The organism is Nocardiopsis sp. RV163, from assembly GCF_001029525.1.
Lineage (GTDB): Bacteria > Actinomycetota > Actinomycetes > Streptosporangiales > Streptosporangiaceae > Nocardiopsis > Nocardiopsis dassonvillei.
Map to the genome: position 1 here is coordinate 1 of NZ_LEKI01000033.1, position 40634 is coordinate 40634.

Sequence of the window (40634 nt, forward strand, 5' to 3'; positions counted from 1 at the left end):
GCCCTTGCCCCCGCGAAGCGCGGAGCGCGAGACGGTGTTGCGCTGTCCGCCCTCGGTCGATCAGGCTCCCCGCCCCGTCCCGCCGCGGCCCGAGACCGCGGCGCCTCCCGCCGGAGCCGCCTCCGCGGGCGCCGTCGGCGGCCCGGAGTCCCCCGGCGGCGCGAGGGCCTCCGGGCCCTCCAGCGCCCCGGGTACGCCGGGTGCCGGGCTGATCGAGTCCGAGCTCGGCGGCCGGGTCATCGACGAAATCGAGCACGAGGCCCCGGGCCCGTCCCTCTGAGCCGTGTTTCTCCGATCCTCCGCTCCGATTCGGTCCGTGCCCGGCGCCCCTGAGGGCGGGAACCTTCGGCCCTGAGTCGGCACCCTCGTTCCTCGGACGTCTCCTCCGGGTCTTCGGAACCCCGCCGTGCGCCTCGCCAAACCCCCTGCGGCACAGGAGAACGTGCAGAGAACGGGGCCCTAGCAGATGGGCCCCCGGACCTCCGCGTTCGCCGCCGAAGGGCGCCCTCGCGGCTATTCGCGGGGGCGCAGCGCGCGCAGCACCACGTCGACTAGCTCGTCCACGTACTCGTGCGTGAGCGGCCCGGTGCGCAGCAGCCAGCGTTGGTGGAACGGCCCGAGGAACAGCTCCGTGGCCAGCCGCAGGTCGATCTCCGGGTCCACCTCGCCCGCCGCCACGGCGGAGCGCAGCCGGTCCTCGAAAACCCGCGCGTTCGGGTCCATCAGGCGTTCCTGGACGATCTCGGCGAAGACCGGGTCGTGCTGGAGTTCGGCGGTGAACGCGCGCGTGGTCCGGTCCATCTCCGGGACGCGGAACTCGTCCGCCGTGGCGCGGAGCACCGTCCGCATGTCCTCGGCCAGGTCGCCGGTGTCGGGCAGGGGCCGGCCGGCGACCCCGCCGGTCAGCGCGGTGAACACGTCCAGGACGACGGCCGCCTTGGACGGCCACCAGCGGTAGATGGTCTGCTTGCCGACCCTGGCTCTGGCGGCGATCGCCTCCATCGTGAGCCTGGCGTAGCCGACCTCGCCCATCAGTTCGGCGGCGGCGTCGACGATGGCGCGCCGCGCGCGTTCGCTGCGGCGGCGGGGATCGGGACCGCGGCGGACCCTGGTCTCTTCCCGTGCGGTGTTCTCTGCCATACCTGCCACGTTAACCGCTGAAAAATGACGAGACGTATCGTCTTGGTGCCGATATCCTGCGGAGGTCGGATCGGCTTGCCGAGGCGTCTCGCCTCGTCTGGAGGGAAAGGAGGTCCGCGTGGGCAGGAACAGCGACAACCTTCTGGGCATGGGCGGACAGCGCAACACCGTCTCGCGCTCCGCGCTTCGCGGGGGCAAGGGCGGCGGCCGGGGCGGCCCCAGCGACGACGCCGTGGAGCGCAAGCAGGAGCTGCTGCGCAAGCTCCGCGAGAAGCAGGGCAAGGACGCGAACGCGGAGCCCGAGAAGACCGAAGGCGTCCAGGGGCAGGCGTGAGCGCGCGGCGACGGCCCCCTCCGAGGGGGCCGTCGGCGTCCGCGAACCCCGCGCGGTCACACCGTCCAGCCCCGTCCGTCCGGTGAGTCCAGCCACACCCGGTGCGTGCCGTCGGCGCCCACCGAGAGCCCGAACCGGTCCGGGTCGGGCGCGCCCAGCCGGGTCCACAGCTCCAAGGCCTCCTCGAACTCGTCCCAGATGCTCCTCGGGCCGCCCTGCTCGATCATCCACGAGGTGCCGTAGGGGTACACGCGCACCCACGAGGAGCCGCTCCGGTCGAACACCCACACGCCCGAACCGGTGCCGATCCACCGCCGCCGCACCCGCCAGCCCGGCACCATCACCGACAGCGCGAACGCCGACGGGAAGGTCATCAGCGGCGCCACGGGGTCGGTCTGCGTGAGCCGGTACTCGTCGGGCTGCTGACCCGAGTCCCGTACCGGGCGGGGCTGGGCGTCGGGGGTCCTCAGCGGTACGAACCCCACACCGCCGTGGAAGCTCGCCCGGGCCGAACCGTCCCCGGGGCACTCCACGCGCGCGATCACCCCGGCCCCCTCCAGCAGCCCCCACGGGCACACCACCAGGCCGCCGGGGCGTAGCTGCTCCACCCACGCGGGCGGCACGCGGCGCACGCCGCAGGTGGAGATGATCCGGTCGTAGGGCGCGCCGGGCGGGTACCCCCCGTAGCCGTCGGCCAGGTGAACGGCGGGGGAGTAGCCCTCCGCGCGCAGGGCCTCGCGTGCCATCCCGGCCAGGCGCGGGTCGGTCTCCACGGACGTGACGGCGCTGTCGCCGAGCCGGTGCGCCAGCAGGGCGGTGTTCCAGCCGGTCCCGGTGCCCACCTCCAGGACCCTCTGCCCGTTGGCGAGGTCGGACAGCTCCAGCATGCGGGCCAGGACCCGGGGCGCCGAGACCGACGAAGTGGCCGCCTCCGCCCGCTCCCGGGGGCCGGGGCCGCTCGGCCCCCGCCGCCCGGGCCCGGGCCCCCCGGCGTCGTGGGCGCGCTGCTCCCGGGGCTCCGCCTCCCGCTCGCCGGGCGCCCGGAATCCGGGGGCCCGGGGGTCGGGAGCCTCCCGGTACGCGGACGGGTCCGGGCCGTCGACCTGGGTCACGATGGCGTTGTCGGCGTACACGGCCGCGAGCCACCGCTCGGGGTTGCTGTTGGCGTTGAGGGCGGTCCCGTGCGCGGTCAGCGCGCCGGTCTCGGGGACGAACCGGTGTCTGGGCACCGACCGGAACGTGTCGGTGAGGGCGGCGTCGGTCAGCGTGCCGTCCGCGACCATCGCCTCGACCAGCGCCGAGTGGCGCTCTCTGGCGGTCAACACGTCCTCACTCCCCCGTGGCTCTCAGCGCTGCCGGTGGCGCCCGAGGGCACTACCGGGACTCTTGTGCCCCGCAGAACACCTTTTCAACCGAGAGTGATGCTAGCGCCACTCTTGGCTCTCGCTCCTGGTAGGTGCCCTTTCGGGAGAGTCGTCCCACCGGCGGGCCGCGGTGCCCTCCAGGGGGGCGGCCCGGCCGTCTCCTCCCCTTCCCTCCCGAGGCCCACCGGGCCGCCCGCATGTTCGCTGATGACCGGTTACGCTCACAGCAACAGCGACATGACAGCGAGACCCAGCACGAAGAGTGCGGCGAGGAGACGGCCGTGAACCCTGGCGGAATGGACATGCAGGCCCTGCTCCAGCAGGCCCAGCAGATGCAGCAGCAGCTCGTGGAGGCCCAGCAGGCGCTGGAGGACGCCGAGGTCGAGGGCACCTCCGGCGGCGGCCTGGTGAAGGTCAAGCTGAGCGGGCGCGGACAGGTCGAGGACGTGACCGTCGCCCCCGAGGCGATCGACCCGGCCGACCCCGCCGAGAGCGCCCAGACCGTCGCGGACCTGGTCCTGGCGGCCATCCGCGACGCCGAGGCGCAGGTGGAGCGGCTCCAGCAGGAGAAGATGGGCCCGCTCGCCGAGGGCCTGGGCGGCGGCGGCATGCCCGGCGGCATGCCCGGCCTGCCCGGCTTCTAGCCCGGTCCGCGACAGCCGCACGGACTTCCCGGGGCCGGTCCTCGGACCGGCCCCGGTGCCGCTTCGCAGACCGGTCCCCGGGGCCGGTCCCGGAGGTGGGACCGGCCGGACGGCTCCCGGCGTACGCGCGAGTCCTCCGCGCCGGATACGGTGGGGGAACGGGGCCGCGGACCGCCCCGACAGACCCGGTCCGTCACTGATGGGTAGGCGATGTACGAAGGCGCGGTGCAGAATCTGATCGACGAGCTCGGGCGGCTGCCCGGCGTCGGTCCGAAAAGCGCGCAGCGCATCGCCTTCCACCTCCTGTCCGCCGAGCACGCCGACGTCAAACGCCTCGTCAGCGCGCTCGTCGAGGTCAAGGAGAAGGTGCGCTTCTGCTCGGTCTGCGGCAACGTCGCCGAAGAGGACCAGTGCCGCATCTGCCGTGACGTCCGCCGCGACCCCGCCATCATCTGCGTGGTCGAGGAGTCCAAGGACGTCGTCGCCATCGAGCGCACCCGCGAGTTCCGGGGCCGCTACCACGTCCTGGGCGGCGCCATCAGCCCCATCGAGGGTGTGGGCCCCGACGACCTGCGCATCAAGGAACTCATGACCCGCCTGGCCGACGGCCAGGTGACGGAGCTGATCCTGGCCACGGATCCCAACCTGGAAGGGGAGGCCACCGCGACCTATCTGGCGCGGCTGGTCAAACCCATGGGGTTGAAGGTGACCCGTCTGGCCAGCGGCCTGCCCGTGGGCGGCGACCTGGAGTACGCCGACGAGGTCACCCTCGGCCGTGCCTTCGAGGGCCGCCGCAGCCTGGAGTTCTAGCGCGTCGCGCTCCGGAGTTCTAGCTCACATTCGCCGTTCATCCGCGCGAAACACGAGTAACCTCCGCCTGACCGGGTAAGCCCCATCGCCGGTGTGTCAAGACGCCACGCCCTCCTGTCGCAGGTCAGATGGGGTGGACGAGGACGTCTGTGACTACACTCCATTTCATTGTCTTGATCCCAACTCCTCAGGAGCATCGATCGTGGCCCTAATCGTGCAGAAGTACGGTGGGTCTTCCGTGGCAGACGCGGAAGCCATCAAGCGAGTAGCCCAGCGGATCGTCGCTCAGAAAAAGGCGGGATATGACGTCGTCGTCGTGGTCTCGGCCATGGGCGACACCACCGACGAACTCCTGGACCTGGCCGAGCAGGTCAGCCCGATGCCGCCGGCCCGCGAACTGGACATGCTGGTCACCGCGGGCGAGCGCATGTCCATGGCACTCGTGGCGATGGCCATCGAGAACCTGGGGTTCGAAGCCAGGTCCTTCACCGGTTCCCAGGCCGGTGTGATCACCACGTCGCTGCACGGCAACGCCAAGATCATCGACGTGACCCCGGGCCGGATCCAGGAGGCCGTGGGCGAGGGCGCGATCTGCATCGTCGCCGGGTTCCAGGGCGTCTCCCAGGACACCAAGGACATCACGTCCCTGGGCCGGGGCGGCTCCGACACCACCGCCGTCGCGCTGGCCGCCGCCCTGGAGGCCGACGCCTGCGAGATCTACAGCGACGTCGACGGTGTGTTCACCGCCGACCCGCGCATCGTGCCGAGCGCCCAGCGCATCCCCCAGATCTCCTACGAGGAGATGCTGGAGATGGCGGCGTCCGGGACCAAGATCCTGCACCTGCGCTGTGTCGAGTACGCGCGTCAGTACAACATCCCCCTTCACGTCCGTTCATCTTTCAGCCAGAAGCCAGGGACCTGGGTCGTCCCGGAAGTCGAGGAAAGCGAAGGCATGGAACAGCCGATCATCTCCGGTGTCTCTCACGACCGGAGCGAAGCCAAGATCACCGTCGTCGGCGTGCCCGACAAGATCGGTGAGGCCGCGACGATCTTCCGGGCCCTGGCCGAAGCCGAGATCAACATCGACATGATCGTCCAGAACGTGTCGGCGGTCTCCACCTCGCGCACCGACATCTCCTTCACGGTCCCCAAGGACTTCGGCAAGGAGGCCGTCGCCGCGCTCAAGAAGGTGCAGGACAAGGTCGGGTTCGAGTCCCTGCGCTACGACGACAAGATCGGCAAGGTGTCGCTGATCGGCGCGGGCATGCGCTCCTACCCGGGCGTCACCGCCCGCTTCTTCGACGCGATCGCCGGTTCGAGCACCAACGTGGAGATGATCTCCACCTCGGAGATCCGCATCTCGGTGATCGTCGAGGAGGACCAGATCGACGCGGCGGTCCGCGCCGCCCACAGCGAGTTCCAGCTCGACGCCGACCAGGTCGAGGCTGTCGTCTACGGAGGTACCGGCCGATGAGCAACCGTCTTCCCACCCTCGCCGTGGTCGGCGCCACCGGTGCGGTCGGCACCGTGATGCTGGACATCCTCACCCAGCGCGAGAACGTCTGGGGCGAGATCCGCCTCGTCGCCTCCCCGCGCAGCGCGGGCAAGGTCCTGCGCGTGCGCGGCGAGGACGTCGTGGTCCAGGCACTGGCCCCCGAGGTCTTCGACGGCGTCGACGTCGCCATGTTCGACGTTCCCGACGAGGTGTCCAAGGAGTGGGCGCCGGTCGCCGCCGCCCGCGGCGCTGTCGCCGTCGACAACTCCGGCGCGTTCCGCATGGACCCCGACGTCCCGCTCGTGGTGCCCGAGGTCAACGCGGACCAGGTCCGCAACCGTCCGCGCGGCATCATCAGCAACCCCAACTGCACCACCCTGTCGATGATCGTGGCCATCGGTGCCCTGCACCGCGCCTACGGCGTCACCGACCTGGTGGTCTCCTCCTACCAGGCCGCCTCCGGCGCCGGCCAGGAGGGCATCGACACCCTGCGCGACCAGATGGCCAAGGCCGGTGCCGACCGCAGCCTGGGCGACGCCGCGGGCGACGTGCGCGCCGCCGTCGGCGAGCTGGGCCCGTTCCCGGCACCGCTGGCCTACAACGTCGTTCCGTGGGCGGGTTCGCTCAAGGACGGCGGCTGGTCCTCGGAGGAGCTCAAGGTCCGCAACGAGTCCCGCAAGATCCTGGGACTGCCCGACCTGCGCGTCTCGGCCACCTGCGTCCGCGTCCCCGTGATCACCACCCACTCGCTGGTCGTGCACGCGTCCTTCGCCGAGGAGGTGCCCGCCGGCGCCGCCCGCGAGCTGCTCGGCTCCGCGGAGGGCGTGCGGGTCCAGGACGACCCGGCCAACGGAGAGTTCCCGACCCCTGCCGACGTCGTGGGCACCGACCCGACCTGGGTCGGCCGCATCCGCCAGTCGCTGGACGACCCGAAGTCGCTGGACCTGTTCCTGTGCGGCGACAACCTGCGCAAGGGCGCCGCGCTCAACACGGCGCAGATCGCCGAGGTCGTGGCCGGGGAGTTCACCCGGGCCTGACCGCGCACACCGCCGGGCGACTCCAGCCGGTCACTCCGTGTGACGGGGAACGGTTGGGCGGAGCAGACGTCCGGTGGTGTCCGAACCGGAGCGACGACCGGTGAACGGTGAGGGCGGCGGCCCCTCCTCAGGGGAGGGGGCGCCGCCCTCACACGTGTCCGGGACCGGTGCCCGGGTCCCGCCCCGAAACGACGGCCCCCGCCGGCCCGGCTCAGTACCGCCGCGGGTCGCCGACGCGGCGGGGCCGGGCCAGTGTCAGTTTGTAGAGGAGTCGACACTGCTCGGAGGAGCCGATCAGGTCGGAGGTCTCCACCGGTCGGTTGCCGCTGAAGTGGGTGCGCTCCACCACCAGCACGGGTATCCCCGGCGCCGACCCGAGCAGGGAGGCCTCGGAGTCGCGCAGCGCGCGGACGCCCACCTCCTCCACCACGCGGTCGACCGGGTGGCCCGCCGCGCTGAGCCGTTCGAGCAGCCCGCTGCCGGGTGAGCTGTCGAAGGGGGTGCGCAGGGTGCCCGCGGTCAGGGACGCGGGCTCCCAGGACCGGTGCAGCGTGATCGGCAGTTCCGAGGAGAGCCCGCGCGAGGTGGTGCGGTACACCGGCTCCCCCTCGCGCAGCCGCAGCCGCAGGCTCAGCGGCGGCGCGCACTGCTCCTGCTCGGTGCCGATCGACTCGCGGCTGAGCCGCCCCAGACCGGAGCCTGAGGAGGAGTCGGTCCGGCAGATCCGGAAGAGTTCGGGGACGGTGCGCACGTAGTACCCGGAGCCGGGCCTGGACTCGACCAGGCCCTCGGTGACCAGGAGCCGGAGCGCGGTGCGGGAGATCTGCTCGCTGACCCGGTAGGAGCGCGCCAGCCGGGTCCGGGAGGGCAGACGCGTGCCGGGCGGCAGTTCGCCGCTCAGTATCGGCCCGCGCAGCTGTTCCGCCAGCCAGAGGTACCTGGGTTGCCTGCCCACGGTCACCGGGCCTCGGCCGTGCGGCCTCCCGTCGCCCGTTGGTCTCTGCGCTTGGCCAGGGGGACGGGGACGCCGTGGTCGACGGTGCCGGGGCCGCCACCGTCTCCGGTGGGGGACCCGGGGGAGAGAAGGGGAGTGAACCTGCCAGATCGCCGAAGCTCGCCCATGGTTCCCAGTAAAGCAGCGAGAGGGCCTGACAGGTGGACTTACCTGAAAGTAGTGACGTGCGTTCGGAAAGTCACCACGGAAACGGAATCCGGTCCTTGCGTAGTGGAAACGCCCGAAAACCGGAAGCACCACGGAATCCTCCGCCCAAAAGGTTACTCTGCGTAATAATAGGGAGTGCGCCTTGTTGGGGGAGACCATGATCACGAACCTCGCGGACCGCGCGGACACGGCCGTCACCTGGATGAGCGGGATCTTCGGAGTGGTCCTGGCGCTCGTTGGCCTGGCACTGCTGGTCCTGCTCCTCGCCGCGATCATCTCGGCGCTGGTAGACCGCGACACATCCGCTGGCGGCAAGCTGCTGTGGGTCATCTTCATCCTCTGGTTCCCGCTGTTCGGGGCGATCGCCTGGTTCGTGGTGGGCCGCAAGGGCCACCTCAACCGCTTCCTCGGCATCGACAAGGGGAGGGCGCGCCACACGATCCCGGCCAGCGTCGGTCAGCACAGCGACGTGCCGCCCCACCGCAACGGACTGAGCCACGCCTGAGTCCGGCGCCTGGCGCCGAGGCGGGGAGGAGAGCCCCGGAACCGGGACGGGACCCGGATCCGGGGCTCTCCCGCGTCCGGCGAGGGGCGGGAAAGGTTTGTGCACAGACCTGTGGACAACCGCGTCATCGCCCTCCGGCCGGGTATCAGCCCTGTACCAGGACGCATCCGACACCTGGAAGGGGACCGGGAGATGGCCAGGAACGCCGACGTCGCCCGCGCCGTCGTGGACGAGGCGGGGACGACCCTCGCCGCCGAGGCCGGGATCCGGATGGCGGACAGACCCTCAGCGCTGTGGCAGCTTCTGGTGCTGGTGAACCTGCTGTCCGCGCGCATCTCGGCGCGGATCGCGATCGCCGCAGCCCGCGAGCTCAACGAGGCGGGCGGCACGACCCCCGACGGGATGGCCTCCCTCAGTTGGCAGGAACGCGTGGACGCGCTGGGGCGCGGGCACTACGTGCGCTACGACGAGAGCACCGCCACCCGGCTGGGCGAGTGCGTCGACCGCGTGCGCGAGGAGTACCAGGGCGACCTGCGCAGGCTCGGGGAGCGCTCCGAGCACCGGGCGAGCCGGGTGGAGTCGATGGTCGGGGAGTTCTCCGGCATCGGGCCGACGGGCGCCGTGATGTTCTGCCGGGAGGTGCAGGCGGTGTGGCCCTGGCTGCGGCCCTACACCGACAAGTACGTACTGGGCGGGGCCAAGAAGGTCGGTCTGCCGGAGGACGGCGGCAAGCTCGCCAAGCTCGTGGAGGGCGACGAGGTCGCGCGCCTGGCGGCCGGGCTGGCCCGCATCGCGCGGGACGGGGACCTCGCCGACCGCGTCCGCGAGAGGGTCGGGTGAGGTCAGAGCGCCTCGAAGTCGGCGAAGTCGAAACCGGGGGAGACGAAGCAGCTGACCAGCGCCTCCTCATCGCTCAGCGGGCGTGCGGCCTGCCAGGTGCCGGCCGGGACCACCGCCTGGAGCCGTTCTCCCCGCTCGATACCCGAGCCCAGGGTCACCTGCCCGTCGGGCTCGGGTGCTCCTCCCGTGCCCCCGTACTCCAGTACCAGGGGCCCGCCCCTGTTGAACACCCACACCTCGTCGGAGCGCACCCGGTGCCAGCGCGACTCCTCCCCGGGGCCGAGCAGGAAGTGGATGCCGGTGGCGGTGGATCGCGGTCCGGAGTAGCCCTCCGGGCGCACGGTGACGCCGCTGTGCCAGGTCTGCCGGTACCAGCCGCCCTCGGGGTGCGGCAGCAGGTCCAGCGCCTCGGCCGTGGCGGTGCGCTCCTCGGCGCCCGTGTAGCGGCCCGAGGGGTCGCGGCGCAGGTAGCGCACGCCCGCCACGGCCTCGCGGGGGATGGGCCCGTAGACGTGCGGGAAGAGGGTGTCCTCTCCGACGCCCGGCGGCGGGGCGGGTTCGGCGGCCTCCCATCGCACCTCGCAGCCGACCGCTTCGGTGTCCACGACGAGGGCGACCAACTGCACGGCGGCGCTGGTGTAGAAGGCGTTGGCCACCGCCAGCAGCGTGGGCTCGTCCGGCGAGGCGTGCACGAACCCCTGTGCGCGCAGGGAGTCGGCCTCGATGTCGCCGCTGCCGGACGTCCAGCGTGCGAGTTCGGTCATGTGCAGCACGTGGGGCATGCCGCCGACCGTACACCAGCCGGGACGGGGCGTTTTCCACAGGTTGTGGACAACGAGTGCGGGCGGACGCGATCACAAATCCGCCGTCGTCTCCGCCGTCTGGAGTGAGTGCAGTGACGTGTAGCGCTGGTCCCGGGTGGGGACGGCCCCGTCTCCGGCCCGCTCGTCGGGCAGGGCGGCCGAAAGCTCGCGGTGGCGGGAGTCCCCGTCACGGGTGAGGAGGAAGACCTGATAGCGGCCCTCCCGCCAGCCCCGGGCCCGCGAGGCCCGGATGACCTCAGCGATCCTGCGGTCGTCGCGGTCGGGCGAGGCCAGGAGCCGTGCGACGGCTCCGGGGGACCACCCGACCTGGTCGCGCCGGTGGACGATCGCGGGCACAGCGGCCTTCACCTCTCCGTCGGAGTGGAAGGCGATCCTCTCCACGTCCCGGAAGAAGCGGCCCGCCCGGCAGACGTAGGCCCCGCACTCCTGGTAGAGCGGCCAGGCGTCGTCGGCGGCCACGACCACGGTGTCCTCGGTGTCGACGGGGCGCTCGCGGTACACCCGCATCGCCCGGCTGCGCCGCCTGAGCCAGGCGGCCACCCGGGGGTCGATGTACTCCGCCGCCTCGAAGATCCGTCGGATCTCGAAGGGGACGTCCACGTTGAGCATGGAGTCGTGGTGGGCCAGGCGGTTCCTGAACTTGTGCACCCCGTCCAGGGCGACGGAGACCTCCTTGCGCTGTCCCGAGGAGTGCGGAAAGGCCCGGTGCAGGCATTCGCGCCACAGTTGCTCGTACCTGGCGCCCACGAGGCCGGACCAGAACCCGAAGGTCAGGCCCGCCACGATCTGGTCGCGCGTCTCGCGCGGGGCGGGGAAGCGGGTGGTGTTCCCGCGCAGGCGCTGGCGTACGAAGCCCACGGCCTCGCCGACGTACTCGCCGCCGGGTACGGGCATGAGGAACCAGGGGATGCCGCTGGTGTCTTCCCCGTAGTGCTCTCGCAGGCAGCGGTCCAGGGTGTTGCGCAGCAGGACCTCCAGGTGCCCGACGTCCTCGAACGCCGCCGCGGCCATGCGGCCGCTCCACTCGTACACCGCGAGGGCGGCGCGTCTGTCACCCCCGGTCATGTCGAGGTAGGGGGCCATCCGGGGCTCGGAGAGCCGACTCCACACGAGGTCGAGGTCATCATCGACATCAGGCATGCGGAGAGGTTATCTTTGCGGGGAACGCCCCGGTGCCGCCTCTGTCCCATGCGCCCGGGGCTTTGTCGTGGGCCGGGCCGGGCCGGAGAGGGCGGGCCCCTGCGGGCGCGGACGGTCGGAACCGGTCAGGCCGCCCCCATGCCGCCCTGGTGACGTGTTCTGCTGTCGCGTGCCCGCCCGGTTGTCCACAGGCTGTGGACGGCGGGGGCCGCCGTGCCAGGGCCACCGGTGGCGGAGCGGCGCGGCCGCGGCCCTGCCGCTCTGTCACCTTGCCGGTTCGTCGCCGTGTCGACTCGTCGGCATGTCTCCACGTCCACTTGTCCACAGGCTGTGGACGGAGTCCGCCGCGCCCGCCCGGACATGACGCGGTCGGGCGCGAGGGTCCGGGCAACGACGGACGCCCCGGCCGTTCCCGGCCGGGGCGTCGCGTGTACCGAGCGCCGGACGCTACAGGATGATCCGCATCGGCTCCTCGAGGATCTCCGCGAGGTCCTTGAGGAACGCGGCGCCCACGGCGCCGTCCACCGCGCGGTGGTCCACCGACAGCTCCAGGGAGATCCGGTTGCGCACGGCGACCTCGCCGTCCACGACCACCGGCTCCTGGCGCATCGCGCCGACCGCGAGGATGGCCGCCTCGGGCGGGTTGATCACCGCGGAGAAGCTGTCCACGCCGAACATGCCCAGGTTGGACACGCTGAACGTGCCGCCGCTCATCTCCTGCGGCTTGAGCTTGCCGTCACGGGCCTTGCCCGCCAGCTCGCGCGTGCGCGTGGAGATCTCCGACAGCGTCGCCTTGTCCGTGTCGTGCAGCACCGGCACCACGAGCCCGGCGTCCACGGCCACGGCCACACCCACGTTGACCCGGTGGTGCTGGAGCAGCTTGTCGTCCACCCACGAGGTGTTCACCGCCGGGTGCAGCTTCAGCGCCGTCGCGCTGGCCTTGACGATCAGGTCGTTGAAGCTGACCTTCACGCCCGTGCTGGACAGCTGCTCGTTGATCTGCGCGCGGAAGGCCTTGAGCGCCTCGGCGTCGATCGTGCGGCGAAGGTAGAAGTGCGGCACCGTCTGCTTGCTCTCGGTCAGGCGGCGCGCGATCACCTTGCGCACGTTGCTGACCTTGAGCTCCTCGGAGGCGCGGCCGTCGTCGAAGGCCGGGGCGGACGCGGCCCGCTCGGCGGAGGGCTTGGCCTCCTCCTTTGCCTCCACGGCGTGCGGCGTCTCCTCGGCGGCCGAACCCTTCTCCCGGGCGGCCTCGATGTCGGCGCGCACGATCCGGCCCTTGGGGCCCGACCCCTGGATCTTGTTGATGTCCAGGCCGTACTCCTTGGCCAGGCGCCGGGCCAGCGGGGAGGTGCGCGGGCGCGCGGCCCCGTCGTCGGAGGCCGGGGTGGATTCCCCGGACTCCTCCGCCTCCTTCTCCGCGCCCCCGGCGGCCTTCTGGACCTCCTCCGCCTTCTCGCCCTGCTCCTCCGCGGCGGGTTCGGGCTCCGAGCCGCCGTCGCCGGAGTCCTCGGGCACCGCGTCCGGGGAGTCGGCGATCACGCCGATGACCGCGCCGATCGGCACCGTCTCACCCTCGGAGACGGACTGCTTGACCAGGTAGCCGTCCTCGTAGGCCTCGTACTCCATGACGGCCTTGTCGGTCTCGATCTCGACCAGGACGTCACCGGAGGCGACCTTGTCGCCCACGTTCTTGACCCACGTGCTGATGACGCCTTCCTCCATGGTGTCGGAGAGGCGCGGCATCTGGATCTCGCTCATGCTTGAAACTCCCTCTACCCGACCCGTTTGCCGACGGCGCTCAGGGTCTCCTTGATGGCGGTGCTGATCGACTCGACCGACGGCAGGGCCGCCGTCTCCAGCGGCTTGGCGTAGGGCATGGGGACCTCCGCCATCGCCACCCGGCGGACCGGGGCGTCGAGGTAGTCGAAGGCGCCCTCCTGGATCGAGGCGGCGATCTCCGCGCCGATCCCGTAGGTCAGCCAGTCGTCCTCGCAGATCACCGCGGAGCCGGTCTTCTTGACCGAGTCCACGAAGGTCTGGCGGTCCAGCGGCCGCAGGCTGCGCAGGTCGACGACCTCGACGTCGATGTCCTCCTCGGCCAGCTTCTCGGCGACCTGGTTCGCGACCATGGCCATCCGGGAGTAGCCGATGAGGGTGATGTCGCTGCCCTCGCGGGTGACCTTGGCGCGGCCGATCGCGGCGACGTCGTCGTTCTCCGGCTCGGCGTAGTCGTCGGGGACCTCGCCCTTGGAGTTGTACAGGCCCAGGTTCTCCAGGAACAGGACCGGGTCGTCGTCGCGGATCGCCGCGCGCAGCATCTGCGAGGCCTCGGCCGGGGTGCTGGGAGCGAGCACCTTCAGGCCGGGGATGAACGAGTAGAACAGCTCGATGTTCTGCGAGTGCGTGGCGCCGAGCTGCTGGCCGCCGCCGCCGGGCGTGCGGATGACCATGGGCACGCTGGTCTGTCCGCCGAACATGCCGTAGATCTTGGCGGCGTGGTTGATGATCTGGTCGATGGCGATCAGCGAGAAGTTGATCGTCATCAGCTCGACGACCGGGCGCAGGCCCAGCATGGCCGCGCCGACGGCGGCGCCGACGAAGCCCTCCTCGGCGATCGGGGTGTCCTTGACCCTGCGCGGGCCGAACTCCTTGAGCAGGCCCTCGGTGATCTTGTAGGAGCCCTCGAAGACGCCGATCTCCTCGCCCATGACGAGGACGTTCTCGTCGCGGACCATCTCGGCGCGAAGGGTGTCCCGCAGAGCCTGGCGGTAAGTGATCACAGACATGTGGGTTCCTTCCCTACTCCGCGAACACCGGGTCGGCGGGCATGCGGGTGGACTCGTTGGGCACCGGGGTGGCGTAGGTGTAGTCGAAGAGGGTGGAGACCTCCGGGTGCGGGCTGTTCTCGGCGAAGTCCGCGGCCTCGGCGACCTCGGCCTTGACGGAGGCGGCGATCTCCTCGCGCAGCTCGTCGGTGAGGACGCCCTCCTCGGTGAGCCTGGCCTCGAACAGGGCGATCGGGTCGTTCTCCTCCGACCGCGCCTCGTCCTTCTGCTCGTCGGTGCGGTACTTGGCCGGGTCGACCACGGAGTGGCCCTTCATCCGGTAGCTCCACGCCTCCAGCAGGAACGGGGTCTGCTCCTCGCGGGCGCGCTCGATGAGCCTTGACGCGGTGTCGCGGACCGCGAGCACGTCGCGGCCGTCCACGCGCTCGCCCTCGATGCGGAAGGCGGCGCCGCGCTTGTACAGATCGGGCTCGGCGGAGGACATCTCGACCGTGGTGCCCATGCCGGTGAAGTTGTTGATCACCACGAAGACGATCGGCAGGTTCCACAGCTTGGCGATGTTGAGCGTCTCGTGCCAGGCGCCGATGTTGGTGGTGCCGTCGCCCATCTGGCACATGACGACCTCGTCGCCGCCCCGGTAGGAGACGGCCAGCGCGGCGCCGGCGGCCAGCGGCAGCTGTCCGCCGACGATGCCGTAGCCGCCGAGCATGCGGGTCTCGGTGTCGTACATGTGCATCGAGCCGCCCCAGCCCTTGGACACGCCGTCGGCGCGCCCGTAGAGCTCGGCCATGACCCGCTTGGGGTCCATGCCCTTGCCGATCGCGTACCCGTGGTCACGGTAGTTCGTGAACAGGTAGTCGCGCTCCTGGAGGGCGGTCATCAGGCCGACGACCGTGGCCTCCTCGCCGAGGTTGAGGTGGCAGTAGCCGCCGATCCTGGCCTGGGTGTAGGCCTGGGCCGTGCGCTCCTCGAACCGCCGGACGAACACCATCTGGCGGTAGTAGTCCAGGAGGGTGTCGGGCTTCTCGTCGGCGAGACCGGGGGAGGTGTCCTTGCGGGTGGTACGCCGCCGGGTCCCTGAGGACCTGGCGGTGCGGCCCTTCGGCTTGGCCGTGTCAGCCATGGTGTGCCTTTCTACGTACGAGAAGGCCTGGGGCCCCGGGTCTGTGGACCGGGGTGCCAGGCCCGCCGTGGCCGCGCTGTCGGGTGCGACCGTGGCGTGCGCAGCCACCCGGCTCATGCGGTGGCGGCGCTCTGTGGCTGTTGCGGGGCGCGTCCCGGGGGAGGGTGGCTCGTCCTCTCCCGGACACGGAGCGCTGGTGGGGTCTCGTGTGCAGTTGTCCGCAGAACCCCTGCCGCATTGTTTCCCGGTCCGCATCCGCGTATGCGTCCGTGGTCCGGCGTGGCGGTTGCCGGTCGCACGGGTTCGTCCACCGGCCGGATGAACGACTCCGCTTGCCCGGGAGGGGTTCGGTCGTGTGTGATGTGTGTCGCGCACACTCTACGGTCTGATCGATGATCGATCAATACAACTCTATGCCAGAAGGTCCGGTTTCGGTGTGACGGGGCAGGTCACCGCGCTCCGGTGGAACAGCGGTGCCGTGCGGTCCCGGGGCCAGGGATCAGCGGGCGCTCTCGTGGGACTTCAGCGCGGCCTCCACGTAGTTGAGCACGTGGTCGCTGAGCATCTGCCCCACCGCGGGGTCGCCCTCGACGAAGGCGCGCGTGATCTGGGCGTGGTCGGCGGCCTTGGCGTGCAGCTCCATGTTCAGCCAGCGCACCGACAGCGCGGTCCACACCTCCACGCCCAGCGACTCCCAGGTGTGCAGCAGCACGCTGTTGCGGGCGGCCCGCACGACTTCGCGGTGGAACTCCACGCTGTGCCGGATCTGCTCGGTCACGTCGCCCTGGGCGGTCGCCCGCTGGAGCGCCTCCACCTCACGCTCCAGGGAGGAGGGGTCGTCGGCCAGCCGGGGCGCGGCCAACTGCGCCGCGACCAGCTCCAGTCCGGCGCGCACGGGGTAGATCTCCGCCATGTCCTGGACGCCGAAGGCCCGCACCCGGGCGCCCTTGTTGGGCACGGTCTCGATCAGGCGCAGGGTCTCCAGCTCGCGCAGCGCTTCGCGCACCGGGGCTTGGCTCACCCTCAGCTCCGTGGCGACGCGGCGTTCCACGATCCGCTCGCCGGGCTGCCAGCGACCGGACAGCAGGCCCTCGACCAGTACCTGCCGGATCTGCTCCCTGAGCGGCTCACGGGCCAGCTTCGAGGGATCATCCGGTAGCTGGGGCAGGTCGACCATCCAGGGCCCTTCCGTTCCACGTCCAGCACACGGCCCGTGCGCGGACCGGCTCGCTCAGCGTCGTACAAGCTCTCTGAAGAGTGCCACACACCCGCGGGTCAACCGGACAGCAGGCCTCGAACCGCTAACAGAAGGCTCACGAACAGGTCGCATGGCGGTGAACCGCCAGCGTCCGGTGCCGGGGCGTGGGGCAAAGTCCGAGGTGGCGGGAACGCACGTGGGCCACCACACCACCGACGGGGGGAACTGTCCGGGTAGGCTGATCTGTCGGCGATATTCACACGAAGCTGTACGGAGCGTGACGCACGTAACGACGAGGAGTTCGATGAGGCGCCCTGACCTGCGCCGCCTTCATCCGCGCTCAAGCGGTCCGCGCCGACTGGCCCGGGCCGGGCACACGGCGCACCGCAGACGCCACGGTCGACACCCCTTGTTCCTCGGACGCCGATCCTGCCCAGAGGCCGGTCACGACGTAGTGAACCGGCCCGAAGGACCGGCCGTCGAACGGAGTGGGCGGAGAGTAGCGAACTCTCCGTCACGTCCACTCCGAGTCGGCACTGAGGACGTCAGATCAGTTCCAGCAACCACGGCTAGCCCGTCCCCCACGCTTCACAAGTGCCACAGGCAAGCCCACGACGTGTGAGACAGCACTGAGCACATGACGCACTCTTCGAGGACACGACGACATCCACGGGCGAGGCAGTTGACCGAGCCACACGACAGGCAAGAGCGGGCGGCACCGCTCCCGGGGCCCTACAGCGGGCCGATCCCCATGGTGCGTACCACCGTGTACGACCCCGGGCGGCCCGTCGTGCGCCCGGTCCGATGGCCCAGTGTGAGCGAGATCGCGTGGGGAATCGCGTCGGACCGCGTCGCCATCATGCTCGCCGTGGCGCTGCTCGTCATGACGATGCTGGCCGCGGGGCCCCTGCACCCGGTCGACAACTTCCTGAACGAGCTGCCCCGACCCTACTGGGACGCGCTTCGCGAGCCCATGATCCTGTGGCCGGACACCGTCGCCTCCCGTGCGGTCGCGCTGCCGGTCCTGGGCGTCACCGCGCTCCAACTGGCCTACTGGCATCGCAGTTGGCGTCCGATCGTGCTGGGCGCGGTCGGCGTCGTGGGGATGATGTCCCTGGTGTCGGTGATGAAGCTGGCCATCAACCGAGGGCACGCCAAGGAATTCAACCCGGACTTCTTCATGGGGCCGGGCAACGTGGCCTTCCCGTCCGGGCACGGGGCGAACGCGATCCTCATCTACGGCCTGGTGCTCTTCCTGATCATCCGGTTCGCGGCGGCCCGGCCGCACGTCATCCGGCGCCTGGCGTACTGCATCGTCGCCATCGCCCTGCTCCAGTCCATCGTCTCGATCTACCTGCACTTCCACTGGTTCACGGATCTGATGGCGGGGATGGTCGCGGGCGGCTTCGCGCTGAGGGTGACCATCCGGCTGGACCGGATGATCCCGTCCGGGCGCACCACGCAGTGGTGGCCCTGGTACGGCGAGGGGGACGGCGCGCTTCCAGCGAGGGGCTGAGCCGCTCTCCCCTCCGTGGGACCGCGCCCGTCGGACCCGGTCCGGCGGGCGCCGCGCTCGTCCGCGGTCCCTGCCCCGTCCGGGACGGGGCAGGGTGCGCCGACGTGTCGGCGCGCCGCGTACGTGCTGGTGGGTGCGCTGGCGGGTCCGTGGAACCGACGTGGGGGAGCCGTGGCGGCTCCCCGCGGTCAGGTCCCGGCCTCCACCAGTTCCCGCATGCGGGCCAGACGTTGCAGGAACATCCGGTCCATCACAAACCTTAGTACGGTTCTGTCCACAACGGGACCGAAGAGGCTGGCGAATTCCACCCGGTCCGTGTAGGCGGTCCCGGTGCCCTCGGGCGCCGTCGTGTGCGTGTGCCGGAAGTACCGGAACAAGCCGCGTAGTTGGAGGTCGGTGAAGTGGTCGCCCTCCTCGAAGGAGTCGATGACACCGACCCAGCGCACGGGGAGGAGCCCGGCCAGGCGCCAGCGCATCACCATCGTCTCGCCCACGGCGAAGCCCGCCTCGGGCCAGCGCAGGACGCGTACCCCGCCGGGCATGGAGGCCTCCAGGCCCGACCGGCTCGTGCAGAACGCGAACACCCGGTCGGGCGGCGCGTCGAAGCGGGCCGTGTAGACCGCCGTGCTCGTGGCGCGGGGGCGTTCGGTGGTGTTCGGGCCGCTCAGGGGCCCGCGTTCGTCGATCTCGCGTCCGGCCATGGTGTTCCTCCAGGTCAACTCGGCATCGGCCTACCCCGGCGCCCCGGGAGGGAACCCCTGCGGGGACGCCGCTCGGTTTGAGCTGTTCGCTGGGTGGTGCGTCGGGCTGCGCCGTGCGGGGTAGCGCCGTGCGGGACGCCCGGGCCCGGGGTCGGGGTCGGGCGCGGACGGCCCCGTTCCCTCCGGCGAAAGCGGGGCGGGGCCGTGGACGGGAGGCACCGGTTCCGGAACGGGAAATGAACCGTCATCCCTTGTGGGAGTACCCCTTAGGGGTATATTGCTTGTAGTGACGCGCCGCCGGGGTGGACGTCTGTCCCATAAATACCCCTAAGGGGTATGTTGCGAGAGTGAGGGGGAGAACGACATGAGCACAGGTGAACACGGATCGCGCGGCCGCGGAGGCGAACGGGCCCAAGGGCGGGATGAGAGCTCCGAGGGAAGCGCCGGACACACGGGCACCTCGGGTCACGATTCGCACACCGGCCACGGCTACCACACCGCGCACTCGGGTGTCTCCGCGCACGGTGAGCCCACCGCTCACGACGGACACGGTGAGCACACCGGTCACGGCGGTCACGGAGACCACGCCGCGATGTTCCGGACCCGCTTCTGGTGGAGTCTGCTGCTCAGCGTTCCCGTGGTCCTCACCAGTCACATGATCTCCGGCTGGCTCGGCTACCAGGTCCCCTCCGCGCTGGCCTGGGTGCCGCCGGTACTCGGCACCGTCGTCTACCTCTACGGCGGCTGGCCCTTCCTCTCCGGCGTCGTCGGCGAACTCCGCGAGCGCAGGCCCGGCATGATGACCCTGGTCGCCATGGCGATCACCGTCGCCTTCGGCGCCAGCATGCTCGCCACTTTCGGCGTGGTGGGCATGGAACTCGACTTCTGGTGGGAACTGGTCCTGCTGGTCGTGGTCATGCTCCTCGGCCACTGGCTGGAGATGCGCGCACTCGGCCAGGCGTCCGGCGCACTGGAGGCACTGGCCGCGCTCCTGCCCGACCGCGCCGAGAGGGTCGGCGCCGACGGGGGGACCGAGGAGGTGGGCCTCGCCGACCTGCGCACCGGCGACACCGTCCTGGTCCGCTCCGGCGGGCGCGTTCCCGCCGACGGCACCGTGGTCGGGGGCGGCGCCGCCGTGGACGAGTCGATGATCACCGGCGAGTCCCGCACGGTCACCCGTTCCGAGGGCGACCGCGTCGTCGCCGGGACCGTCGCCACCGACTCCTCGGTCCGGGTCCGCGTCGACGCCGTCGGCGAGGACACCGCCCTGGCCGGTATCCAGCGGCTCGTCAGCGAGGCGCAGGAGTCCCGTTCGCGCTCGCAGGCGCTCGCCGACCGGGCCGCCGCCCTCCTGTTCTGGTTCGCCCTGGTCGCCGCCGTGCTCACGGCCGCCGTGTGGACCCTGCTGGGCGAGGCCACCGAGGCCGTCGAACGCACCGTGACCGTCCTGGTCATCGCCTGCCCGCACGCCCTGGGGCTGGCGATCCCGCTGGTCATCGCGATCTCCACGGCCGTCTCCGCCCGCAACGGCATCCTGGTCAAGGACCGCATGGCCCTGGAGCGGACCCGCCTCGTGGACACCGTGCTCTTCGACAAGACCGGCACCCTGACCAGGGGCGCCCCCGCCGTCGCCGACACCGCCGCCGCCTCCGGGCACACCTCCGAGCGGGTGGTGGCCCTGGCCGGTGCGGTCGAGGCCGACTCCGAGCACCCGCTCGCCAGGGCGATCGTCCGGGCGGCGAGGGAGGCGGGCACGGTACCCGCCGCCACCGGCTTCCGGTCGCTGACCGGACGCGGTGTCCGCGCCTCGGTCGAGGGCTCCGACGTGCACGTGGGCGGCCCGTCCCTGCTGGAGTCGCTCGGTCTCACCGAGCCGGACGACCTGGCCGGACGCACCGGGCCCTGGCGTGAGCGCGGAGCGACGGTGCTGCACGTGGTCGTGGACGGCGAGGTGGCCGGTGCCCTGGCGCTGGCCGACGAGGTCCGCCCCGAGTCGGCCGCGGCCGTCCGGCGGCTCCAGGAGCGGGGCGTGCGCGTCGCGATGGTGACCGGCGACGCCCGCAACGTGGCCGACGCCGTGGCCGAGCGGCTCGGCCTCGACGAGGTCTTCGCCCAGGTCCTGCCCGACCAGAAGGACGCCGTGGTCCGCGACCTCCAGTCGAGGGGGAACCGGGTGGCGATGGTCGGCGACGGTGTGAACGACGCGCCCGCCCTGGCCAGGGCGGACGTCGGCATCGCGATCGGCGCGGGCACCGACGTGGCGATCGAGTCCGCCGGGGTCGTGCTGGCCTCGGACGACCCGCGCGGCGTGGTGGCGGTCCGCGAGCTGTCTGCGGCCGGTTACCGCAAGATGGTGCAGAACCTCGTGTGGGCCGCCGGTTACAACGTCGTCGCCGTCCCGCTGGCCGCCGGGGTGCTGGCACCGGTCGGGATCGTGCTCGCCCCGGCCGTGGGAGCGGTGCTGATGAGCCTGTCCACGATCATCGTGGCGCTCAACGCCCAACTCCTGCGCCGGGTGGACCTGAGCGCCTCCTCCTGAGGGCCGAAGGTCCCGTCGACGGCGGGACCGGACCCGGTAATCTCTGGAGATCGCGGAGCCCCTCCGGTAGCGGGAGGGGCATCGCGACAGGCCACCGTCCCGATCGGATACGGGACGGTGGCTACCTCGTTCCCGCAGCTCAGCGAGGTTTCACGTGAAACCTTCGAGCTGGTCGCGGGCGTGTCAGCCGAAGATGTCCTCCGCTTGCTCGACCTCGCCGGCGCGACGGATCCACGTCCGCAGGGTCTCCAGGTCGGTGCAGGATTCGACGCGCTGGCGGACCTCGTCGGAGACGGTCAGACCGCGTGCGTCGAGGAAGAGCAGGACGCTGTTCGCGGCCTCGGCGGTACGGCCTTCCTCCCGGCCCTCTTCCCGGCCCATACGGACGTACTTGCGGGCGAAGTCGCTCTGCCACTTGTAGGTGTCCAAGGCCATCAAGCCCTCCAACTCCTTCCGGGCGGCCTCCTGAAGACCGGCCAGTACGTAGTCATAGTAAAACGTGCGGTTCTTCGGAGCGGTGGAGTCAAGCGCCTCCACCACCGTTTTCAGGGTGCGCGGGTCTGTGTCCCCGTGGGCGTAGGCCGACAACACCGCGAGTTCGGGCATCGCGCGTGCCTGCTCCACATCGGTGACGACGGGAGTGTTGCCCGGACCGATCACCAACGGCCTCAGCACGAAGCCGGGGTGGCCGATGCTGATGGGCTTGGCGCACCAGCGCGCCATCGCGTCGTCAGGGCACAGGACCACGAGCACGGCGGGGCACTCCAGGCGGACGCGCAGGTTGACCAGGTAGGCGGGCCAACTCGCCCGCTTCTCCTTGTCCCGGTCGTGCTGGCGTTCCACGACGATCGCCAGCACGTTGCGGGTCCCGTCGCGGAGCAGTGTGGCTCCGTCGCTGTTGAGTTCCTTCGGGTCGCAGTTGGTGAGAACCGAAGTTGTGGGCAGGGCCTCGGTGTGGTGGGGGACATCGAATCCCAAGGACTCCTTGAGTAGCACTGAGGCCAGGGCCGGTTGGTTCTGGATGATCCGTAGTGGGATCTCATGGGCTCGGCTGGGCATACGTCTCCTTGTCGGTGCTGTCGGTGCTGTCGGTGCTGTCGGTGCTGGCGGGGTTGAAGTAACGCGGGTGCGGGCCCGGCGCTGCCGGTCGAGCCGGGTGTGCGGCATGCCGGAGAGCACGTACCGCTCCCGGGGTCCGGCGGCCCCGACCACCCCGGAACGGGGCGCGGGCTCACCGGGTAGGCCGCCGCCGGGGTCGTCCTTCCACTGCCGGCGCAGGGCGGCGGCGCGTTCCACGGCGAGGGCGAACGCGCGCCGGACCTCCTCCGTCTCGGAGGCGAGTCCGGGGCCCCGGGGCGAACGCGCGCCGAACACAGTTGCGCGTGAGCGCTCGTGGACGGCGAAGCGGGGCCTGACCAGGGTGATGTCCTCGGCCGGAAAAGACGTGCTGGGCGGGGCCAGACGGGGAGGTGGAAGCGCGCCGGGGCAGGGGCGGAGACGTGGCGTCGCACGCGGGTGGAGCGGCGTCCGCAGGGTGCGGAGAGGAAGGCGATCAGCGGGCCGAGGGCACGGCTGGGAACGGCAGCGCTAAACTGGCACATGCTGGCAATCCTTGTGTCTGAAGAGGTGGAAGTTGCCGGCCGCGGCCCCGAACGGCAGTTAACCGTTGCGGGGTCATCGTGTGGGTTCAGTTGTGTGGTCGCAGCCAGATTAGGGCACGCCTGTTCGGGCGGAGAAATTTTTCCGCGAAACGGCCGGGAAAAGTTCCTTTAGCTCCTGTCGTGCCAGTTCAGAGCGCATGAAAAAGGGGCCAGCGCTAACTGCTGGCCCTATCCATAAAATCCCTCATGCCGGAATTGGAAGTATTCGCGCGCGAGGTGTTCGGGCGGCTTCGGCCGAACCGGCCGGGGCCGGGCGCGGCGGGCTCCCGCGCCCGTCGGCGGCCGGTCAGCGAACGGGCGCCGCCCCCACCCGCGCCCGCTCCAGGGTGCACGGCGCCGGGTGGTCCAGGCACGCGCCCATCGCCCGGTGCCACCGGTTGCCCCGTAGCCGGGGCTCCAGCGCGGCCACCGTCGCCCCGTACTTGGTGAACCGCGCCTCCCGGACCCCGTGCTCGTGCAGCCTGCGCTCGGTGGCGGTGAGCCCGCCGCGCGTCTTGATCTCCAGCAGCACCGCCTCCGGGCGCATCCGCACCGACCAGCCCGCCCGGTAGCCGACCAGGCCGGTGTCCACCGTCACCCGTTCCCCACCCGAGAAGGCCACCACCGTCGTGCGCCGGTAGTCGGTCACCGCGCTGGCCCTCAGCACGTCCGGCGCCTCGATGCCGTACGAGACCAGCGTGTCCTCCAGGAACCGCCGGGCCTCGGGGGCCATCCGGTCCGGCGGACCCGAGTAGGCGATCCGGGTCTTGTCGGTGATCCCGCGCGCGCCCTTGAGCTTGATCTCGAACATGCGCGTCCCCGTGTCCACGTACGTGCGCGTCCGGGCCTTGAAGCGCACCCGCCGCCCCTGCCGGTGGTCGTGGAAGGTCCGCAGGTCGGGGGTGTCGAAGTAGGTGGACGAGTACCGGAAGTCCCGCTGCCCGTCGATGGTCAGCACCCCGAACCGGTCCCCGGCGGACGCGAACAGCGGTTCCAGCAGCTCGACGGGCACCAGGTACTTGCGGCAGGTCCGGGTCACCAGGGCGGCGCGTTCGTTGATCTCGGCGAGCGACATCGGGCGCAGCCCCGCGATGACAGGAGAGGGAACGTCCACCGGAGCGGGCGTTTCCACGGGTCTCAGGAGGGCGTCCAGGGCCATGGGTGTCTCCACGGTGACGAGGGCTTGCGCGGGGGCGGGGACCGCTGTGCTCATCGGCGTCCCGTCCGTCCCGCCGCGGAGGTGAAGCCCTGTCCGAACCCGCGTCCGGGGCCGGGGGCCGAAGCGATCCGGGGCGCCCGGAACCGCACGTCCACGATCATCAGGTCGCGCACGTAGTCGACCTCGGTGACCTCGATCTTCGTGACCCGGCCGCGCAGCCGCGCCTCCAGGTCCTGGCGCAGCGCCACGGGGTCCTCGTGCACCACGTCCAGGGTCAGGACGCGGCGCTCGTGCCGTGAGAGCAGGCGCGGGTGGTCGGCCGCGTACATGCCGGTGAGCAGCAGGGCGTTGAGGCCCAGCAGCACCCAGGGCATCGGGGCCGCCACCGCGTTGACCAGCCCCAGGGCGATCGCCGTGAAGTAGTAGCCGATCTCGCCCTGGCTGATGAGGTCCGACCGCAGGCGCAGGATGGACAGCACGCCGAACAGGCCGAAGCCGACCGCCAGAGCGACCTCCTGGTTGGTCAGCATGGACACCACGGCGAAGATGCCGGTGTTGAGCGCCACGTAGGCCAGCAGCAGGTCGCGCCGCCCGTGGCGGCGGAAGTAGATGGTGTACGACAGGACGATGATCGCGGTCGTGTTGACCGCCAGTGCGAACCAGAACATGCGTTCATCCTCTGGACGGGCGGTGAGGAACCCGTGAGGAGCGGATGAGGGAACCCTCATGTTCGTCATGCGCCGGTCATCCGCGACACGGGCGGGGGGCGGAGGCGTCACCGACACCTCCGCCCCCTCGTCACCGGGACGTCGCCCTTCGCACACCGGGGCCCTGCCGTCCCTGAGCGCACCGGTCATCCGGGGCCGCACCGGGCCGCTCCGGGGCGCCCGTCTCACCCGGTCAGCCGGTAACCCATCCCGCGAACGGTCACGATCCGCTCCGCGCCCACCTTGCGGCGCAGCGCCCGCACGAACACGTCCACCACGTTCGACCCGGGGTCGTAGTCGTAGCCCCACACGTGCGACAGCATCTGCTGCCTGGTGAGCACCTGGCCCGGGTGCCGCATGAGCAGCTCCAGCAGGGAGAACTCGCGCGCGGTCAGGTCCACGGACGTCCCCTCCACCGCCACCCGCCGTGTGCGCAGGTCCAGGGCCAGGCCGCCCGCGCGCAGCACCGTCAGCTCGGTGGGGCGCTCGTTGCGCATCCGCAGCCGCACCCGGGCCAGCAGCTCCTCGAACCGGAACGGTTTGGTGACGTAGTCGTCGGCCCCGATCTCCAGACCCGTCACCGTGTCCCGCACGCCGTCGCGCGCGGTCAGGATGACCACGGGTATGTCCACTCCCAGCGAGCGCACGCGCCGCAGCACGTCGAACCCGTCGGTGTCCGGCAGGCCCAGGTCCAGCAGCATCAGGTCGAACCCGCCGGTCACCGCGTAGTCCACGGCCTCCGCCCCCGTGCCCACCACGGTGGTGGTGAACCCGCTGGCGTCCAGGCCCTTGCGGACGAACGAGGCGATCCGCTCCTCGTCCTCGACGATGAGGATGCGACTCACACGTACCTCTTTCCTGTCGGGATGACCAGGGTGAACGTCGAACCGGCGCCCGGCGCGGAACGCAGGTCCACCCGCCCGTGATGGGCCTCGGCGATGGCGCGGACGATGGCCAGGCCCAGCCCGGCGCCCCGGTCCCCCCTGGCAGCCCCGCTGCCCCGCGAGAAGCGCTCGAAGATCCGGCCGTGTTCCTCGGCCGGGATGCCGGGCCCCTGGTCGCAGACCCAGAACAGCACGTCGTCTCCGCTGAACCCCGAGCCCACGCGCAGCGTCGATCCCGGCTCGGTGTGCCGCACCGCGTTGGCGGCCAGTTGCACCACGGCCTGCGTGATGCGCTGCGGGTCGAGCAGGGCGACCCCCTCGGCCAGCGACTCCAGGCGCCAGTCGCGGTCGCCGAGCCTGCGCACCTTCGCGTCGATGTCGCTGGTCAGCTCTGCCAGGGACACCTCCTCCCCGCGCAGGAAGTCGGGCTGCTGGGCCTTGGCGAGCAGAAGCAGGTCCTCCACGATCCGGCTCATCCGATCCAGCTCGTCGGTGACCAGTCGCACGACCTCGCGCCGTTCCCCGGGGTCGTCGCCCATCAGCTCCAGGTGGCCTCGCACGATGGTGATCGGCGTGCGCAGCTCGTGCCCGGCGTCGTCCACGAACCGCCGCTGGGCGGTGAAGGCGCCCTCCAACCGGTCCAGCATGCTGTTGAACTGCTCGGCGAGCGCGGCGATGTCGTCCCGCCCGGACACGTCGATGCGCCGGGTCAGGTCCTCCTCGGTGATGTGCGCGGCCGTCTGCCGGACCAGGCGCACGGGCGCCAGGAAGCGGCCCGCCACCCACCAGGCCGCGGTGCTCGCCGCGATCAGTCCGGCCAGGCTGACCAGAGCGATCGTCTGCGTGGTGGAGGTGACCGTGTCCTCGTCGGCCTCGGTGAAGTAGCCGATGACGAACCATCCCGCGCCCGCGGCGTCGGCGCCGCCGCCCGGGGGCAGTGCGCGGATCTTCTCCCACCGCATCGGGCCGGCGGGGGTGTCCAGGGTCCCGCGGGCGCTGGACGCCTCCAGCACCTCAGCGACCATCGCGGGATCCGCGGACACGTCGAAGGGAGGCTCCTGGCCCTGGCGGATGCGTCCGGGCCCGGCCCCGGCGTCCGGGGCGCCGCCCGCGCCTCCGCCGGAGGCCGACTCCTCCACCCAGCCGAACAGGATCTCGGCCCGGTCGGGGTACTGGCGGGCCAGGTGGAGCCGGATGAGGGTGGAGACGTCGGTGAAGGGCTCACCCGTGTTCGGGTCCACGCCCACGGCGGCGAACTCCTGGAACTCGCCGATCTCCTGGGACAGCGCCCCGTCCACGCGCTCGTCGTTGCGCGCGGTGAGCGCGCTCCAGGTGAGGATGTTGACCAGGACCAGGACGGCGGCCATCAGCAGGACGACCCAGGCCATGATGAGGAGTCTGGCGGGGATGCGCCGCTTCTGCGGCACCTCCGGCTGGGGGCCCCTCATGACCATGGTGGAGTTCATGTCGGTGTGCGCCGACGCGCCCCAGGTGTTCCCGCCGACCACGCCGCTGAGGTCCTCGGTCGGGGCGTCCCCGTCGCAACGACCCTCAGTCGTCATCGTCGCCGCCCTCGTAGTCGCCGTCATCGTCGCAGTCGTCGTCATCATCGCTGTCGTCGTCACCGCAGGTGGGAGCGGGGGCTTGACTCGGTGTCGCGGAGGGGGACGGCGAGGGCCCGTCCGACGCCTCGGAGTGGTCGGGGTCCTCCGCGTCGGGGGTCCCGTCGCCGTCGTGGTCGGTGATCGGCGGCGGGGGAGGGACGACGTCCTCGTCGGAGGCAGGTGCGGGGCCGGCGCCGGGGGACTCCCCGACCACCACCTCACCCGGGGCGGCGGTGTCCGGGGTGCGCTCGGGCATCGCCCACACCAGGACCGCCCCCGCGACCAGGAACGCCGCGACGGTGCCCGCCAACAGCAACGTCAGTGGTGATCTCATACTCCCCGAGCCTTCCGGGCGCGGGGGAACACGAGATGAAACGAACATGAGGAATTCTTCATCCGCGCCCGTCGGCGGTCCGGTGCGGACGACCGGACCCGCCGGGGCCGGGCGCGGCGGGCGCGTCCGGCCCCGGCGGCGCGGTCACGGCTTCCGGACCGTCTCCGGGCGCGTGCGCCGCAGGCCCAGAGCCGCGTCCACCACGAGGAAGGCCAGCAGGGAGACCCCGAACACCGGTAGGAACAGGCCGACACCCACCGCCGCCGCCGCGACCAGGGCCAGGCACCACCACGGCAGCCCACGCCAGGTCCCGCGTGCGGCGAGCGGCCGTCCCACGGAGAACGCGGTGTCCCGGGTCGGTCGGCGCAGCCACCACATGCGGTAGCCCCAGAACACGAGGAACAGCGCGGACAGGGCGATCCCCGTCAGCAGGAGCTGGTTCGGCAGGCCGAACAGCAGGCCCATGTGGAAGGCGATCCCCCACGTGGCCAGCTTGGCCACGAAGGGGTGGTCCTCGAACCGCAGCTCCTCGACCACCTCGCCGCTCGTCGCGTCCACGGCCGCCGCGTCCTGGTGCACGGGCCAGCTCCGCCCGGTTCCCTGGACGGTGAAGGGAGCGCCTTCCTCCACAGGCACCGAGATCTCCATCGGACCGTCGATCCCCGCGGCGTGCACCGATTCCAGAACCGTGTCCAGGTCCACGTCCTGCCCGCCCGGGCCGTGGTCCGCGTGGTCGCCGTGTCCGCCGTGGTCCCCGTGGCCCGACTGCTCCTCGTGGTCCGCGTGCTCGGACGGGGCGGGCGCCGAGAGCGACGGCGTGGTCCAGCCGAGGGCCACGCGCATGTCGGTGACGTTGGCCCCGGCGAACCGGGACCAGGTCAGCCCGGTGGCGGACACCATCAGCAGGCCGACCACGGCCCAGACGCCGAGCGACCCGTGCCAGGACATGGTCCGGTTCCGTCCCCTGGCGGAGGGCTCGGGCAGCAGGGTGCGGCGCAGACGGCGGGCCTTGCGCCGGCGCGCGGTCCACAGCACGACCCCGCCCAGCGCGACCGCCCACAGCCAGCTCGCGGCGAGTTCGCCGTACAGGCGGCCGAACTCTCCCAGGTGCAGGTGGCGGTGGAGTTCGGACAGCCACGACCGCACGGGCAGCGCGCCGCTGCTGCCGTAGCTGGTCGTCTCGCCGAGGAGTTCGCCGCTGTAGGGGTCGACGAAGACGGCGAGCCGGTAGCTCTCGGGGAGCCCCTCCACGTCCAGCAGGACGCGGGTGCTCTCGTCGGTGGCCGTGCCCGGGCGCACGGCGCTCAGCGTTCCCCCGGGATGGGCGGCGATCGCGGTGTCCACCTGTTCCTGGAGGGGCAGCGCGCTGTCGCCGGGGGTGACGCGGAGCTGGTCGGCGTAGAGCACCTGTTCCAGTTGCGGCGCGTACGCGTACAGCAGTCCGGTGAGGGCGGCCACGGCGATGAAAGGCGCGACGAGGACCCCGGCGTAGAAGTGCAGGCGTAGGAGGAGTTGGCGCAGGGCCGCCCAGACGGAGGAGCGGCGGTTCGGAGGGGGAGGCGGTTCGGGGGAGTCGAGCCGGTCGGGGGCATGGGACGTCATGGGAGCGACCTTCCTGGGTCTGGTTCGGGGCGGCCCGGGGGCGGGCACGCCCGGGGCACCGACGTGTCGGCGGAGGCCCGGTGCTGGAGGCACCGGCGGGCTGTTCAGAACAGGAAGGCCGCGGGCGGTCCGCGCAGGATCCGGACGTGCCTCAGGAACAGGAGGAAGACGCCGGGACGGAGCGGCGTGTGCCCGGTGAGCCGGGCGGGACCGCTGCGCGCGGTGAGGGCGGGGGCCGAGGCGAGGACCAGCAGGCGGTGCAACAGGGAGCGCACGAGGTCGACGAGGGCGAAGGCCGCCCGTTCCCCCTGGCGCAGCCACCACGCGCACACCACCCCGGCGGCGGCGTGGGCGAGGAGCATGTCCGCCCCGACCCCGGCTCCGGCCAGCGCCCCGGAACCGGCCGAGTGGTCGGTTCCGTGCGACGCGGAGCCGCCCGGTGAGGCGACCGCGAACAGCAGGTGCAGGACGGCCTGTCCCCACAGCGTCGTCGCTACGAGGGCGCCGAGGCGCTGCTCGGAGCGGAAGAGCCCGTGGGCGACGGCGAGGACGAGGACGAACCCAGCCGCGAGGCCGAGCGGCGCCACCGCGTGTCCGGAGGCGAGGACGTGGCCTGTGGAGGACACGCCCGTGCACACCGCGGCGAACACCGTGGCGCGAGGCAGTCGGAGCGGGACCGTGCCGGCCATGGCGGTCAGTATCCCCCGGATTCCCGAGGGTGCCCATCCCCCTTTCTGGGAGCGTTCCCATGACAGCGCGCGCACGCGCCGTCGCGGTCTCCGCCTGGACGCGGCCCGATCGCGCCGCGCGTGTGGCGGCGTTTCCCCGGCGTCGCGAGTGCGGCCCGACGCCGAGCCGATCCCGCCGCGGGCGTTGGGGCGCTCCCCGGCGGTGCCGCACACGCGGTCGCGTTTTCGCGGGTGTCCGGGTCGGTCACGCCGCGCTTGGTGGGACGCCGGGCCCCGCCCTCCGGGGCCGCCCGGTCGCCGTGGGTCCGCGTCCAGCGCCGGGCGGACCCGGGATCCAGCGGCTTCCTGCCGACCGGCGCGGCCACCGGGTCGGGGCACCCCGGCCGACCGGCCGGGGTGCCCACCAGAGCGTGGCCGAACGCGTTTTCGCGTGACGAAACAACGCAACGAAATCGCGATGGGCTACGCAACGGGTTTGTCACCTTCAGGACAACGGAAAGCGGCCCGTGGACAGTCCTGCACCGCCAACGCAATGGCCGCGCCCGACCGCTGCTTCCGGTCGGGCGCGCAACCACGGCGGCACCGTGGGGTCAGGCGGAACCGAGTGCCTCGGTCGGCTGCTGGGCCGCCGCGCGCAGCGCGGGCACCAGGCCCGCCGCCGCGCCGATGACGACCGTCGCCGCCAGGGCCCCCGCCCCCGCCCACCAGGGCACGGCGAACGGCCAGCCCCGCAGGGTCGCGTACACCAGCGTCGCCAGGGCGCCGAGCACGCTCCCGGCCGCGCCGCCCAGGGCCGAGAGCACGACCGCCTCCACCAGGAACTGCGTCCGGATGTCGCGGCGCGTCGCGCCCAGGGCCCGGCGCAGCCCGATCTCCCCGCGGCGTTCCAGGACCGAGATGACCATGGTGTTGGCCACCCCCACCCCGCCCACCAGCAGGGAGATCCCGCCCAGTCCCAGCAGCAGCCCGTTGAGGGTCTGGTCGGCGGCCCGCTGCGCCTCCAGGGCGTCCGAGGGGCGCGACACCTTCACCTCGTTGGGGCTCTCCGGGTTGGCGTTGCGCCCGACCAGCGATCGCGCGTCCGCGACCCGCTCGGGGTCCAGGCGCACGTAGATCGCGGAGGCCTCGCCCCGCGCGCCGAGCAGGTCCTCGGCCGCCTCCTGGCCGAGCAGCACCGCGTTGTCCAGTTCGGGCGCCAGTTCCACCGCGTCCAGGATGCCGACGACGGCGAAGTACTCGCCCCCGACCAGCACGAGGGTGTCCGGGGTGACCCGGGTGACGCCCAGCCTCGCGGCCGCGTCCCGCCCCAGTACCACCGACGGGTGGTCGACGGTGGCCGGGTTCAGCCACACGCCCTGGTCCACGCGGGCGCGCAGGGTGTCCAGGAGCCCCGGTTCCACGCCGTACGCGGCGATCCCCCCGGACTCGCCCTCGGGGACGAGGTCGCTCCGGTAGACGCCCGCCCCCCTCACCATCTCCACCCGGGCGGAGCGCTCCACCTCCGGCATGCGGTCGATCCGGCCCTTGGCCTCGGGCGGGAGCGTGGTGGCGCCTCCGAACAGGTCGCTGCCCGGGGCGACGGTCAGCATGTTGGTGCCCAGGCGTCCGATCCGGGCGTCCAACTCGGCCCTGCCCGACTCCGAGACGCCCACCACCGCGACCATGGCCGCGATACCGATGGCGATACCCAGGGCGGACAGCACCACCCGGGTCGGACGGGCCCGCAGGCCGCTCGCCCCGGTCCGAAGCCGGTCGGCGACGGACAGTCTGGCCGGTCGGGGCCCCGAGCCGCACCCGCGCCGCCGCGCCCAGGGGCCCCTCATCGGGCCCGACCCGTGTTCGCGCCGCCGACACCCGCGTCCGCCGGGGCGGGAGGGCCGGAGTCGGCGACGATCCGGCCGTCGTGCACCTCCACCCGTCTGGGCAGGCCCGAGGCCAGCTCCCTGTCGTGCGTGATCACGACCACGGTCACCCCGTCCCGGTGCAGTTCGCCGAGCAGTTCCATCACGATCGCGCCCGAGGCCGAGTCCAGCGCCCCGGTCGGCTCGTCGGCCAGCAGCATCCGAGGGGAGGAGGCCACGGCGCGGGCGATCGCCACGCGCTGCTTCTGCCCGCCGGACAGCTCGTGCGGCCGGTGGTCGGCGCGGTCGGCCAGCCCCACGCGCTCAAGCGCTCCCAGCGCACGCCGCCTGCGCTCGCGCCTGGGCGCGCCGGAGTACAGCAGGCCGTCGGCCACGTTGTCCACGGCCCGCACGTTGGGCGCCAGGTGGAACTGCTGGAAGACGAACCCGAGCGAGCGCGCCCGTAGCGCGGACAGCCCGTCGTCGCGCAGGGACCCCACGTCGTGCCCGAACACGCGGACCGTGCCCGAGGTCGGCGCGTCCAGGGTCCCGAGCAGGTTGAGCAGGGTGGACTTGCCCGAGCCCGAGGGGCCCACGATCGCCACCATCTCCCCGCGGCGCACGACCATGTCCACCCCGTCCAGGGCCCGTACACCGCCGGGGTAGTGGCGGCTCACCCCGGTGAACTCCGCGGCGTTCATTCCGGGACCACCACCTCGGTGCCCTCGCCGATCCCCTCGCCCGTGACCTCCACCCGGCCGTCCGAGAACCAGCCCGTCTCCACCGGCACGTCGCGCACGGTGCCGTCGCCGTCCACCACGGAGAGCCCGTAGCGGTCCCCCGGCAGCGCGATCAGCGCGCCCACCGGAGCGGCCAGCACGTCCTCCCGCGACTCCCCGCGGGCGACCACGGTGACCGGCGCCTGATCGAGGAAGTCCGCGGTCTCCTCCTCCAGGTCGATGACCACCTCCACGGTGGGATCGCCGCCGCCTCCGCCCTCCTCGCCCTCCTCGACGGTGGCGACGGTGCCGACGCTCTCCACCACCCCGGCGACGCTCTCCCCGCCGGGCAGCCGGACGGTGACCCCGGCGTCCTCGGTGAGCAGGTCGCGGTCGCCGACGGCCAGGTCCACGCGCACGACCTGGCGTGTGGAACTGGTGGTCAGCAGCGCCGTCGCGGGCGCGACGCCCGCGCTGACTTCCACCTCGTGCCCGGTCACCCGCACCGCACCGGAGGTGTACCAGATCTGGGAGGGGTGCACCTCGCCGGTGACCTCCATGCCCTCGGTGTCGTCCTGCCAGCGACGGACGGCCTCGGCGGTCAGCCACGTGTACTCGTCGTCCACGGTGAAGCCCGAGTAGCCCAGTCCGGACAGCGCCTGCTCGAACTGGCGCACGTCCTCGCCGCTGCTACCCGGCTCCAGCGGCCGGTAGGCGGGCCTGTCCCCGTGCAGCAGGACCGTGGGCCTGCCGTCGATCTCCCAGGCGAGGTCGCCCGCGGTCAGCTCGGAGCCCACCCCGGGCAGCCGCGTGACCACGCCGTCGGAGCGGGCGAAGAACGTGCCCCCTCCCGCGTATCCCAGGGCGCCGTCGAGGTTCTCCTCGCGCAGCAGCGTGGTGCGTTCGACCCGAGCCGTCGGTCCGGGGTCGGGAGTCCCACCGTCCGTGGTTCCCCCCGGCAGTCCCCGCACGGTGGCCCACGCCACGCCGCACAGGAGCACGAGGGCGAGCAGCGCCGCGCCCAGCCACAGCGGACCGAGCCGGCGGCGGCGCGGCCGCTCCTCCTCCCGCTCCTCCTCGGGGAGGAGCGCGGTGTCGGCGCTCACGAGTTCCCTCCTCCGGCCCCGGTGGTGCCGCCGAAGCCGCCGCCCTCTCCGAAGACCTCCCCGGAACAGGTGGTCAACGCCTCGGTGTGCTCGTCGTCCTCCGGGTCCACGGGCAGCGTCAGGCCCTCGCCGGGCCTGGGGTCGGGGACGTCGATCCCGTTCTCACGCAGGCACTCGGCCATCTTCAGGTCCTGCTCGAACACCTCCTCCCGGTCGGGGGCGTCCTCGTCCACCGGGAGGTGCTCCTCGCAGGCCTCCAACGCCTCCGCGAACCCCTCCTGGTCGGCTTCGGGCAGGGCGATGGAGACGCCGCCCTCGGAGTCGGGCTCGGGGTCGGGCATCTCATGGCCGTTGTCGCGCATGCACTCGGCGAACTCCAGCCGGGCCTCCTCCATGGACGTCTCCTCGCCCCCGCCGGTGCCGCCACCGCCGGGCTCCCCGCCGCCGAGGGCTCCGCAGCCGGTCAGCAGCAGTCCTGCCAGTACCGCCCCGACGAGGGGGCCCGCTGTCACGCGCATGTCGATCACTCCTGTCCCGTGGGGGTGCCGCCCGGCACCGCTCCTCCGTGTCGTCACGGCACATGTCAGCGGAGCCCGGGTTAGCCACCGGTTAGGGCCGTGGAGTCCCGCCGGGGTTAACCTCCGCCTAACCGCCGGGACGGTAGTGCTGGTCCGGGCGCCGCCGTCGGTGGGCGGGCCGCGAGCGAGGGGGACGCATGAGGGTCCTGGTGGTGGAGGACGAACCGGCGCTGGCCGAGACGGTCGCCGAGGGGCTGCGCGGGGAGGGTATGGCCGTGGACGTGTGCCACGACGGCGACACGGGCCTGGAGATGGCCTGTGTGCACGACTACGACGTGGTCGTCCTGGACCGCGACCTGCCGGTCCTGCACGGAGACCAGGTGTGCCTGCGGCTGGTCGAGGACCCCGGGGTCGAGGCCCGCTTGCTGATGCTCACCGCGGCCGGAGGACTGGATGACCGGGTCGAGGGGTTGGACCTGGGCGCCGACGACTACCTGGCCAAGCCCTTCGCCTACGCGGAACTGCTGGCGCGGGTCCGCGCGCTGGGGCGCCGGTCCCGACCGGGCGCGCGTCCCCGGCTGTCCCGGGCCGGGCTGGTGGTCGACACCAACCGCCGCACCGCCTTCCGCGAGGGCCGCGAGCTCTCCCTGTCGCCCAAGGAACTGGGTGTGCTGGAGGAGTTGCTGCGCGCGGACGGCGCCCCGGTGAGCACGACCCACCTCGTGGAGAAGGTGTGGGACGCCCACCTGGACCCGTTCAGCGGCGTGCTCAAGGTGGTGGTGCACGGACTGCGCCGCAAACTCGGGGACCCGCCGGTGATCCGGACTGTCCCCGGCCACGGGTACCGGGTCTGACATGCGGTTCACGAGCAGGAAAAGGGGCGGCGCGGCCGGGGCCGCACTCACCCTGCGCGCCAGGCTGACCCTGGTCTACACCGCCGTCTTCGCCGTGGGCGGGGCGGTGCTGCTCGGGGCCAACTACGCGATGGTCTCCGCCAGTCTGGAGGCCCGGGGCGTCGACCTGGCCGCGACCATCGTCGCCTCTGGGGACGGAGGTGAGCCCTCCATCGCCGTCGGGCCCGCCGTGCCCGCGGAGTCGGCGAGGCCGTTCGAGGAGGTGGAGGGGGTGTCCGGGCCGACGACCCCGCTGGGCGACTACCAGGACGGTGTGCTCTCCGACCTGCTGACCACGTCGGTCGTCGTGCTGGTGGCCGTCGCCGCCCTGGCGGCCCTGGCCGGGTGGCTGATCGCGGGCAGGCCGATGCGCAGGCTGCACGCGGTCACCGAGACGGCCCGCCACATCTCCGAGCGCGACCTGCACAGCAGGCTGGCGCTGACCGGTCCCGACGACGAGTTCCGGGAGCTGGGCGACACCTTCGACGGGATGCTCTCCCGCCTGGAACGGGCCTTCGAGGCGCAGCGGCGGTTCGTCGCCAACGCCTCACACGAGCTGCGCACACCGCTGGCGGTCCAGAAGGCTGCCGTGGAGGTACCGCTGTCGCAAGGACGGGTCCCCGAGGACCTCAAGCCCGCGTTCACCCGCGTGCTGGACTCGGTGGACCGCAGCGAACGCCTGCTCGCGGGGCTGCTCCTGCTGGCCCGCTCCGACCGCGGCCTCGCCCGCACCGAGCCGGTGGACCTGGCCGGTGCGGCGGAGAACGCCTCGGCGCTGCTCGCGCGCGACGCGCGGGAGGCCGGGGTGGACCTGCGGACCGACCTCGCGACCGCCGAGGTGGAGGGGGACCCGGTCCTCCTGGAGCACCTCGTGCGCAACCTGGTGGACAACGCGGTCCACTACAACGTTCCGGGCGGATGGGTCGAGGCGCGGGTGCGCACGGCGGCCGGTCGCAGCGTGCTGAGGGTGGCCAACACCGGCGGGAACGTCACCGACCCCGAGAGCCTGTTCGAGCCCTTCCACCGGGGCGACGCCGCCCGGGTGCGCACCGCGCGGCCCGGCAGCGGCCTGGGCCTGGCCATCGTCCGCTCGATCGCCTCCGCCCACGGCGCGCGGGCCGAGGCCCGCGCGCGCCCGGGCGGGGGTCTGGTGGTGACGGTCGGTTTCCCGGCCGCGGAGGGCTGAGCGCGGCGCGCCGGGGACCGCCGACCGCTCAGCGCTCCCCGGCCAGGCTTCCGGACTCCGGCCGCCGCTGCGGCTCCCGCCCGGGAGCCGGGCCCTGCGGAACGGTCAGCAGCCGGATCCCGTACGCCGCCAGCAGGGCGCACACCACGGCGACCGCGCCGCCGACCCACCCGCCCGCGTAGGTCTCGCCCATGAAGGCCACGCCCACCAGGGTGGCGGAGACGGGGTTGGCGAAGGTGGTGATCCCCAGCGGGGCGCCCAGTTCCACGCCCTGGTAGGCGGCCTGGGCGAGGAACAGTCCGAGCACCGCGATCACGGGCGTGGCCAGCGAGGACGCGTGCACCAGCCCGATCGCTCCGGTCTCCCCGACGACCGCCACCGCCGTCTTGACCGTCGCCGAGGAGACCCCGAAGGCCACGCCCGCCGCGCCCGCCAGCAGGTAGCTGCGCCAGGCCGCCGAGCGGACCCGACCCGCCGCCCACGCGGCCGCCAGCAGGAGCGCGGTCGTCCCGCCGCCGACCACCACAGAGCCGGTGCCGTCGAGGACACCGCCCTGACCGCCGGTCACCGTCACCGCCAGCAGCACGCCCAGCGCCACCGAGGTGAACGCGGCTCCCCGCCACTCCTCGCGGGTGACCCGGCGCCCGCCCAGCCGAGCCGACCACGGGATGCCGAACACCAGCACCAGCACGCCCAGCGGCTGCACCACGGTCAGCGGCGCGTTGCTCACCGCCGCCACCTGGAAACCGGCCCGGCCACCGTTGAACAGCAGCGAGAGCCACCACAGCGGGTGCCGCAGCAGGGCCGCGAGCTGTCCACCGCCGGTGAGCGGCCCGGCCACCCGTACCGCCAACCTGCGCTGGGCGACCGCGGCGGCCGTATAGGCCGCACACGAGAGCACCGCGAACGCGATTCCCGACACCACGCCTGATTCCATGACAGAGATGATCCCGCCGTCCCCGGCCGGGTCCGCCGCGGGGGCCGGGAAACCCCGGCCCACGAGGGCTTTCCGACCGCACGGGGCGACGGGCGCGCCCGCCCCCGCCCTCGTCCCCTACACCGGCGCGTTTTCCGACCGCCCGGGGACCTTGGCGAAGAAGCGGTTCGCGGAAGGGGCGAACGCCAGCACGACGGCCGCCGCCACCGACGCGATGTGCGAGATCCGCAGCGCCAGGTACAGCGGCCCGTGCGATCCGTAACCCATCGCGTCGAGCACCCCGCCGCCCCCCAGCACGGCCAGCACCACGGGCGCGACCAGCGTTCCCAGGCCGCCCACCACGCCGAGCCCGACGACCAGGACCACCCGCGCCCACCGGTGGCCCCGCACGAACCACGCCACCATCAGGGCCGCCGACGTGTAGACCGTCAGACGCAGCGCGACCCCCGGCCACGGCACGCCCTCACCGGCCGACACCATGCCCGCCAGCGCCACCGCGCTCTCGGCGGCGCCGCAGGCCACAGCCGTCGCCCACGCCGCTGCCGCCCAGCGCACCGGACCGGGAACCGTCCTACGCGCTGAGCCTGGAACCGTCTCCCGCGCGATCTCGGGGTTTCTCATGCCCTCCAGGATTCTCCGGAAGCGGGTGCGGTCACAATGGTGTCCGTTCCCCTCCGGGGGTGGTGCGCGCGCCACCCGCCGACGGCGCTACGTTCCGCCTCCGACGGCCGCCCCCCGGTACAGCGCGGCCACCACGCCCTCGATGTCGGGCTCGCGCAGGGTCAGGTCGACCACCTCGTGCCTCTGCGCGACGCGGGCGATCACCGCCGCCGGGTTCTCCGACAGCTCCAGCCACTGGCGCGGGCCGTCCACGCGCACGCACCGGCCGCCCTCCACCTCTATCTCCGGGGCGGGCTCGGCCAGGTCCACGACCAGCACGCGCGGTGCGGGCACGCTCGCGCGCAGCCCGTCCAGACCGCCGTCGTAGGCCAGGCTTCCCCGGTCGATGACCACCACCCGCTCACACAGGCGCTCCACGTCGCCCAGGTCGTGCGTGGTCAGCAGGACGGTCGTGCCCTCCTCGGCGTTGAGCCGCAGCAGGAACTCGCGGATGCTCGACTTGCTGACCACGTCCAGGCCGATGGTCGGCTCGTCCAGCACCAGCAGCCGGGGTCCGTGCAGCAGGGCCGCGGTGAGGTCGCCGCGCATGCGCTGGCCCAGGCTGAGCTGGCGCACGGGGGTGGCCAGGAACGGCCCGAGTTCGAGGAGTTCGGTCATCTCCGCCAGGCGGCGGGCGTGGTCGGCGGCCGGAACGCGGTACATGTGACGGGTCAGCTCCAGGCTGTCCCGCAGCGGCAGGTCCCACCACAGGGTGGTGCGCTGGCCGAACACCACGCCGATCCTGCTCGCCAGTCTCATCCGCTGGCGGGAGGGCTCCAGGCCGGTCACCCGCAGGCGCCCGGAGGAGGGGGTGAGGATGCCGGTCAGCATCTTCATGGTGCTGCTCTTCCCGGCGCCGTTGGGGCCCAGGTAACCGACGATCTCACCGGGACGCACGGTGAGGTTGACGTCGCGCACGGCGCTGACGGTGCGCCGCCTGCGCCGCAGGAACGACCCCTCGGACAGGACGAAGTCGCGGCCCAGGCCGACGGCCTCGATGATCGGCTCGGCGGCGGACGCGTCGGACTCGCGGACGGAGGTCATGCTCAGCTCCCGGAGGATCGGTAGTGGCGCAGCCCGAAGCGCCAGCAGGCGGCGGCGACCAGGCACAGGACGGCGGCGACGAGGGGCGTGGCGTGGCGCAGGGCGTCCGGCAGCCCCGTCGGGTCGGGGCGGTCGAGCAGGTACAGGACGGGCTGCCAGGTGACGAAGGCGAGCGGCAGAACGAAGGTCACCGCCCGCACGAGGTCGCGGCCGTAGACGGCCAGCGGGTACTCGGTGAGGGCCTGCCCGCCGTAGGTGACCGAGTTGGCCGCCTCCCTGGCGTCGGCGACGAGGAACTGGAGGCACGCCCCGATGACCCAGACCGCGCAGCAGATCGCGGTCCCCGAGACCAGCAGCAGCGGCAGCATCAGCACCTTGCCGGGGGTCCAGCCGATGTCGCACGAGGCCAGGGCGAAGACGGTCACGACCGAGCCCGGGACGATCCGGCCCAGGCGGCGCGGCGCGAACCGGTCGGTCGCCAGCTGCACCAGCGGCGGCACCGGGCGCACCAGCATCACGTCGAGCGACCCGGTGCGGATGTGCTCACCCAGCCGCTCGACGTTGCCCATGATCATGTCGGCGCAGGCGAAGGCGGTCGCGGCCAGCCCGGCGATGAGCAGCCCCTCGGCGAGGTCGAACCCCGCCAGCCGCCCGGCGTGGCCGAACACCACCAGGACGGCGCCGATCTCGGCGAACACGCCGATCGAGGTCGCCAGGGTCATCAGCGCCAGCGAGGTCGGGTACTGGGCCAGGGCCCGGCACCAGGTCCAGGCCAGCAGCAGGTAGGCGCGCAGCGGCCAGGCCACGGACTCGCGGGCGCGGGAGAGCGGGTCAGCCACCCTGGACCACCACCCTGCGGGTCGCGCGGGCGGTGACCCACGCGCCCAGGCCGAACAGGGCTGCGGCCCACCACGCCTGGAGTGCCAGCCCGCCGATCACGGCGCCGCCCGGCAGGGTGTCCTTGCCGAGCATGATCTCGGCGGGGATCTGGACCATCGACGCCCACGGCAGCAGGCGCAGGGTATCGGCCAGCGCCGGGGGGAACAGGGTGAGCGGCAGCAGCATCCCGGCGGCCACCGGGCCGAGCAGCCCGGCCACCGCCCAGACCCCGCTGGAGTCCAGGATCCAGAACCCCGCCAGCTCGTACAGGTAGCGCAGCCCGAAGGAGACCAGAGTGGCCAGCGCGGCGGACAGCAGGACGGCGGCCCAGCGGAGCGGGTCTCCGGGCAGCTCCGGGTCGAACAGCACCATCCCGACCGCGAACGTCGGCACCCCCCGGAAGACCAGGTTGAACGTGGCCCTGCCCAGGTCCTCGGCCAGCCACCAGCCCTGGAGGGAGACCGGTCGCAGCAGGTCGGTGCCCACGGCGCCCGAGCGCACCCGTTCGCCCAGCTCCAGGGGCGGGCCCATGATGGCGACCACGCCGATCAGGCCCTGGCTGACGAACACCTGGGTGACGGCGTCCCCGGCGTCGTAGCCGTTGATCTCGGGGCGCGCCGCGAACAGGGCGAGCATGACGGTGGCGTTGATCGCGCCGAAGACGGAGTTGGTGAAGATCCCGGCGACCGTGGCCGCGCGGTAGGTGGCGTAGCGGTGCAGCCCTCGGGCGTACACCGCGAAGTAGACGCGCACGGGCGTGGACTCCTGGTGTGTCGAGACGTGCAGGTGGTGAACTACCGGTCTCGACACCGGGGGCCGGGGAGACACGGGGGTCCGGCACGTCCCTGACGCACGGGGCTCAGGTCCGGGTCGCCGCGGGTGGCGAAGATAGCACACGCGGGGCCGCCGCGGGTCCCGGTCGCGCTGAGAGCCGCACGGGCGGAATCCGGTTGTGGTGACGGGGGCGGGGTCACGCCGGTGTCTCCCCTTGTACCGGCGGACCGCGCCGCCCCCGTCGCCCGCCCGGTCACGTCCCCTCCCCTCGACGGGGACGCACGGACCGGGCGGGTC

General features: G+C 72.4%; 38 protein-coding genes and 1 pseudogene. 12 read left to right on the forward strand and 27 right to left on the reverse strand.

From position 1 onward, the window contains the following. Nucleotides 1–280, forward strand: a pseudogene (locus ABD54_RS28915) (hypothetical protein); the annotation flags it as partial. Between the two features lie 233 nt (nt 281–513). Here ABD54_RS28915 and ABD54_RS08730 read toward each other — a convergent pair. Continuing rightward, nucleotides 514–1140, reverse strand: a complete 627-nt coding sequence (locus tag ABD54_RS08730) for a TetR/AcrR family transcriptional regulator (protein WP_047868929.1) — start codon at nt 1138–1140, stop codon at nt 514–516. A gap of 118 nt (nt 1141–1258) precedes the next feature. Here ABD54_RS08730 and ABD54_RS08735 point away from each other — a divergent pair, with 118 nt between their 5' ends. After that, nucleotides 1259–1474 carry a DUF6243 family protein gene (locus ABD54_RS08735; RefSeq protein ID WP_047868930.1) on the forward strand — a complete coding sequence of 72 codons (216 nt, stop codon included), beginning with the start codon at nt 1259–1261 and terminating at the stop codon, nt 1472–1474. Nucleotides 1475–1530: 56 nt separating this feature from the next. On the opposite strand, the gene ABD54_RS08740 is transcribed toward ABD54_RS08735, so the two are convergent. Continuing rightward, nucleotides 1531–2796 (reverse strand): methyltransferase domain-containing protein, encoded by a 1266-nt coding sequence (locus ABD54_RS08740; RefSeq protein WP_047868931.1) that lies wholly within the window; start codon nt 2794–2796, stop codon nt 1531–1533. A 338-nt stretch (nt 2797–3134) separates the two neighbouring features. Between ABD54_RS08740 and ABD54_RS08745 the strand changes: the two genes are divergently transcribed. From ABD54_RS08745 to ABD54_RS08760, 4 genes are all read left to right on the forward strand, one after another. Further along, nucleotides 3135–3482 (forward strand): YbaB/EbfC family nucleoid-associated protein, encoded by a 348-nt coding sequence (locus ABD54_RS08745; protein WP_017562872.1) that lies wholly within the window; start codon nt 3135–3137, stop codon nt 3480–3482. Nucleotides 3483–3692: 210 nt separating this feature from the next. Next, entirely contained in the window at nt 3693–4292 is a 600-nt protein-coding gene (gene recR, locus ABD54_RS08750) for a recombination mediator RecR (protein WP_013155805.1), read from the forward strand. 202 nt (nt 4293–4494) lie between these two features. Next, on the forward strand, nt 4495–5766 hold the full coding sequence (locus ABD54_RS08755) for an aspartate kinase (RefSeq protein WP_082166744.1): 1272 nt from the start codon (nt 4495–4497) through the stop codon (nt 5764–5766). Continuing rightward, a complete protein-coding gene (locus ABD54_RS08760; RefSeq protein WP_047868933.1) occupies nt 5763–6824 on the forward strand; it encodes an aspartate-semialdehyde dehydrogenase in 1062 nt (353 codons plus the stop codon). The genes ABD54_RS08755 and ABD54_RS08760 overlap by 4 nt, the downstream gene beginning before the upstream one ends. 211 nt (nt 6825–7035) lie before the next feature. Here the strand turns inward: ABD54_RS08760 and ABD54_RS08765 are convergent, their stop codons facing one another. Further along, on the reverse strand, nt 7036–7779 hold the full coding sequence (locus ABD54_RS08765) for a GntR family transcriptional regulator (protein ID WP_013155802.1): 744 nt from the start codon (nt 7777–7779) through the stop codon (nt 7036–7038). A 364-nt stretch (nt 7780–8143) separates the two neighbouring features. Here ABD54_RS08765 and ABD54_RS08770 point away from each other — a divergent pair, with 364 nt between their 5' ends. Further along, nucleotides 8144–8491, forward strand: a complete 348-nt coding sequence (locus ABD54_RS08770) for a PLD nuclease N-terminal domain-containing protein (RefSeq protein WP_047868934.1) — start codon at nt 8144–8146, stop codon at nt 8489–8491. A gap of 192 nt (nt 8492–8683) precedes the next feature. Next, nucleotides 8684–9331: a hypothetical protein gene (locus ABD54_RS08775; RefSeq protein ID WP_047868935.1), complete on the forward strand. Its 648-nt coding sequence runs from the start codon at nt 8684–8686 to the stop codon at nt 9329–9331. Between the two features lie 2 nt (nt 9332–9333). Here the strand turns inward: ABD54_RS08775 and ABD54_RS08780 are convergent, their stop codons facing one another. From ABD54_RS08780 to ABD54_RS08805, 6 genes are all read right to left on the reverse strand, one after another. Beyond that, the gene (locus ABD54_RS08780; protein ID WP_047868936.1) at nt 9334–10113 is read right to left on the reverse strand and encodes a cupin domain-containing protein; all 780 of its coding nucleotides are present in this window, start codon (nt 10111–10113) and stop codon (nt 9334–9336) included. 72 nt (nt 10114–10185) lie between these two features. Beyond that, a complete protein-coding gene (locus ABD54_RS08785; protein WP_047868937.1) occupies nt 10186–11295 on the reverse strand; it encodes a hypothetical protein in 1110 nt (369 codons plus the stop codon). A gap of 447 nt (nt 11296–11742) precedes the next feature. Continuing rightward, a complete protein-coding gene (locus ABD54_RS08790; protein WP_047868938.1) occupies nt 11743–13056 on the reverse strand; it encodes a dihydrolipoamide acetyltransferase family protein in 1314 nt (437 codons plus the stop codon). Between the two features lie 14 nt (nt 13057–13070). Beyond that, complete coding sequence (locus ABD54_RS08795) at nt 13071–14084, reverse strand: alpha-ketoacid dehydrogenase subunit beta (protein ID WP_047868939.1); 1014 nt, start codon at nt 14082–14084, stop codon at nt 13071–13073. 13 nt (nt 14085–14097) lie between these two features. Continuing rightward, nucleotides 14098–15207: a pyruvate dehydrogenase (acetyl-transferring) E1 component subunit alpha gene (gene pdhA, locus ABD54_RS08800; protein ID WP_047868940.1), complete on the reverse strand. Its 1110-nt coding sequence runs from the start codon at nt 15205–15207 to the stop codon at nt 14098–14100. 499 nt (nt 15208–15706) lie between these two features. After that, nucleotides 15707–16384 carry a GntR family transcriptional regulator gene (locus tag ABD54_RS08805; RefSeq protein WP_047868941.1) on the reverse strand — a complete coding sequence of 226 codons (678 nt, stop codon included), beginning with the start codon at nt 16382–16384 and terminating at the stop codon, nt 15707–15709. Nucleotides 16385–17156: 772 nt separating this feature from the next. Here ABD54_RS08805 and ABD54_RS08810 point away from each other — a divergent pair. Next, nucleotides 17157–17921, forward strand: a complete 765-nt coding sequence (locus ABD54_RS08810; RefSeq protein WP_047868942.1) for a phosphatase PAP2 family protein — start codon at nt 17157–17159, stop codon at nt 17919–17921. A gap of 188 nt (nt 17922–18109) precedes the next feature. On the opposite strand, the gene ABD54_RS08815 is transcribed toward ABD54_RS08810, so the two are convergent. Then, nucleotides 18110–18622 carry an SRPBCC family protein gene (locus ABD54_RS08815; protein WP_047868943.1) on the reverse strand — a complete coding sequence of 171 codons (513 nt, stop codon included), beginning with the start codon at nt 18620–18622 and terminating at the stop codon, nt 18110–18112. Nucleotides 18623–19214: 592 nt separating this feature from the next. Between ABD54_RS08815 and ABD54_RS08820 the strand changes: the two genes are divergently transcribed. Beyond that, complete coding sequence (locus ABD54_RS08820; RefSeq protein ID WP_047868959.1) at nt 19215–21161, forward strand: heavy metal translocating P-type ATPase; 1947 nt, start codon at nt 19215–19217, stop codon at nt 21159–21161. Between the two features lie 183 nt (nt 21162–21344). On the opposite strand, the gene ABD54_RS08825 is transcribed toward ABD54_RS08820, so the two are convergent. The 12 genes from ABD54_RS08825 to ABD54_RS08880 form a co-directional block, all read right to left on the reverse strand. After that, complete coding sequence (locus ABD54_RS08825) at nt 21345–22220, reverse strand: hypothetical protein (RefSeq protein ID WP_047868944.1); 876 nt, start codon at nt 22218–22220, stop codon at nt 21345–21347. Between the two features lie 888 nt (nt 22221–23108). Then, nucleotides 23109–24014 (reverse strand): polyphosphate polymerase domain-containing protein, encoded by a 906-nt coding sequence (locus ABD54_RS08830; RefSeq protein ID WP_152692023.1) that lies wholly within the window; start codon nt 24012–24014, stop codon nt 23109–23111. After that, a complete protein-coding gene (locus ABD54_RS08835) occupies nt 24011–24628 on the reverse strand; it encodes a DUF4956 domain-containing protein (RefSeq protein ID WP_047868945.1) in 618 nt (205 codons plus the stop codon). The genes ABD54_RS08830 and ABD54_RS08835 overlap by 4 nt, the downstream gene beginning before the upstream one ends. A gap of 224 nt (nt 24629–24852) precedes the next feature. Then, nucleotides 24853–25512 carry a response regulator transcription factor gene (locus tag ABD54_RS08840; protein ID WP_013155784.1) on the reverse strand — a complete coding sequence of 220 codons (660 nt, stop codon included), beginning with the start codon at nt 25510–25512 and terminating at the stop codon, nt 24853–24855. After that, the gene (locus ABD54_RS08845) at nt 25509–27113 is read right to left on the reverse strand and encodes an ATP-binding protein (RefSeq protein ID WP_047868946.1); all 1605 of its coding nucleotides are present in this window, start codon (nt 27111–27113) and stop codon (nt 25509–25511) included. The genes ABD54_RS08840 and ABD54_RS08845 overlap by 4 nt, the downstream gene beginning before the upstream one ends. Beyond that, nucleotides 27103–27489: a hypothetical protein gene (locus ABD54_RS08850; protein WP_047868947.1), complete on the reverse strand. Its 387-nt coding sequence runs from the start codon at nt 27487–27489 to the stop codon at nt 27103–27105. Before ABD54_RS08850 ends, ABD54_RS08845 begins: the two co-directional genes overlap by 11 nt. A 144-nt stretch (nt 27490–27633) precedes the next feature. Continuing rightward, nucleotides 27634–29091, reverse strand: coding sequence for a PepSY domain-containing protein (locus ABD54_RS08855; RefSeq protein WP_047868948.1), 1458 nt, complete (start codon nt 29089–29091; stop codon nt 27634–27636). 104 nt (nt 29092–29195) lie between these two features. Next, a complete protein-coding gene (locus ABD54_RS08860; RefSeq protein ID WP_047868949.1) occupies nt 29196–29780 on the reverse strand; it encodes a hypothetical protein in 585 nt (194 codons plus the stop codon). 590 nt (nt 29781–30370) lie between these two features. Beyond that, on the reverse strand, nt 30371–31603 hold the full coding sequence (locus ABD54_RS08865) for an ABC transporter permease (RefSeq protein ID WP_047868950.1): 1233 nt from the start codon (nt 31601–31603) through the stop codon (nt 30371–30373). Then, nucleotides 31600–32322 carry an ABC transporter ATP-binding protein gene (locus ABD54_RS08870; RefSeq protein ID WP_047868951.1) on the reverse strand — a complete coding sequence of 241 codons (723 nt, stop codon included), beginning with the start codon at nt 32320–32322 and terminating at the stop codon, nt 31600–31602. The genes ABD54_RS08865 and ABD54_RS08870 overlap by 4 nt, the downstream gene beginning before the upstream one ends. Further along, nucleotides 32319–33446: a peptidoglycan-binding protein gene (locus ABD54_RS08875; protein WP_047868952.1), complete on the reverse strand. Its 1128-nt coding sequence runs from the start codon at nt 33444–33446 to the stop codon at nt 32319–32321. The genes ABD54_RS08870 and ABD54_RS08875 overlap by 4 nt, the downstream gene beginning before the upstream one ends. Continuing rightward, entirely contained in the window at nt 33443–33964 is a 522-nt protein-coding gene (locus tag ABD54_RS08880) for a hypothetical protein (RefSeq protein ID WP_047868961.1), read from the reverse strand. The genes ABD54_RS08875 and ABD54_RS08880 overlap by 4 nt, the downstream gene beginning before the upstream one ends. 197 nt (nt 33965–34161) lie before the next feature. Between ABD54_RS08880 and ABD54_RS08885 the strand changes: the two genes are divergently transcribed. Next, entirely contained in the window at nt 34162–34818 is a 657-nt protein-coding gene (locus ABD54_RS08885) for a response regulator transcription factor (protein WP_047868953.1), read from the forward strand. Nucleotide 34819: 1 nt separating this feature from the next. Next, on the forward strand, nt 34820–36043 hold the full coding sequence (locus ABD54_RS08890; protein ID WP_047868954.1) for an ATP-binding protein: 1224 nt from the start codon (nt 34820–34822) through the stop codon (nt 36041–36043). 28 nt (nt 36044–36071) lie between these two features. Here ABD54_RS08890 and ABD54_RS08895 read toward each other — a convergent pair whose 3' ends face one another. The 5 genes from ABD54_RS08895 to ABD54_RS08915 form a co-directional block, all read right to left on the reverse strand. Then, entirely contained in the window at nt 36072–36980 is a 909-nt protein-coding gene (locus tag ABD54_RS08895) for a DMT family transporter (RefSeq protein WP_047868962.1), read from the reverse strand. Between the two features lie 117 nt (nt 36981–37097). Next, nucleotides 37098–37535, reverse strand: a complete 438-nt coding sequence (locus ABD54_RS08900; RefSeq protein WP_152692024.1) for a hypothetical protein — start codon at nt 37533–37535, stop codon at nt 37098–37100. A gap of 153 nt (nt 37536–37688) precedes the next feature. Continuing rightward, complete coding sequence (locus tag ABD54_RS08905) at nt 37689–38684, reverse strand: ATP-binding cassette domain-containing protein (protein ID WP_047868956.1); 996 nt, start codon at nt 38682–38684, stop codon at nt 37689–37691. A 2-nt stretch (nt 38685–38686) separates the two neighbouring features. After that, the gene (locus ABD54_RS08910) at nt 38687–39523 is read right to left on the reverse strand and encodes an ABC transporter permease (RefSeq protein WP_047868957.1); all 837 of its coding nucleotides are present in this window, start codon (nt 39521–39523) and stop codon (nt 38687–38689) included. After that, entirely contained in the window at nt 39516–40316 is an 801-nt protein-coding gene (locus ABD54_RS08915) for an ABC-2 family transporter protein (protein WP_047868958.1), read from the reverse strand. Before ABD54_RS08915 ends, ABD54_RS08910 begins: the two co-directional genes overlap by 8 nt. Nucleotides 40317–40634: the final 318 nt, after the last annotated feature.

Bases quoted from the DNA above. Each gene is read 5' to 3' on its own strand.
- ABD54_RS08730 (WP_047868929.1), bottom strand. From the start codon at position 1,140: ATGGCAGAGAACACCGCACGGGAAGAGACCAGGGTCCGCCGCGGTCCC.
- ABD54_RS08745 (WP_017562872.1), top strand. From the start codon at position 3,135: ATGGACATGCAGGCCCTGCTCCAGCAGGCCCAGCAGATGCAGCAGCAG.
- recR (WP_013155805.1), top strand. From the start codon at position 3,693: ATGTACGAAGGCGCGGTGCAGAATCTGATCGACGAGCTCGGGCGGCTG.
- ABD54_RS08760 (WP_047868933.1), top strand. From the start codon at position 5,763: ATGAGCAACCGTCTTCCCACCCTCGCCGTGGTCGGCGCCACCGGTGCG.
- ABD54_RS08770 (WP_047868934.1), top strand. From the start codon at position 8,144: ATGATCACGAACCTCGCGGACCGCGCGGACACGGCCGTCACCTGGATG.
- ABD54_RS08775 (WP_047868935.1), top strand. From the start codon at position 8,684: ATGGCCAGGAACGCCGACGTCGCCCGCGCCGTCGTGGACGAGGCGGGG.
- ABD54_RS08780 (WP_047868936.1), bottom strand. From the start codon at position 10,113: ATGCCCCACGTGCTGCACATGACCGAACTCGCACGCTGGACGTCCGGC.
- ABD54_RS08785 (WP_047868937.1), bottom strand. From the start codon at position 11,295: ATGCCTGATGTCGATGATGACCTCGACCTCGTGTGGAGTCGGCTCTCC.
- ABD54_RS08790 (WP_047868938.1), bottom strand. From the start codon at position 13,056: ATGAGCGAGATCCAGATGCCGCGCCTCTCCGACACCATGGAGGAAGGC.
- ABD54_RS08795 (WP_047868939.1), bottom strand. From the start codon at position 14,084: ATGTCTGTGATCACTTACCGCCAGGCTCTGCGGGACACCCTTCGCGCC.
- pdhA (WP_047868940.1), bottom strand. From the start codon at position 15,207: ATGGCTGACACGGCCAAGCCGAAGGGCCGCACCGCCAGGTCCTCAGGG.
- ABD54_RS08805 (WP_047868941.1), bottom strand. From the start codon at position 16,384: ATGGTCGACCTGCCCCAGCTACCGGATGATCCCTCGAAGCTGGCCCGT.
- ABD54_RS08810 (WP_047868942.1), top strand. From the start codon at position 17,157: ATGGTGCGTACCACCGTGTACGACCCCGGGCGGCCCGTCGTGCGCCCG.
- ABD54_RS08815 (WP_047868943.1), bottom strand. From the start codon at position 18,622: ATGGCCGGACGCGAGATCGACGAACGCGGGCCCCTGAGCGGCCCGAAC.
- ABD54_RS08820 (WP_047868959.1), top strand. From the start codon at position 19,215: ATGTTCCGGACCCGCTTCTGGTGGAGTCTGCTGCTCAGCGTTCCCGTG.
- ABD54_RS08825 (WP_047868944.1), bottom strand. From the start codon at position 22,220: ATGCCCAGCCGAGCCCATGAGATCCCACTACGGATCATCCAGAACCAA.
- ABD54_RS08830 (WP_152692023.1), bottom strand. From the start codon at position 24,014: ATGAGCACAGCGGTCCCCGCCCCCGCGCAAGCCCTCGTCACCGTGGAG.
- ABD54_RS08835 (WP_047868945.1), bottom strand. From the start codon at position 24,628: ATGTTCTGGTTCGCACTGGCGGTCAACACGACCGCGATCATCGTCCTG.
- ABD54_RS08845 (WP_047868946.1), bottom strand. From the start codon at position 27,113: ATGACGACTGAGGGTCGTTGCGACGGGGACGCCCCGACCGAGGACCTC.
- ABD54_RS08850 (WP_047868947.1), bottom strand. From the start codon at position 27,489: ATGAGATCACCACTGACGTTGCTGTTGGCGGGCACCGTCGCGGCGTTC.
- ABD54_RS08855 (WP_047868948.1), bottom strand. From the start codon at position 29,091: ATGACGTCCCATGCCCCCGACCGGCTCGACTCCCCCGAACCGCCTCCC.
- ABD54_RS08860 (WP_047868949.1), bottom strand. From the start codon at position 29,780: ATGGCCGGCACGGTCCCGCTCCGACTGCCTCGCGCCACGGTGTTCGCC.
- ABD54_RS08865 (WP_047868950.1), bottom strand. From the start codon at position 31,603: ATGAGGGGCCCCTGGGCGCGGCGGCGCGGGTGCGGCTCGGGGCCCCGA.
- ABD54_RS08870 (WP_047868951.1), bottom strand. From the start codon at position 32,322: ATGAACGCCGCGGAGTTCACCGGGGTGAGCCGCCACTACCCCGGCGGT.
- ABD54_RS08880 (WP_047868961.1), bottom strand. From the start codon at position 33,964: ATGCGCGTGACAGCGGGCCCCCTCGTCGGGGCGGTACTGGCAGGACTG.
- ABD54_RS08885 (WP_047868953.1), top strand. From the start codon at position 34,162: ATGAGGGTCCTGGTGGTGGAGGACGAACCGGCGCTGGCCGAGACGGTC.
- ABD54_RS08890 (WP_047868954.1), top strand. From the start codon at position 34,820: ATGCGGTTCACGAGCAGGAAAAGGGGCGGCGCGGCCGGGGCCGCACTC.
- ABD54_RS08895 (WP_047868962.1), bottom strand. From the start codon at position 36,980: ATGGAATCAGGCGTGGTGTCGGGAATCGCGTTCGCGGTGCTCTCGTGT.
- ABD54_RS08905 (WP_047868956.1), bottom strand. From the start codon at position 38,684: ATGACCTCCGTCCGCGAGTCCGACGCGTCCGCCGCCGAGCCGATCATC.